The organism is Actinomadura fibrosa (assembly GCF_900659615.1).
In the GTDB taxonomy this organism is placed as follows: domain Bacteria; phylum Actinomycetota; class Actinomycetes; order Streptosporangiales; family Streptosporangiaceae; genus Spirillospora; species Spirillospora fibrosa.
Genome location: NZ_CAACUY010000063.1, coordinates 1 through 42,805, shown reverse-complemented (window position 1 = coordinate 42,805; position 42,805 = coordinate 1). Strand labels below are relative to the sequence as shown.

Annotated in this window: 33 protein-coding genes; 10 read left to right on the top strand and 23 right to left on the bottom strand. The window is 71.9% G+C overall.

Translation table 11 applies throughout. The annotated features are described in order from the left end of the window. Both E1300_RS22060 and E1300_RS22055 read left to right on the top strand, forming a co-directional pair. On the top strand, positions 1–4,792 hold a 4,792-nt coding region (locus E1300_RS22060; RefSeq protein ID WP_131758931.1), incomplete at its 5' end, for an SDR family NAD(P)-dependent oxidoreductase. Positions 4,793–4,850: 58 nt separating this feature from the next. Further along, positions 4,851–5,873, top strand: a complete 1,023-nt coding sequence (locus E1300_RS22055) for an LLM class flavin-dependent oxidoreductase (protein WP_131758930.1) — start codon at positions 4,851–4,853, stop codon at positions 5,871–5,873. Positions 5,874–5,923: 50 nt separating this feature from the next. On the opposite strand, the gene E1300_RS22050 is transcribed toward E1300_RS22055, so the two are convergent. From E1300_RS22050 to E1300_RS22040, 3 genes are read right to left on the bottom strand one after another with little or no spacing between them, the layout of a single operon-like run. Then, positions 5,924–6,460 (bottom strand): hypothetical protein, encoded by a 537-nt coding sequence (locus E1300_RS22050; protein ID WP_165502929.1) that lies wholly within the window; start codon positions 6,458–6,460, stop codon positions 5,924–5,926. Further along, a complete protein-coding gene (locus tag E1300_RS53480; RefSeq protein WP_278045374.1) occupies positions 6,457–6,591 on the bottom strand; it encodes a hypothetical protein in 135 nt (44 codons plus the stop codon). Before E1300_RS53480 ends, E1300_RS22050 begins: the two co-directional genes overlap by 4 nt. Positions 6,592–6,606: 15 nt before the next feature. Beyond that, positions 6,607–8,202 (bottom strand): MFS transporter, encoded by a 1,596-nt coding sequence (locus tag E1300_RS22040; protein ID WP_242619314.1) that lies wholly within the window; start codon positions 8,200–8,202, stop codon positions 6,607–6,609. Between the two features lie 180 nt (positions 8,203–8,382). Here E1300_RS22040 and E1300_RS22035 point away from each other — a divergent pair, with 180 nt between their 5' ends. The 4 genes from E1300_RS22035 (at position 8,383) to E1300_RS22020 (ending at position 11,745) form a co-directional block, all read left to right on the top strand. Beyond that, the gene (locus tag E1300_RS22035) at positions 8,383–8,982 is read left to right on the top strand and encodes a toxin-antitoxin system HicB family antitoxin (protein ID WP_131758927.1); all 600 of its coding nucleotides are present in this window, start codon (positions 8,383–8,385) and stop codon (positions 8,980–8,982) included. Between the two features lie 116 nt (positions 8,983–9,098). Next, positions 9,099–9,944, top strand: a complete 846-nt coding sequence (locus E1300_RS22030; RefSeq protein WP_131758926.1) for a DUF4097 family beta strand repeat-containing protein — start codon at positions 9,099–9,101, stop codon at positions 9,942–9,944. Between the two features lie 26 nt (positions 9,945–9,970). Further along, positions 9,971–10,945 carry an ATP-binding cassette domain-containing protein gene (locus E1300_RS22025; protein ID WP_131758925.1) on the top strand — a complete coding sequence of 325 codons (975 nt, stop codon included), beginning with the start codon at positions 9,971–9,973 and terminating at the stop codon, positions 10,943–10,945. After that, positions 10,942–11,745, top strand: coding sequence for an ABC transporter permease (locus E1300_RS22020; protein ID WP_131758924.1), 804 nt, complete (start codon positions 10,942–10,944; stop codon positions 11,743–11,745). Before E1300_RS22025 ends, E1300_RS22020 begins: the two co-directional genes overlap by 4 nt. A gap of 19 nt (positions 11,746–11,764) precedes the next feature. Here E1300_RS22020 and E1300_RS22015 read toward each other — a convergent pair whose 3' ends face one another. The 8 genes from E1300_RS22015 to E1300_RS21975 form a co-directional block, all read right to left on the bottom strand. Then, positions 11,765–13,411: an FAD-dependent oxidoreductase gene (locus E1300_RS22015; protein WP_131758923.1), complete on the bottom strand. Its 1,647-nt coding sequence runs from the start codon at positions 13,409–13,411 to the stop codon at positions 11,765–11,767. A 17-nt stretch (positions 13,412–13,428) separates the two neighbouring features. Further along, complete coding sequence (locus E1300_RS22010) at positions 13,429–14,331, bottom strand: AurF N-oxygenase family protein (protein ID WP_131758922.1); 903 nt, start codon at positions 14,329–14,331, stop codon at positions 13,429–13,431. Positions 14,332–14,417: 86 nt separating this feature from the next. Then, on the bottom strand, positions 14,418–14,915 hold the full coding sequence (locus tag E1300_RS22005) for a GNAT family N-acetyltransferase (protein WP_131758921.1): 498 nt from the start codon (positions 14,913–14,915) through the stop codon (positions 14,418–14,420). Positions 14,916–14,977: 62 nt separating this feature from the next. After that, entirely contained in the window at positions 14,978–16,873 is a 1,896-nt protein-coding gene (locus E1300_RS53720) for an ATP-binding cassette domain-containing protein (RefSeq protein WP_306440667.1), read from the bottom strand. Next, positions 16,870–17,814: a Nif11-like leader peptide family natural product precursor gene (locus E1300_RS21990; protein WP_131758920.1), complete on the bottom strand. Its 945-nt coding sequence runs from the start codon at positions 17,812–17,814 to the stop codon at positions 16,870–16,872. The genes E1300_RS53720 and E1300_RS21990 overlap by 4 nt, the downstream gene beginning before the upstream one ends. Before the next feature lie 3 nt (positions 17,815–17,817). Next, the gene (locus E1300_RS21985) at positions 17,818–21,033 is read right to left on the bottom strand and encodes a type 2 lanthipeptide synthetase LanM family protein (protein ID WP_131758919.1); all 3,216 of its coding nucleotides are present in this window, start codon (positions 21,031–21,033) and stop codon (positions 17,818–17,820) included. Positions 21,034–21,140: 107 nt separating this feature from the next. After that, positions 21,141–21,383 (bottom strand): cinnamycin family lantibiotic, encoded by a 243-nt coding sequence (locus E1300_RS21980; protein ID WP_131758918.1) that lies wholly within the window; start codon positions 21,381–21,383, stop codon positions 21,141–21,143. 22 nt (positions 21,384–21,405) lie between these two features. Next, positions 21,406–21,777, bottom strand: coding sequence for a DurN family substrate-assisted peptide maturase (locus E1300_RS21975; protein WP_131758917.1), 372 nt, complete (start codon positions 21,775–21,777; stop codon positions 21,406–21,408). Positions 21,778–22,416: 639 nt separating this feature from the next. Here E1300_RS21975 and E1300_RS21970 point away from each other — a divergent pair. Together E1300_RS21970 and E1300_RS21965 are read left to right on the top strand one after the other, a co-directional pair. Then, complete coding sequence (locus E1300_RS21970; RefSeq protein WP_131758916.1) at positions 22,417–23,658, top strand: oxygenase MpaB family protein; 1,242 nt, start codon at positions 22,417–22,419, stop codon at positions 23,656–23,658. A gap of 631 nt (positions 23,659–24,289) precedes the next feature. Continuing rightward, positions 24,290–26,236 (top strand): tetratricopeptide repeat protein, encoded by a 1,947-nt coding sequence (locus E1300_RS21965; protein ID WP_165502928.1) that lies wholly within the window; start codon positions 24,290–24,292, stop codon positions 26,234–26,236. 662 nt (positions 26,237–26,898) lie between these two features. On the opposite strand, the gene E1300_RS21960 is transcribed toward E1300_RS21965, so the two are convergent. Continuing rightward, positions 26,899–28,152, bottom strand: coding sequence for a hypothetical protein (locus tag E1300_RS21960; protein WP_131758914.1), 1,254 nt, complete (start codon positions 28,150–28,152; stop codon positions 26,899–26,901). Between the two features lie 659 nt (positions 28,153–28,811). On the opposite strand from E1300_RS21960, the gene E1300_RS21955 reads away from it, so the two are divergent. Together E1300_RS21955 and E1300_RS21950 are read left to right on the top strand one after the other, a co-directional pair. Further along, complete coding sequence (locus E1300_RS21955) at positions 28,812–32,009, top strand: AfsR/SARP family transcriptional regulator (RefSeq protein WP_131758913.1); 3,198 nt, start codon at positions 28,812–28,814, stop codon at positions 32,007–32,009. Positions 32,010–32,160: 151 nt separating this feature from the next. Then, positions 32,161–32,445 (top strand): hypothetical protein, encoded by a 285-nt coding sequence (locus tag E1300_RS21950; RefSeq protein ID WP_131758912.1) that lies wholly within the window; start codon positions 32,161–32,163, stop codon positions 32,443–32,445. A 165-nt stretch (positions 32,446–32,610) separates the two neighbouring features. On the opposite strand, the gene E1300_RS21945 is transcribed toward E1300_RS21950, so the two are convergent. The 11 genes from E1300_RS21945 to E1300_RS21900 form a co-directional block, all read right to left on the bottom strand. Beyond that, positions 32,611–33,594 carry a sulfotransferase family protein gene (locus tag E1300_RS21945; protein ID WP_131758911.1) on the bottom strand — a complete coding sequence of 328 codons (984 nt, stop codon included), beginning with the start codon at positions 33,592–33,594 and terminating at the stop codon, positions 32,611–32,613. A 71-nt stretch (positions 33,595–33,665) separates the two neighbouring features. After that, the gene (locus E1300_RS21940; RefSeq protein WP_131758910.1) at positions 33,666–34,388 is read right to left on the bottom strand and encodes a YwaF family protein; all 723 of its coding nucleotides are present in this window, start codon (positions 34,386–34,388) and stop codon (positions 33,666–33,668) included. 26 nt (positions 34,389–34,414) lie between these two features. Beyond that, positions 34,415–35,668, bottom strand: a complete 1,254-nt coding sequence (locus E1300_RS21935; RefSeq protein WP_207399889.1) for a 2,5-dihydroxypyridine 5,6-dioxygenase NicX family protein — start codon at positions 35,666–35,668, stop codon at positions 34,415–34,417. Positions 35,669–35,761: 93 nt separating this feature from the next. Next, positions 35,762–36,310: a YciI family protein gene (locus E1300_RS21930; protein WP_131758909.1), complete on the bottom strand. Its 549-nt coding sequence runs from the start codon at positions 36,308–36,310 to the stop codon at positions 35,762–35,764. Between the two features lie 85 nt (positions 36,311–36,395). Further along, a complete protein-coding gene (locus E1300_RS21925; protein WP_131758908.1) occupies positions 36,396–37,115 on the bottom strand; it encodes an EthD domain-containing protein in 720 nt (239 codons plus the stop codon). A gap of 7 nt (positions 37,116–37,122) precedes the next feature. Then, entirely contained in the window at positions 37,123–37,431 is a 309-nt protein-coding gene (locus tag E1300_RS21920; RefSeq protein WP_131758907.1) for a muconolactone Delta-isomerase, read from the bottom strand. 40 nt (positions 37,432–37,471) lie between these two features. Then, positions 37,472–38,566, bottom strand: a complete 1,095-nt coding sequence (locus E1300_RS21915; protein ID WP_207399888.1) for an ankyrin repeat domain-containing protein — start codon at positions 38,564–38,566, stop codon at positions 37,472–37,474. Next, a complete protein-coding gene (locus E1300_RS51655; protein WP_207399887.1) occupies positions 38,563–39,075 on the bottom strand; it encodes a nuclear transport factor 2 family protein in 513 nt (170 codons plus the stop codon). Before E1300_RS51655 ends, E1300_RS21915 begins: the two co-directional genes overlap by 4 nt. Further along, positions 39,072–39,548 carry a VOC family protein gene (locus E1300_RS21910; RefSeq protein ID WP_131758906.1) on the bottom strand — a complete coding sequence of 159 codons (477 nt, stop codon included), beginning with the start codon at positions 39,546–39,548 and terminating at the stop codon, positions 39,072–39,074. The genes E1300_RS51655 and E1300_RS21910 overlap by 4 nt, the downstream gene beginning before the upstream one ends. A gap of 59 nt (positions 39,549–39,607) precedes the next feature. Next, the gene (locus E1300_RS21905; protein WP_207399886.1) at positions 39,608–42,106 is read right to left on the bottom strand and encodes an alpha-amylase family glycosyl hydrolase; all 2,499 of its coding nucleotides are present in this window, start codon (positions 42,104–42,106) and stop codon (positions 39,608–39,610) included. After that, on the bottom strand, positions 42,103–42,805 hold a 703-nt coding region (locus E1300_RS21900; protein ID WP_242619313.1), incomplete at its 5' end, for a thiamine pyrophosphate-dependent enzyme. The genes E1300_RS21900 and E1300_RS21905, both read right to left, overlap by 4 nt.

Sequence of the window (42,805 nt, the reverse complement as noted above, 5' to 3'; positions counted from 1 at the left end):
GGCCCGGCCGGATCCGGGCGACGTCGCGCACACGCTCGCCCTGCACCGCAGCCACCTGGCGCGCCGCGCCTGCGTCCTCGCCGCCGGCGGCGCGGACCTGCTGGACGGCCTGCGCGCGCTGGCCGGCGGGGCCGGGGCGGACGACGACCGGGTGGTCGGCGGGCTGCCGGAGCTGTCGGGCATGCCGGTGTGGGTGTTCTCCGGCCACGGGTCGCAGTGGGCGGGGATGGCGCGCCCGCTGCTCGACCGGGATCCGGCCTTCACCGGCGCCGTCGACCGGCTGGAGCCGATCGTGGCGGACGAGGCCGGGTTCTCGCTGCGGGCCATGCTGGCCTCGGGCGAGTGCGGCGAGCGCATGGACGTGGTGCAGCCGCTGGTGTTCGCGGTGCAGACCGGCCTGGCCGCGATGTGGCGGGGGTGGGGGGTGCGGCCCGCCGCCGTGGTCGGCCACTCGATGGGCGAGGCCGCCGCCGCGGTGGCGGCGGGGATCCTGTCGCCCGAGGACGGCATGCGCATCACTGTGGCCCGGTCGGCGATGCTGCAGCGGGTGGCCGGCGGCCGGATGGTCAGCGTCGCGCTGCCCGCCGACGAGGTCGCGGCCGAGATCGAACGCGTGCCGGGGGTGTCGGTGGCGGTGGTGACGTCGCCGTCGGCGACGGTCGTCGCCGGGCACGGCGAGGCCGTGGCCGCGGTGATGCTCGGCTGGCAGGAGCGCGGCGTGTTCTGCCGGCGGATCTCGGTGACGGTCGCGGCGCACTCGCCGCAGGTCGACCCGATCCTGGACGATCTGACCCGCGAGGTGGCGTGGCTCACCGGGGCGCCGCCGGAGGTGCCGATGTACTCGACCAGCCAGGACCCGCGCCGTCCGGTCGAGTTCGACGCCGCCTACTGGGCGCGCAACCTGCGCGAGCCCGTCCGCTTCGACCGGGCGTGCCGCGCGCTGCTGGAGGACGGGCACCGGCTGTTCGCCGAGCTGTCGCCGCATCCGCTGCTGCTCCAGGCCGTGGAGGAGAGCGCCGCGGCGCTGGGCGCCCCCGTCGTCACCGCGGCGAGCCTGCTGCGCGACCAGGACGCCCGCGAGACGATGTGCCGGGCGGCCGCGCGGCTGCACGTCGCCGGCACGCCGGTCGACCTGCGGGCCGTCAACGGCGACGGCGCGCGCGTCGCCCTGCCGCCCACCGCGTTCGACCGGTCGCGGTTCTGGGACGAGGCGGACGGCGCCCGGCGCGGCGGCTCCGGCCACATGTGGCTGGGCGAGCGCCTCGCCCTGCACGACCGGGACGCCGAGGACCGCACCCGGCACGTGTGGAGCGCCGACCTCGGCACCGGCCGGGTCGCCTGGCTGGCGCAGCACACGCTGCGCGGCGACGCCGTGGTCCCCGGCGCCGCGTACGTCGAGCTGATGCTGGCCGCCGCGGGCGAGCTGCTGGAGGCCCCGACCGGCCGGCTGCGCATGGACGGCGTCCGCTTCGAGCGGCTGCTGCCGCTGGCGGACTCGCTGCCGGTGCACGTCACCGCGACCGTCAGCGGGCAGCGGGTCCAGGTGGACGTCTCGTACCAGGCGGGAGGGGCGTGGGAGCGCGTCGCCGCCGCGGCGGTGACCGCGTGCGAGGCCTCGCCGGGCGCGCGGCCGCCGCTCGTCCTGCCGCCCTCCGGCGGGGAGGCCCCCGACAAGGTGTACGAGGCGTTCGCCCGGATCGGGCTGGACACCGGCCCGGCGTTCCACTCGATCACCGCCGTCGCTCCCGGCGGGATCCGGCGCGTGCGGGTCCCGCGGGACGCCGTCGTCCGGGCGGGCGCGCCGCGCGTGCACCCGGTCCTGCTCGACGGATGCGTCCTCTCGGTGGCGATGGAGCTGGCGACCGGCGATGACGACCCGTCGGGGGAAGGCCGCCCCTGGCTGCCGACCGGCGCCGAGTCCATCGTCCTGCCCGACGACCCCGGCGTGATCGGGTGGACGCGGTGCGAGCTGCACCGGCACGGGGACGAGGCCGCGTCCGGCCGCGCCGACCTGTACGCCGACGACGGCCGGTGGGTGGGGGCGCTGGAGGGGCTGCGCTTCGTCAGGGTGCCGGCGCCCTCGGCCGCCCAGGTGCTCAACGGCCGGCTCTTCGAGATCGTGTGGCGTCCGGCTCCGGACGCCCCGGAGCGGGCGCCGGAACCGGCTGCGGACACCGCGGGCTGGGTCGTGATCGGCGAGCCCGGGGACGGCGAGCCGACCGCCGAGCGGCTGGTCCGGGTCCTGGCCGACCGCGGTCACCGGGCCGTCCTCCATGATCTCGATCAGGCCGGTCCCTACGCCGGTGCGGAGGAGGACGCGCCGAGCGTGGTGTGGTGCGCCACCGGCGCGCTGGACGGCCTGGACCGGGTCAACCACGTCCTGGCGCTGCTGGGCGCGGGGCGGAAGGCGACGGCGCCGCGGCTGTGGCTGGCGAGCGTCCGGGCCCGGCCCGTCCTGGACGGTGATCCGGTCGACCCCGACGTGTGCGCGCTGCGCGGGCTGCTGCGCGCGGCCGCCTTCGAGAACCTCGGCACCGCCGTCGGCTGGGTGGACGCCGACACCGTCGCCGACATGGCCACCGAGGTGCTCGCGGGAGACGACGAGACGGAGGTCGCCTGGCGGGAGGGGCGGCGGCACGTCGCCCGGGTCGCGCGGGCTCCGCTGGCTCCGCGGCCTCCCCGCGACGACCGGACGGTCCGGATCACCGCCGGGGAGGAGGCGTACGCGCTCGATCCCAGCCCCGACGGCGGCCTGGACGGGCTCGGCCTCACTGCCACCGGCCAGGAACCGCCCGCTCCGGGACCGGGCGAGGTCCTGGTGCGCGCGGAGGCGTGCACGGTCCACTTCCGCGACGTCATGGTCGCCCTGAACATCTACCCGGCCGAGGAGGGCGATCGGCCTCGGCTCGGCTCCGACGTCACCGGGGTGGTGGCCGCCGTCGGCGACGGCGTCGAGCACGTGCGGTGCGGCGACCGCGTCACCGCGATCGTCCCGGAGGGCGGGACGATGGTGTCGCACTGCCTGGTCCGGGCCGCGCTGACGATCCCGCTGCCGTCCGGCACCGATCCCGCCGTCTTCGCGCCGGTCGCCCTCACCTACGCCAACGCCTGGCACTTCCTCCACGACGTCGGGCGGCTGGGCCGCGGCGAGACGGTGCTGGTGCACTCGGCGGCCGGGGGGACGGGGCTCGCCGCGGTCGCCGTCGCGCGGCTGCTGGGCGCCACCGTCCTCGCCACGGCGGGGACCGAGGCCAAGCGGCGGCACCTGCGCGAGCTGGGCGTGGAGCACGTCTTCGACTCCCGGACCCTCGACTTCGCCGAGGAGGTCCGCCGGGCCACCGGCGGGCGCGGCGTCGACGTCGTGCTCAACTCCCTGAGCGGCCCGGCGATGCGCGCGTCCCTGGCGCTGCTGGCGCCGCGCGGGCGCTTCCTGGAGATCGGCAAGCGCGACCTGTACGACGGCACGCGCGTCGACCTGAGCGACCTGCGCCGGGGCAACACCTACGCGGCCCTGGACATGACGCTCACCTTCGACCGGCATCCGGAGATCTTCCGCGATGCCGCCGAGAGGGTCTTCGCCGAGGTCGCCGCCGGCCGGCTGCCGCTGCCGCCCTGCGAGTCCCGTCCGCTGGCGGACGCCCCGGCCGCCTTCAAGCGGCTGGCCTCCGGCGACCACATCGGGCGGATCGTGCTGACCTTCCCCGGACCGGGCCGCCGTCTGGAGGTGCGCGCGGCGCCCCGGCAGGTGGTCCGCCCCGGCGGCGCGTACATCGTCACGGGCGGCACCAGGGGGGTGGGCCTGGAGGCCGCGCGCTGGCTGGCGGAAGCCGGTGCCGCCCGGATCGTCCTCGGCGGACGCGGCCGGCCCGGCCCCGAGGAGAGCCGCACCCTGGACGCCGTGCGCGCCACCGGCTGCTCGGTCGACCTGGTCCGCGGCGACATCGCCGACCCCGCGACCGCGTCCCGGCTGGTCGCCGCCGCCGGCCCGGAGCTGCGCGGCGTCCTGCACACCGCCGTGGTCCTCGACGACGCGCCCCTGACCGAGCTCACCCCCGACCGGGTCGCGCCGGTCTGGCACCCCAAGGTCACCGGCGCCAGGAACCTGCACGAGGCGACGGCCGGCACCGATCTGGACTGGTTCGTCATCTTCTCGTCCCTCACCGCCATGATCGGCAACCTGGGGCAGGCCAACTACGCCGCGGCCGGGACGTGGGTGGACGCCTTCGCCGAGTGGCGGCACCGGCAGGGCCTGCGCACCCTGTCGGTGGACTGGGGCGCCTGGGGGGAGACCGGCCGCGCCACCGACTTCGCCTCGCGCGGATTCGACACCATCTCGAACGCCGAGGGGTTCGCCGCGTTGGAGGAGCTCATCCGCCACGGCCGGGTGAACACCGGGATGTTCCCCTACCAGCCGGACGTGATGGCCTTGTACCACCCGCACGGCGTCAAGGCCCCGCTCCTGGCCGAGCTGCACACGACCGCGGACGAGCCGAAGCAGGAGTTCGACGCCGCCGCCGTCCACGCGCATCCGCCGGGCCCGGCGCGCACCGAGCTGATCCAGGAGATCGTCCTGCGCGGTCTCGCGGCGCTGCTGGGCGCCGATCACGCCTCCATCCCCGCACACGCCAAGTTCACCGAGATCGGACTGGACTCCCTCATGGCCGTCGCGCTGACCCACCGCCTCAACACCGCCCTGAACACCTCGCTCACCTCGGCCTCCGCGTGGGCGCACGCCACGGCCGCCCGCCTGGCGGCCCACATCGACCGGACGCTCGCACCCCGGGAGGCGTGAGCGCCGCGGGGCGGCTGGGCTGCGGAATTGTGCCGGGGACGGCATGGTTGGACCGGGCATGAAGACGATCGGCTTTCTCTCGTTCGGCCACTGGAGCACCGGCGCCGGCTCGCGGACCCGGTCGGCCGCGGACGCGCTGTCGCAGTCGATCGACCTCGCCGTCGCGGCGGAGGACCTCGGCGCCGACGGCGCCTACTTCCGGGTGCACCACTTCGCCCGGCAGCTCGCCTCGCCGTTCCCGCTGCTCGCCGCGATCGGCGCGCGGACCTCGCGCATCGAGATCGGCACCGCCGTGATCGACATGCGCTACGAGAACCCGATGTACTTCGCCGAGGACGCCGGGGCGGCCGACCTGATCTCCGGCGGGCGGCTCCAGCTCGGGATCAGCCGCGGCTCGCCCGAGCAGGTGATCGACGGCTGGCGGTACTTCGGCTACGAGCCGTCCGAGGGCGACACCGACGCCGACATGGCCCGCAAGCACACCGAGGTGCTGCTGACGGTCCTGCGGGGCCAGGGCTTCGCCGAGCCGAACCCGCGGCCGATGTTCCCCAACCCGCCCGGCCTGCTGCGCGTCGAACCGCACTCGGAGGGGTTGCTGGAGCGCATCTGGTGGGGGTCGAGCTCCAACGCGACCGCCGAGTGGGCCGCGCGGCTGGGCATGAACCTCCAGAGCTCCACCCTCAAGGACGACGAGACCGGGGAGCCGCTGCACGTCCAGCAGCGCAAGCAGATCGAGGCGTACCGGCGGGCGTGGAAGGACGCGGGGCACGAGCGCGAGCCGCGCGTGTCGGTCAGCCGCAGCATCTTCGCCCTGACCGACGACCGGGACCGCGCCTACTTCGGCCGCGGCACCGACTCCGGCGACCAGATCGGGATGATCGACGACAAGACCAGGGCGATCTTCGGACGGTCCTACGCCGCCGAGCCGGACGTGCTGGTCAAGCAGCTCGCCGAGGACGAGGCCGTCCAGGCCGCGGACACGCTGCTGCTCACGGTCCCCAACCAGCTCGGCGTGGACTACAACGTGCACGTCCTGGACAACATCCTCACCCACGTGGCGCCGGAGCTCGGCTGGCGCTGAGCCGGGCGGGGCGTGGGCGGCCGCGTGCCGGGGGGTGCGCGGCCGTCCGGTCAGCCGTAGCGTCGGCGGCGGACGGCGTAGGCCACCGTGACCGCGGCGAGCAGCGGCCCCCACGCCACCAGCGGCAGGTAGCACACGTAGAGCAGGACGGCCTTGGCCCCGTGGGGCATCTCGGGATCCGGATCGGCCTGGAACGCGGCGAAGACGAAGGACGTCCACAGCAGGATCAGGGCCACCGAGCCCAGCGCGGCCGGGATGATCGCCGCGAGGGGGTGGACCGTCCGCCCGCGCAGGAACGGCACCCACTGCGGCCACACCTCGCCCCACGGCCGGACGAGCCCCATGCCCAGGAACGCCACCGCCTCGGAGAAGGCGGTCAGCGCGATGACGTAGGGCAGCACGAACCACGGGCCGTTCTCCGGGTCCTGGGACCCGGTGAAGCCCATGGGCAGGCCGAGCCCGAAGAGGATCCGCCAGATGCCGGACGGGACGACGCACCACATCGTGGCCTGCGCCGTCCAGTCGGCCCATCGCGGCACCGGTCCCCTGGTCGCCCGGGCGGCGGGCGGTGCCTGCACGGCGGTCATCGCGCGGTCCCGGCGGCCGGAGCGCCGGTGGACGCGGGCTCGTCCGTGCCCGTGGCCAGCGACGCTCCGGCGATGAGGGCCGCGAGCGCGGCGACGACCGCCATCTTGATCTTCAGTTTCCGGCTGACCATCTGGTCTCCTGGGAGTCAGGGCACGACGACACGTCCACGATCTCCGTCGGCGGGCTCCGGCCGCCTCCCCCGCGCGGGCGGCTTCCCTCCCCCGCTGGTAGGGGTGGCGGGGGCGGGGCGCATCGCCATGACGAGGACCGCGAGGCCGCCGAAGAGCGCGGCGGCGATCGCGCCGGTGACGTTCAGGCCGCTGGTGAAGGCGTCGTTGGCGGTGCGGATCAGCTCGGCGGCCTGGGCGTGCGGCAGGTCCCGGGCGGCGGCGCCGGCACCGGCGAGCGTCTGGCGTGCCGCGGCGGGCGCGTCGACGTGGGCCATCCGGTCGCGGTACAGGGCGGCGCCGACCACCCCGAGCAGCGCCAGGCCGAGCGAGCCGCCGAAGTAGTTGCCGGTCTCCGACATCGACGCCGCCGCCCCGGCGCGCCCCGGCGGGACCGAGCCGACGACCAGGCCGGTGCCGAGCGCGAACAGCGGGCCGGTGCCCAGCGCCAGGACGGTGATGCCCGCCAGGACGAGCGGGAGGCCGCCGGTGCCGTCCACCTGGGTCAGTAGGACCGACCCGGCCGCGGACAGGGCCAGCCCGGCGGCGATCGCGGCGGCCGGACGCATGCGCTTGGCCAGCGCGGGCGCGGTCATCGTGCCGACCGCGACGCCGAGGCCCATCGGCGCGAACCACAGGGCCGACTCCAGCGGCGAGTAGCCGAGCACGCTCTGGAGGTACTGGGTGACCATCAGGCCCGTCCCGGCCATGGCGACGCCGGCGAACACCAGCGCGACCAGGACGGCGGAGACGGGACGGTCGCGCAGCAGCCGCAGGTCCAGCAGCGGGGTGTCGAGGGCGAGCTGCCGCCGGACGAACACGGCGCCGGCAGCCGCGCCGACGGCGATCGCCGCGAGGGGGACGGCCGGGCCGTGCGCGCCGCCGGCGGCCAGCTGCTTGAGGCCGTACACCACCGGCAGCACCGCGGCCAGCGACAGCCCGACGCTGAGCGGGTCGAGGCGGCCGGGCGCGGCGGTGCGGAACTCGGGCAGCAGGATCCGCCCGGCGAGCAGCAGGACGGCCATGGCCGGGACGGCGACCAGGAACACCGAGCCCCACCAGAAGCGCTGGAGCAGCACGCCGGCGAGGACCGGCCCGAGGGCGCCGCCGGCGAACTGGCAGGTCGCCCAGATCGCGATCGCCCGGCCGCGCTGCGCGTCGTCGCGGAACATGTTGGTGATCAGGGCCAGCGTCGAGGGCATCAGGGTCGCACCCGCGATGCCGAGGAGCGCCCTGACCGCGATCAGCATCTCCGGGCTCGTCGAGTACGCGGCGACCGCGGACAGCACCGCGAACGCCGCGGCGCCGGCCAGCAGCAGCCGGCGGCGGCCGATCCGGTCGCCGAGCGTGCCCATGGTGACCACGAAGCCGGCCACGAGGAAGCCGTAGCCGTCGCTGATCCAGAGCTGCTCGGTGCCGGTCGCGCCCAGGTCGGCGCTGAGCCGCGGCAGCGCGAGCAGCAGCGCCGTCAGGTCCATCGCGACCAGCAGCGTCGGCAGGACGAGCACCGCCAGACCCAGCCACTCGCGCGGTCCGGCGAGGGCGCCGGGGGCGCCCTGGTCTTCGTGTCTCACGTCGGTCCTTCTTTCGTCTGGAGCCTGCTTCCGTGTCCTGGTCGGAGCGGGCGGGCGGTTCTTGACGTCTCCGGCCGCGGATATGAGGACGATGCGAGTGATGTCGCCGTGACGTCGTAGTGCTGTCATGTGACGTCACTTTGGCTTGACTTGACGTCATATTGGCGTCATAGTCGGGGCATGGACCTGATGCCGTACGTCGAGAAGCTCCGCCGCGAACTCGCGGTCGCCGCCGAGGCCGGCGGCCCGGACGTCCGCGCGCTGGCCGAGCGCCTCACCGGCGTCCTGGACTCGGCCGCCAGGCTCACCCTGCTGGAGGCGCTGTCGGCCGCGGCGGACGAGATCACCAGCGAGCTGGCGCCGGGCTCGGTCGAGGTGCGGCTGCGCGGCGGCGATCCGGCGTTCGTGGTGACGCCGCCGCCGTCGGACCCGTCCGGCGGCAAGGCCGGCGAGGGGGCGGCGCGGGAGGCCGTCGCGCCGCCCGCCGACGCGTCCTCCGCCGGCGCGGAGGCCATCGCTTCGGCCGCGCACGCCGTCGCGTCGGCCGCGCACGCCGCACCGCCGTCCGCGGACGAGGGCGGCACGGCGCGGATGACGCTGCGGCTGCCCGAGCACCTCAAGACGCGGGTGGAGGAGGCGGCGGGACGGCAGGGGGTCTCGGTCAACGCCTGGCTGGTCCGCGCGATCTCCGCGGCGTTCGAGCCCGGCGCCGCTCCCCGTCCCGCCGCCCCGCCGCAGCAGGCGCGGAGCGGCCGCGGCTACACCGGCTGGGTGCGCTGAGGCAGCCCGCCGTCCCCCACGCGGCACCTGCCGCGCCCCACGCGGCGCCCGCCGCCCACCATTCGTCGCCCGGTCCGAGGCCGGGCGTTCCACCGGACCCACGAGGAGGGTTCCGCATGCCCGCTTTCGACACGCCCGGACCGATCACCGCCGACATCGACATCTATGTCGGCCGGGTCCGGATCAACGCCACCGACCGCGCCGACACCGTGGTGGAGGTGCGCCCGAGCGACCCGTCCAGCGAGGCGAGCGTGCAGGCCGCCGAGCGGACCGCCGTGGAGTTCTCCGGCGGACGCCTGCTGGTCAAGGGCCCCAAGCCCAAGGCGCTGGGGCACCTGCTCCCCTGGCGCGGCTCCATCGACGTGAGCGTGGACCTGCCCGCCGGGTCCGCCCTGGAGGCCGACGTCGTCGCGGACGTCTTCGCCACCGGCCCGCTCGGCCGGACGGTCCTGCGCAGCGCCCTCGGCGAGGTGCGCCTGGAGGAGACCGGTCCGCTGGAGGTCAAGGCGTCCACCGGCGACGTCTCGGTCGAACGGGTGACCGGGGCCGTCGAGGTGACCGTCTCCACCGGGGCGGCGCGGATCGGGTCCGTCGAAGGCCCCGGCACGCTGAAGGTCTCCACCGGCTCCGTCGTCCTCGGCGACGTGACCGGCGACCTCCAGGTGAAGACCGGCACGGGTGACATCACCGTCGCCCGAGTCATGGGCAGGCTCACCGCCCGGACCGCCTACAGCCGGATGCGGATCGGCTCGGCGGTGAGCGGCAGCCTCCACCTGGAGGGCGGCCACGGCAAGGTCGACGTCGGCATCGCCGAGGGCACCGCCGCCTGGCTCGACCTGCACTCCAAGAACGGCGTCGTCCGCAACGCGCTGGACGCCGCCGAAGGCCCCGAGGCCACCGACTCGGTCGTCGAGGTGCACGCCCGCACCAACTACGGCGACATCGACGTCCACCGGTCCTGACCCGAGAGCACCAGCGAGGAGCCCCCATGAGCGACGCGATCACAGCCGAGGGACTGGTCAAGAGATACGGCGAGGTGACGGCCCTGGACGGGCTCGGCTTCTCCGTCCCGCAAGGGTCGGTGCTCGCCCTGCTCGGCCCGAACGGCGCGGGCAAGACGACGGCCGTGCGCGTGCTGACCACGCTGGTGGCGCCCGACGCGGGCCGCGCGACCGTCGCCGGGTGCGACATCGTCCGGGACGCCCGGCGGCTGCGGGAGCGCATCGGGCTGTCCGGCCAGTACGCCGCCGTCGACGAGCACCTCACCGGCGCCGAGAACCTGGAGATGGTCGGCCGCCTGTACCACCTGGGCGCCAGGCGCAGCCGGGCCCGCGCCCGCGAGCTGCTGGAGCGCTTCGACCTCGCCGGCGCCGCGGACCGTCCAGTGAAGGGCTACTCCGGCGGCATGCGCCGCCGCATCGACCTCGCCGGCGCGCTGGTCGCCGACCCGCCGGTCCTGTTCCTGGACGAGCCCACCACCGGCCTCGACCCCCGCGCCCGCGCCGCGCTGTGGGACACCATCTCCGAACTCGTCGCCGGTGGCAGCACGCTGCTGCTGACCACCCAGTACATGGACGAGGCCGACCACCTCGCCGACCGCATCCTGGTCGTCGACCACGGCCGCGCCATCGCCCACGGCACCCCCGACGAGCTCAAGGACCAGGTCGGCGGCAACCGCGTCGCGGTGACCGTGAGCGACGCCGCGGAGATGGAGACCGCCCGGCAGGCCCTCGCCTGGGTCGCCGTCGGCGCCATGCAGACCGCCCCGGAGTCGCTGCGGATCACGGTGCCCGTCACGGACGGTCCCGGGGCGCTCCGCGAGGCCCTCGGCCGGCTCGCCGACGAGGGCATCCGGGTCCGGGACGCCGGGCTGCGGCGGCCCACGCTCGACGACGTCTACCTCACCCTGACCGGGCACCGGGCGCCCGGCACCGACGAGCAGGCCAGGGAGGCCGTCCGATGAACGCGTTCACCACGACCGTCGCGGACGGCTGGACCATCGCCAGGCGCGACGCCCTGAAGATCAGGCGGTCGCCCGACCTGCTCGGCTCCGCGGTCATGTTCCCGATCGTGTTCGTGCTGATGTTCGCCTACGTCTTCGGCAGCGTGATCGAGGTGCCGGGGATGTCGTACCGGGAGTTCCTCATCCCGGGCATCTTCGTCCAAGCCGTGATCATCGGCGCGCAGACCACCGGCTACACGCTGACCCTCGACCTGGGGAAGGGCATCTTCGACCGGTTCCGCTCGCTGCCGATGGCCCCCTCCGCGGTGCTGGTCGGCCAGACCGTCAGCGACCTGCTGATGAACATCGCGAGCCTGGTCGTCATGGCGGCGATGGGGCTGGTCGTCGGCTGGCGGGTGCACTCCTCGCCCGGCGAGGCCGTCCTCGGGTTCGGTCTGCTGCTGCTGTTCGCCTACGCGTTCTCCTGGTTCACCGCGACGGTCGCGCTGGCCCTGCGCACGCCGGAGAGCTTCAACAACATCGCGACGATGGTCTCGTTCCCGCTGATGTTCATCTCCAACGCCTACCTCGACGCGTCCAGGCTGCCCGCGCCGCTGCGCGTCGCCGCCGAGTGGAACCCCGTCTCGACGTTCACGCAGGCGGCACGGGAGCTCTTCGGCAACACGAGCAGCGCGATGGCGGTCCCGGACGCGTGGCCCCTCCGGCACGCCGTCCCGGTGTCGCTGCTCTGGATCGCCGTGCTCCTCACCGTGTTCGTCCCGCTGGCGACGCGCCTCTACAAGAGGGCCGTCAGTGCCTGACCGCGGAGCGCGCGGTGGATCAGACGGGGCGGCGCAGGCGGCGTTTCGACGCCGCGACCATCTCGGGCACCGAGACGAGCTTGCTGCGCGGCCTGCCGATCCGGCCGCCGCGCGCCACCTCGGCGCGGTCGATCGCTGCGAGGCCGCGCGCGTCGACGATGTCGCGGTTGCGGCGGCGCGCCAGCCGGTGGAACGCCTTCGCCGGGAGCTCGGGCGCGGGCAGGCGGCCGTGGACGGCGTCGTCCAGCAGCGCACCGACGGTCTCGGCGGCGCAGGCGCGGTTGGCGCCGATGCCGCCGGTGGGGCCGCGCTTGATCCAGCCGACGACGTACGTCCCCGGCAGGCCGGCGACCCGGCCGTCCGTGTTCGGGATCGTGCCCGTGGCCTCGTCGAAGGGCAGCCCGGGTATCGCGGCGCCCCGGTACCCGATCGCCCGCAGCAGCAGCCCGGCGCGGATCTCCGTCTCACCGGACGGTCCCGTGACGCGCACGCCCTGGACGGCGCCGGTGCCGGTGATCTCGACGGGCGCGGAGTGGAAGCGGAAGACGATGCGGCGCCCGGCAGGGGGCGGGTGCGCCCAGTCCACGCTGACGCGCGGCACGTCCCGGAGCAGGGCGGCCTTGTCCCGGGGGCCCGCCGCCTCGATCGCCGCGGCGGTCCGCGGGTCGTGGTCGTCGACGGCCAGGCCGACGCCGCGCAGGTGGGTGAGGGCGAGCAGTTCGGACCGGGTGTAGGCGGCGTCCTCGGGTCCGCGGCGCCCGAGCAGCAAGAGTTCGCGGACGTTGCTGCCCCGCAGCGCCTGGAGCGCGTGGTCGGCGATGTCGGTGCCGGCCAGGTCGTCGGGATCGGCGACGAGGATCCTGGCGACGTCGATGGCGACGTTGCCGTTGCCGACCACCACAACCCGCTCGGTGGACAGGTCCACGGCGTCCGGCGCGACGTCGGGATGGCCGTTGTACCAGGCGACGAACGACGTGGCCGCGACGGCGCCGGGGAGATCCTCGCCCGGGACGCCGAGGCGGCGGTCACCGGACGCGCCGACCGCGTAGATCACCGCGTCGTGGTGCGCGGCGAGCTCCGCCGCGGTGACGTCCTCGCCGACCTTCAGCCCCAGCACCATCCGCACCCGGGGATGGGTGTGGAACCGCGCGAAGGCCTCGCCGACCCTCTTGGTCGCCGGATGGTCGGGCGCCACGCCGTAGCGCACCAGCCCCCCGGCCACCGGCAGCCGGTCGATCAGCGTGACCTCGGCGCCCGTGTGCAGCAGCAGGTCCTCCACCGCGTACATGCCGGCCGGCCCCGTGCCGACGACCGCGACGCGGATCGGGGCGAAGTCGGCCGGCAGGACGCGGTCGAACTCCGGGTCCTGCCACCGGTGGAAGTTCGGGCCGTCCTCGGCGACCGGCGGCTCCGCGCCGGCGAAGTAGTCCGCGTTGATCTCCGCGTACTCGCGCTGCCCGGCGGGCAGGTCCTCGACCGGGAAGATCGCGTCCACCGGGCAGGCGTCGACGCAGGCGCCGCAGTCGATGCACGTCGCCGGGTCGATGTAGAGCATCTCGGTGCCGCCGAACGCCGGCTCGCCCGGCGCCGGGTGGATGCAGTTCACGGGGCAGACGGCGACGCAGGTGGCGTCGCTGCAACAGGTCTGGGTGATGGCGTGGGCCATGGTTCGCGCGCCCGGTCTCAGATCAGGTTCGCGCGCTTGTAGAACACGAGGGCCGGCTTCGTGAGCAGGCGGGCCGAGGCCAGGAACTCCATGAGCCCGGCGCAGCTGGAGCGCAGCATCGCCTTGTGGTGCTCGTTCGCCTTCGCCTCCCGGACGGCCCGGTCCCGGTCGAGCCCGGCGTTGGCGTACACCTTCGTGTTCACCATGCTGCTGACGATGATGTAGGACGACACCGCGACCACGAGCGCCTGCACCTGGCGCCGCAGCCAGCCCGCCTTCGCGAGCCGCTTGCGGGTCTCGTCGCGGGCGAACTTCATGTGCCGCGACTCCTCCACGACATGGATGTTGTTGATCGTCCGGACGAACGGCACGACCCGCTCGTCCCGCATCCAGTCGCGCTGCATGACGTCGAGGACCTCCTCGGCGACCAGGATCGCGGCGTAGGCGGCCTCGCCGAAGGCGAGCGTCTTGAAGGCCCGGCCCATCTCGACCACGAGGCGGCGGGGCCGGTAGGCGGGGGCGCGGAGCTTCTTGGCGCCCCGCGCGAACATGATCGAGTGCCGGCACTCGTCCGCGATCTCGGTGAGGGCCCACTGGACGGTCTCGCTGGTCGGGTCCTTGGCGTACACGTCCCGCAGGATCATCTGCTGGAGGATCATCTCGAACCAGATCCCGGTGCTGGCGACCGACGCGGCCTCCTGGCGCGTCAGCTCCTTGCGCTGCGCGTCGGTCAGCTCGTCCCAGTACGCCGTGCCGTACAGGGTGCTCCACTCCGGGCTCGCGCCGTGGAAGTCCGTGTCGAGGGGCGTCTCCCAGTCGACCTCGACCATCGGGTCGTAGGAGAGCTTCGCGGACGAGTCCAGCAACCGTCCGGCGACACCGCCGTCCCGGACCTCACGCCGAGCAATGTCGTGTGCCATGGTGCGCTCCCTTCCCGGTATAGGGACGACCATAACCGGCAACCTACTGGTAAGTAAGTACTGTGTGGCAAGCCTCACCTCGCCTTTTACTCGTCGTCCACCCGCGCCAGGAGCTCGCGGACCCACGGCCTGAAGCCGACGCGCTCGTACAGCCGGACCGCGTCCTCGTTGGCCTCCACGACGCCGATCGACCAGTACGCGACGCCGCGGCGGCGCAGCTCCTCCTTGCACTCCCGCAGCAGCGCCGAGCCGAGACCGCTCCCGCGGGCCTGCTCGGAGACCACCAGGGAGTCGACCTCCCCGCGCCGCTCACCGAGATCGAACGTCGGCCCCGACGGCTGGAGCCGGCACAGGACGTAGCCGAGCGGCCCGCCCGTGTCGGGGTCGCGTGCGATGAGCAGGAACGCGCCGTCCTCGCCGAGCCAGGACTGATAGTCCTTGCGGCACAGCTCCCAGGAGGGTTCGGGGCCGCGCACCGGCCACTCCGCGCCGGTCACGTCGCGGTGGTGTTCGAGCATCGCCAGCCACAGCGGCTCCAGCGCATCGACATCATCGGCCGTTCCGGCCACGATCTCCGCATTCATGATCACAACGTACGTCCTCGGACACGGTCCTCCGGACGGCGATGGCGCAGGTCACACCGCGATCAGGTGAGGCGAGAGAAGCGGCGGGCGGCCCAGGCCAGGCCGGCGACGGTCAGCACCGCCAGCAGGCCGCACTCGGCCGGCACCGGCGGCTGCCACGAGCCCAGGCTCAGCGGCCGGAACAGCGGGGGCGGGGCGCCCGGCAGGAACGCCGCGATGGTGCGGCGCATCACGTCCACTGCGTAGGTGAGCGGGTTGGCCAGCGCCAGCCCCGCCATCCACGGCGGCATCGCGCCGAGCGGGAAGAACGAGCCGGACAGGAACACCAGCGGCGCCATGATCACCGACAGCACCGTGCCGAAGGTCTGAGGGCGGGTCAGGAGCGTCGCCAGCAGCACGCTGAGGACGGTCATGGCCAGCGACACAAGCACCAGCTCGCCCAGCAGCAGCGCGATCAGCGTCCCGTCGAGGGGCATCCCGACCAGGCCGGCGGTGGTGAGCAGGATCGCGGCCTGGCAGGCGGCCACGGTCGTCCCGCCGAGGCACTTGCCGACCAGCAGCGACCCGCGGGCGGCGGGGCCCGCGAGCATCTCGCGCAGGAAGCCGCCCTGCCGGTCCCACATGATCGAGGTCCCGGTGGCGAGCGCGGGACCCTGCGCGGCCGTCACCAGCGCGCCCGAGAAGAGAAAGAGCTGGTAGGCGCCGCCGTTCGCGCCGGGCATCAGGCGCGCCAGGCCGACGCCGAGGACGAACAGGAACACCAGCGGCTGGACCAGGGACAGCGCCGCTCCGACGCGGTCCCGCCTGAAGTGCAGCATCTCGCGCCGCCACACCATCCCCAGCGCGCGCAGCTCCGCCCGCGGCCCTCCCCTGAGAGGCTCGGGCAGCACGGGCTCGCGCACCGCACGGGACGCGGCGTCCAGCGGGACCGGCCTCTCGGACGGCGCCTCGTCGCGGATCCGGTGCCCGGTGTGATGCAGGAAGACGTCGTCCAGACTGGGTGAGGTGACCCGCGCCTCGTACACGGGGACGTCCAGCTCGGCGAGCAGCCGCGGCAGCACGCGCGCCCCGTCCGGCACCTGGAGGCTCAGCCCGTCGCGGCCCCGCGCCGTCTCCAGGCCGAGGCGCTCGCCGATCAGCGCCGCCGCCGCGTCGTCGTCGCCGGTGCGCAGGTCGACGCGGTCGGCGCCGAGCACCGACTTCAGCTCGGCGGGACTGCCCTGCGCGACGATCCGGCCCGCGTCCACGATCGCGATGCGGTCGCACTGCTCGGCCTCTTCGAGGTGGTGCGTGGTCAGGAAGAGCGTGACCGCCTCGTTCTCGCAGACGTGCCGCAGGTACCGCCAGACCTGGGCGCGCGCGTTCGGGTCGAGGCCGATCGTCGGCTCGTCCAGGAACAGGATCTGCGGGCGGTGCAGCAGCGCGCGGGCGATCTCCAGGCGCCGGCGCATGCCGCCGGAGAAGGTGCGGACCACCGCGTCGCGGACGCCGGTCAGCCCGACCAGCGCGAGCGTCTCCGCGACGCGCGCCGGGACCCGCGCCGCGGGCACGTTGTACAGGTCGGCGTGGAACCGGAGGTTCTCGGCGGCGGTCAGCCGGTCGTCCAGGGTGCTCTCCTGGAAGATCAGCCCGATCCGGCGGCGGGCCGCGGCGGCGTCCGTGCGCGCGTCGTGGCCGGCGATCTCGATCCGGCCGGCGGTGGGCACCGCCAGCGTGCACAGCATCGCGATCGTGGTGGTCTTGCCCGCCCCGTTCGGCCCGAGGAACCCGAAGCTCTCGCCAGGGGCGATCGTCAGGTCGATCCCGGCCACGGCGTCGACGCCGGGGTAGCGCTTGCGCAGGCCGACCGCCCTGATCGCGGGCGTCACCCGGTCGGAGCCGCCGCCGGACGCGGCGGGCTCGGCGGACGCGGCGGGCTCGGCGGGGTTCGTGGTGGCGCGCGGGGGGCGGAGGTTCACGACCGGCCCGCGATGTCGTCGAGCCAGGTGTCGGGGACGGTGCAGCCGAAGCTCCACCGGTGCCGCCGCGTCGGGTTGACGATGCAGTGCCAGAACAGCCGCTCCGGATCCTGCTCGATCTTGAAGAACCGCACCAGCCGCGGGCGCTCCGGCAGGGTGACCAGCTCCCGCGTCTCGGGATGCTGGTACCGGAAGAAGGAGGTGTGCTCGGGGTCGGCGAACTCCCCGTCGAAGTCGATCAGGTACATCCGCCAGCCCGGCTGGTCCTCGTTGGTGTGCCACAGCCGGTAGGCCGACGGCGGGTACCACATGCCGCCGGACAGCCGGACGTCGCCGCCGAACACCTTCTCCAGGGCGTCGACCAGCCGGACCTTGGCGGCGAAGTAGGCGGCGTAGCCCTCGTGCTCGACGTGCTCGTCCAGGTTCACGAGGTGGAAGTCGCGCCTGCTCCCCGGGGCGGGCGGCGGGTCCGGCGGCTCGGCGCGCCACCGCTCGTACTCGGCGCTGCCGGGGGCCAGCGAGGTGGAGCGCAGGTCGTCCGCCCGGAAGCCCTCGTCGAACCGGGCGAGGTCGACCGTGGACGGCTTGATCTTCAACGCCGGCAGCTCGTCGATGACGGCGGCGAAACCGGGGATCTGGTCCATGTCGTACTCGTGGTGGTAGAACGCGGTCGGCTCGGTCGCGGACGGCTCGGTCGCGGACGGCGCCGGTCGCGGTGCGGGCACCTTCGCCGCGGACGGTCCCGGCGCGGACGGTTTCGTGTACGTGGCGAATTCGGATGCGGAGGAGGCCACCGCCACGTCCCGGCCGTCGAACAGGTAGCCGTGCTCCCGGCCGAGGCGGACCAGCTCCCCGACCGCGGTCATGGCCTTCATCTGCTGCCTGACCTGGGCGTCTTGAAGGGCGGCGCGCAGGAACGCCGCGCAGGACTCGACGGACATGGTTCAGTTCACCCTTCGGATCGGCGCGGGCGGCGGAGCGTCCAGGAGCAGGGCCGAGGGGACCCGCTCCGGATCGGCCAGCCGCAGGAAGTGCATCCCGAAACCGGACAGGCCGAGCATCAGCCCGGGGAAGAAGCCGCTGGTGGACATCGGCGGGGCGTCCTCCAGGTTGCGCCACTGCGCCTGCACCTGGACGTTCGCCTCCAGCCGGAACGCCGGCTCGTCGGCGAGCAGCGCGAACCGCAGGAACAGCTCGGCGTTGCCCGACCGGCCGTGGCACAGCGAGTCGTTCATCAGCCGCGGGTAGTTGCGCATGGTCGCGGTCAGCGCCTGCCTCGCCTCGGTCAGCAGCGCGTCGTCGTCCCGGCCGAGCAGGGCCCAGCTCGCGATGCGGCTCAGCCCGATGCCGGACGCGCCGTTGCACCAGGCGTTGGCGTAGTGGCGCCCCTGCCACAGCGTCCCGCCCGGGAACTCGCGCAGGTCGTACCAGTCCTGCGCGCTCTGGTCGAAGTGGCGGGCCTCGTAGGCGAAGGCGCGCCGCCCGGCCGAGACGTACTCGGGCCGGTCGGTGAGCCGGCCCAGCGCGATCAGGGCCCATCCGACACCGCCCGCGCCGTGGGACAGCCCGGTCAGGTTGGCGCCCGCCGCGCCCATGTCGGACCCGGGCCAGGAGAGCGTGTCGCCGTCGGCCTCCGCCCGGCGCAGCAGGTGCTCGGCGCACCGGTGCGCCTGCTCCAGGCCCTGCCCGTCCGCCGCGCCGGCCAGCCCGATCAGCACGGGGATGAGCCCGGCCGCGCCGTGGAAGACGTCGAGCTGCGCGTCCCGCTCGATGCGCCCGGACAGCTCGTCGCTCAGTTCGAGGGCGTGGTCGAGCAGAGCGGGCTCCTCCCACAGCCGGTACAGGTGCGTCAGGAGGTAGATCATGCCGCCGAGCCCGGTGAACGCGCCGATGCGCCGCCGGTCGACCGTGACCACGGCGTGGGCGAGCGCCCGCCGCGCCGCCGCGCGGAACTCCGGCCGCGGGTCCAGGGCGTCGAGGTAGGCCAGGAACAGCGCGATGCCGCCCGAGCCGTTGTAGAGGTCGCCCTCGATGTCGACCTCGTCCCGCCCCTCGCCGGTGATGAGGAAGGACGTCCACGGGGCGGGCGCGTCCGGCTCCCGGAGCATCGCGCAGAGCAGCTCCCCGAGCCCGGCCGCCCGCTCGACGCACGTGGCGGCGAAGTCGGCGCTCGTCACGTCCGCGCCGGCCAGCCCGGCGGCGATGTACTGGCGCTGCTGCGCGCGGTTCCGCTCGGACAGCCCCCTGATCCGGGACGCGGCGTACTCCAGCGGGCTCGTCTCCAGCTCCGCCTGGACGGCGGACGCGTGGTCGTGGACGAGCGCCGTGCCGCCCGCCTCGACGGTGAACAGCGGGACGTCCTGGCGCCACATCGACACCAGCTCCCACTCGGGGAGGGCGGCGTCCTGGTCCCATTTGCGGGGGAAGGTGCGCACCGTGTTGATCAGCAGGTCGGCCTCCAGCGGCTCCAGCAGGCACCGGGGATGCCGGGCCGCCGCCAGCAGCTGCGCGTAGACCTGCGTGCTCCAGTTGATGAAGCGGACGCTGGAGCCGGCGAACGCCTGCGACACGCACTCGACCGCCTCGTCGGGCCGCCGCCGGAACCACTCGTAGACCCGGTCGAAGCCGGAGCCGATGGCGGCGGCGAAGTCCTCCGCGTGCGTCAGCTCGTCGCCGACGAACACCCGGTTGGCGGCGCCCGGCTCGACGCGCACCCCCTCGCGGTAGGTGACCGACGACGCGAACGACTGCGCCCGGTCGATCGCGGGCACCGGCATCGGGATCTCGTAACCGCCGCCGCCGGTGTAGCCGCTGAGCCGCATCCCGCCCTCGGGCGCCGCCCCGCCGCGCGGCCACTCGATCAGCCCGGTCTTGAACACCGAGTCCATCAGCGTGCCCGACGGGCGCGGGTGCCCCTTCGGCAGCGCCCCGAGCACCGTCTCGCAGTCGCAGATGAAGGCGTGGCCGTCCGCGACGAGGACGTTCTCGAAGTGCAGGTCGCCGCCTCCCAGCACGTAGAAGATCGCCAGGTAGCCGCCGAGTTCGGCGTAGACGTGCTCGGCCTCCTCCCGCGTCGCGACCCGGTTGCGTCCCGGCGGGATCAGCGCCTCGAAGCCGTAGCCGTCCCGCGGGAGCACGGCCCGCTCGGCGTAGCCGAGGACGCCGTCGTCGCGCAGCCGCGCCAGCAGGCGCTGCAACCCGGCCTCGCCGCCGAGCCCGCGGGGCTTGTAGACCACGGACTCCCGCGCGCCGTCCGCGAGCCCGACCTCGACGATCGCGACGCTGCGGCCCCCGGCGTGGTGGTCGGACCGGCCGAGCCGCGCGGTGCGCACCTCCGCGACGGGCCGTCCGAAGAACCGCTCGGACAGCGCGGCGGCGTCGTCGCGGATCCGCTCGACCATCTGGGCGCCGTGCGCGGCGAGCTGCCCGGTGGCCTGGGCCAGCCAGCGGCCCAGCAGCGGGAACTCCAGGTGGAAGCGGTGGTGGGCGGCGGCGTCCGCGAACGTCTTGTCGAGGTAGGCGCGGTAGTCGTCGCGGGTCGCGCTCGCCGGATCGATGCCGTGCGACCGGCAGTGCACCTTCGCGTCGGTCTCCACGGCCCACGCCAGCGCCAGCTCGAACTGGTCGAGCAGGTACACCTGGAAGTCGCGCACCAGCCGGGGGGCGACCCGGACACCGGACGCGGCGCCGCCGTCGATCGCCTGGGCGAGCCGGCGTCCGAGGAGGAGCAGGAACGGCTCGCAGGCGATCGCGAACCGGCCGTAGTAGACGTCGTCCTCGCGCCAGTCCGCCGTCACCGACGCGACGCCCGACGCGTCGTAGCCGTCCAGCGCCTCCCGGTACACGGGCAGCCATTCGGCGTGGAGCCCGGCCAGCATGCGGCCCAGCGGACCGTCCGGATCGGTGAGGCCGAGCTCGTGCCGGCGGTAGGCCCGCAGGACCTCGCCCAGCGACTGCTCGGTGTGCCGCGTCCGCCCCGGCCGCGGGCTGGTCTCGGCGTCGAACTTGGCGGCCAGCTTCGCGGCCAGCCGCTCGATCCGCCAGCCGTCGAAGGCCGCCAGGGGCTCGGCGGCGGGCGGCCCGAGGCCGGACACGACCTGGATCCGCTCGGACAGGTTGGACGCCCGGGCCGCGAGGTCCACGGGGTAGGTCGGTTTCACGCGGGCGGACTCCTCGGCTGCGTCGGGAGGGGCGGGTGATGGGCCGATGGCCTCGGCCCATCCGTGCTTCCGCTCGCCCCGGCGCTACGGGGCGCTTCGGCGGAGCCCTACTGCTTGGTGCTTCCGTCGCACGCGAAGGTGAACGGGCCCGAACTGCACGTCGTCGCGCAGGCGTAGGCGTCGATGGCGGCGATGCCCTCGGTCCAGTAGCCCAGGGACGCGGCGTCCTGCTGGGCGACCGCGGCCGGGACGGCGGCGGCCGCCACGCCGAAGCGGTCCGCGCCCTTGAGGAGCTCGGCGCGGATGTCCGCGTCGGCGGCGGCGTGGCGGAGAATGGTGGTCGGTGACATTGTTCCTCCTGATGTGAAGCGGTCAGTCAACGGTCTGGGGGGCCAGCCGTATACCGAGCTTCCGCTCGGCCTCTCGCAGCTCTTCCACGGCGATGTCCATCTTCTGTTTGTTGTTCTGCCAGTCGATCAACTCCCGTTCCTCGGCGGATATCCCGGCCCGGGTCCAGAAGAACTCAAGCCAGGTCTTGGTGGCCTGCGGGTGGAGGTCGCGGATCGGCGCGATATCGGCCGGGAACCCCTCGTTGCGCACGTCGAGCGTGAGCCTGAGCATCTCGCGCATCTTCCCGTCCGGCGGCAGCACCGTGAACAGCACCAGCAGGCTCTGGATCTGGCGGACGGTCTCGATGCCCTCGTGCTTGGTCAGGTCGCTGGGCGGCTTGGGGCCGGTTCTCATGGCTCACCCTCCTTGTTCGTCCACGCGCACCGGGCCCTCTTCTGCCGGAGGCCCGAGGGCCGGCTCCGCACGAGCCGGCGGAATGGTCACCACAAAGGACGCATGTGACCACTCCTTTACGAAGAGTGACCATAACAAGACGGTTCTCGGACGGTCAATGCCCCGCCGACAAAGCGACCCGATCCGTCACTACTCGCAAATAGGGCATATCAATGACAGAGAAGCCGCATCTGAACCGTTTTGCGAGTCCCATCCATGGACGGGAACGCTGTGTTTCCGTGCCACTCCGGGCACCATTTCCCCGACCCTCCGGCGAGCGCGCCACTCGTCCGGACCGACCACCGCCGCCCCCGGACGGACGATCGTCGGGCGGCGACGGATCCCCCGTCGAGCACGTCGGCCCGGCGCGACCGCACGTCCCGCAGAGCCGGAGCCAACTGGTCCGCGGACGCTATTGGCAGATCGCCAATAAAGGTTTAGGGTCCGGGTTGACCCACAGGAGACCGGGGCGCGCCCCCCACCGGGACGCGTCCGCACGCCGTCGCCAGAGGCGGGGACTCCTGCGGGCCGACGGCTGGCCGCACTGAGGCGCCACCCGCTCACCAGCCAGGTGCTCTCGGCCCCGAGGAGGAGCAAGGCATGGAGAAACCCAGCAGACGCAACGTGCTGATGGCGGGAGGGACGCTGGGCGCGCTCGGTGCGCTGAGCGTCGCGACCCCCGCCAACGCGTCCGCACTGTGGACGTGGTCGCCGAAGGGCTCGGTCGCGGGCGCAGGCGAGGGCGCCGACCCGCGGTGGGTCTGGGACGAGGAGGCCGACCGGCTCGTCGCCTCCATCATCGACCGGGGCGACGTCGCCAAGGTCAACACACTGCTGAAGCAGTGGACCAAGAACGGCCAGCCGCTGCCGGCCGGCCTCCCCGCCGACCTGCGCGACTTCATGGAGCGCGCCAAGCAGCTGCCGTCCTGGGCCGACCAGGGCAAGCTCGCCACCGCGGTGAACTTCAACGAGAAGCGCGGGCTCTACCTCGGCGTCACCTACGGCTTCGCCAGCGGGATGATGAGCACCGCGATCCCCAAGGAGGCGCGCGCGGTCTACTACTCCAAGGGCGGCGCGGACATGAAGGACCGCATCACCAAGACCGCCAAGCTGGGGTACGACATCGGCACCTCCAACGCCTACAAGGCCGACGGTGAGATGATCGTGACCTGCGTCAAGACCCGGCTCGCGCACGCGGGCGTCCGGCACCTGCTGCCCAAGTCGCCCTACTGGACGAAGGTCGCCGACGAGAAGATCCCGATCAGCCAGGCCGACATGATGGTGACCTGGCACAGCCTGCCCACGACCGTCATGCAGAACCTGGTCAAGTGGAAGGTTCCGATCCCGGACGACGAGTCCGTGGCGTTCCTGCACTCGTGGCAGGTGGCCGCGCACATGCTCGGTATCAAGGACGAGTACATCCCGAACTCCTGGAGCGAGGCCAACTCCCAGGCCGCCCAGGTCCTCACCCCGATCCTGGCTCCCACCCCCGAGGGCATCAAGCTCGCCGACATCCTGCTCAACCTCGGCTCCTTCCTCGACGGCGGCCTCCTCACCAAGCCGATCCTCGGCTCGCTCACCCGGTACGTCCTCGGCGACGAGATCGCGACCTGGCTGAAGATCCCCAAGGACCCGCTGTGGGACCCGCTCTTCGAGACGGCCTGGGAGCCGTTCATCGCCGTCCGCGAGGGCCTGCTCTCGCTGGAGAAGGCACCGGGAGCGCTCCAGAAGGCCTACTGGGCCTTCGACGAGATCCTCCGGCTCGGCGCCCTGCTCGTCCTCTCCGAGGGCGACCTGCCGATCAGCATCCAGATCCCCGACACGAACAACCCGCACTACTGACCCGGACGGTCTGAGCACGCCCACCGCCCACCCCACCCGGCACGCGCCCTGGTGGGGTGGGCGTCAGCTATGTCCCGGAAGACCTCCATGCGGGAAGCTGAGCGGTCATCTCAGCCGCCGCCTCCTCAGCGCCTGCGCGTCGCCCACCGATCACTCCGCGAACGCCGCGACTGCGCCGATGGTCTCCGATCGCCTGACCAGCGACGGGAAGCACATCCTCGTTGACGTCGCCACCTTCACCCCGAGGACGGCACCCGGACACGAGGCCCGAGGAGTGGCCGGCTACACCACACATCAATGAGACAGTGGTTGTGTATACATAACTTCGCTCGAAATGGAACCCCACTGTCAAGCCTGGGTAAAGTGGAGCCGACCGAAGCCGCGATTCGTGGAGCGTGAGACCGTGAGAGAGCGCGGTGGGCGACGCGGGAGTGAGCACGTGAGCCCGGATACGCGAAATGAAATGCCCGGCAGTGTTGTCGGCTCTATCGTTCAGGCAGGTACGGTGCAAGGGGATGTTCATCTGCACCAAACGACCTCGGAGAATCGATCGGTTCCCATCCCCGCACAACTTCTGCCGCCCCGCCCGCATTTCTCCGGGCGTACAGCTGAGATTGAGCAACTCACCCGAATGAGCGACGCGGTGACCGAGCGCGGCGAGCCCGCCACGGTGGTGATCAGCGGCGTCGGTGGGGTGGGGAAGACCTCACTCGCGCTAACTTGGTTGAGTCGAGCAAAAGAGCAGTTTCCTGACGGTCAACTCTTTGCGAATATGCGTGGTTTCTCTGGCACCGCTCCAGCGGAACCCGACGAGCTACTCGGACACTTCTTGCGAGCCCTTGGCGTACGCCCTGAAGCGGTTCCGGGTGATCTCGGCGAGCGAACAGCGCTGTTTCGCTCACTCACTGCGGGTCGTCGCCTCATCATCATGCTGGACGATGCCGTGTCCGCAGCACAGGTGCGCCCATTGTTCCCGGGCCACGGTCCGACTCTGGTAGTGGTCACGTCACGGCTGCGGCTACCAGGTCTGGCACTCGACGGTGCATCGTTCCTATCGGTGGGCCCTTTGAACGAAGCTGACGCCGTCGAGTTGCTCAACCGGATGCTGGGTGACGTCCGCACCGGCGCTGACCCCACCGCCACCCGCTCGCTCGTGGCGCTGTGCGGGAGACTGCCGCTGGCGCTGTGCACGACCGCGGCGCGACTGGCCGTCCGGGTGAACTGGCCGATCTCACGTGTCGTTGCGGAACTGGCCGACGAGCATGGACGGCTTGCTTCGCTCGGCCGCGGCGGCGAGGGGGAGCTCTCCGTGCGCTTGATCTTCGACGTCACCTACCGTGACCTGCCAGCACGTGCCGCGGGCCTGTACCGGCTGCTCAGCGTCCATCCCGGTGCACACTTCATCCTGACCGACGCCGCAGCCGTCGCGGCAACGTCCACGGCAGACGTGGTCGAGCCGCTGGAGACGCTGGTAGATACCAATCTGGTGGAGGAGGAGCCCGACGGCTGTTACCGCTTTCACGACCTGACCCGGTTGCACGCCCGCGCCACGGCGAGCGAGGAGGAGACGGAGGAGAGCCGTACCCAGGCATTCGAGCGATTGCTGGAAAGCCGGCTCAGCATCGCCGTAGCCGCCGATCGCATGGTCATCCCCGGCCGCTGGCACCTCGGGCGCCATTACGAGACCGCTCCCGCCGCCTCATTCGCCGACACCGCCGACGCTCTTGGCTGGCTGGAGAGGGAGTTGCCCACCCTCACCGACCTGGTCACGACCGCGCACGGTCTCGGCCTACACCGCGGGACGTGGGAGCTATGCGAGGCGCTGTGGGGCGTGTGCACCTTTCGGAAGCCATACGCGTCCTGGATCCGCACCCATGAGGCGGGTGCCGCCTCGGCGGCCGCGCTCGGCGATCCGCGGGCCGAGGCACGCATGCTCGAGGCCCTAGCCTCCGCCCATCTCAACCTGCGTGACTTCCGTGCCGCCACCGATCTCGCCGGGCGTGCGCTCGAGCTCGAACGCGGGGTCGGTCATGCACGCGGTGAAGCGGCCGCCCTGGAATGTCTCGGTGTCGCTCGGATCGGTCTGGATGACATCACCGGTGCCATCTACGCGTTCGAGCGGGCCCGGCAGATCCAGCAAGAGATCGGGATCGAGCGCGGTGTCGCGATGATGACGCGGCGCCTGGGTGAGGCAATGGCACAGGACGGCCGTACGTCAGAGGCGATTGACCACTTCTCTGTCGCACTCGACTACTTCGATCAACAGGACGACGACTACAACCGTGCACGGATTCTCAGAGGAATCGGTGACGCCTTGGCTGCGGAGGGCCGCTCGAACGATGCCGAGAGCAAGCTGCTTGCCGCGCTCGACGCTGCCACACGCGCAGGCGCCCGACACGAGCAGGGCACCGCACACCTGGCGCTGGCCCGGTTGGCGCGCCGCGGCGGAGACGCCGAGGCGGAACAGGCGCATCTCGAACAGGCGCTCGCCGTCTTCGAGAGTCTGGGTGCTCCGCAGGCTGCGGAGGCAAGAGATCGTCTGAGGACGATCAGAGCTCGCGAGACTGCTGCGGAGTGACCATGCTCATCTTTGGTCGGTGCACCGTGCATACGGGATGAGCGCGCTGCTCCCGCCTCCGCGATCCAGGCTCCGGATCAACAGCCGGGCCGCCTGCAACTCGGCTGGACTGTGCCCGCTCACCAGCAGGCAATGGAGGAGCGACGCGGTCCAAGCGAAGACGGCGGCCGTATCGAAGGTCGCCTGGGCGACGGAAGTGTCGCAAGCGGTGAAACACGCGCTTACCGCATCACGCAAGACGATGGTGCACGTGCACGCCTCTAGATCTGTGAAGCACGTGACCAGCGCGGCCGTCTGGGGAAGCGCGGGAGTTCCAGTGCACACAGCGCGGTCTCGGACTATGACGTCTGCGAGCGAGGTCCAGCGCCCTGTGCTGCGGTTCTGATGCGCGACCTCATGTACTGCCACGTGCTCGTCCACCACCTGATCTGGTGACCAGATCCGTTCCTGAGTCCCGGACAGGACGCATGAGATCGGGAGCGCGCCCAGGATCACGTTGATCAATCCGTGACCGGTCCAGGCAGTGGCGTGGACGAAGCTCCCTCGCCGAGGCCGCCCCAGGTCGACCGGGCCCGCAAGGGCGGTAGCCAGTGGCGAACCGCCGGATCTGGACACCTCGGTCCTAGGGGCAGGTACGAGGCGGGCCTGCACCAAGACGGCACTCAAAGAACTGGCTCCAAGTCGGACGAGCCCGAGAGAAGTCGGGGCGCGGGCACCGGATCCGGGGTCGGATCGTCAAGTGGCTCGTCCAGGCGCAGCAGACGGTAGATCTCCCGGCGCAGCAGAGCGGCGGCACGCCCGGGTTCGGAGGTGAGCCGGTCACGAAGTGCCCTGCTCACGGACGACTCGCTGTCGACTCCGTATTCGGCCCGTGCCTCGATCTGGTGGAGCAACGGCCGTTCGGGGCTCCACCGTGGGACCAGACTCCCGAACAGTTCCGCCTGTGATCCTGGCACCGCGTCACCGTCGGGGAAGGCGGCCAGCAACACCGGAGCGCCGATCGCCGCTCCGTAGTAGCTTGCCGTTCCGAAATCACCCAGTATCACGTCAGCGGCGAGCAGTGCGGCACGCCAGCCTTCGTGCGGTGGCAGCAGACCGGCGCCGGCTCGCAGCCCGCCGGCGCTCCAGGCGATCGTCTGTTTCCGGCCGTGCCAGGACCAGGTGGCGGGATGAAGCGCCACGACAACGGCGTACCGTTCCGAGGGCAGCTCCGTGGCGAGCCGCCGGATCAGATCATGATGCGCGCCGAAGAGGCCGCGAGGCCCCCAAGTGGACGAGATGAGCAGCAGGCGCCGGTCGTCGGTGACCCCCAGCGCCTCTCGGTAGTACGGCCGCAACGGCCGACTTTCCACTATCCGATCCCAAGCGAGGTCGCCCACCAGCCGGACGGCGGAGCGAGCTTCGGGACAGATCTCGAGCAGGAGCTTCTTGTGATCTTCATGAGCGAGCCCGATCACGGAGGGGATGACCCGACCGCCGGCCACGAACGCCTCGCGCCGCAGTCCCGCGACAGGACGTGGCGCTGCGGTGCCGGCGCCGGCCCAGCGCTGGCCCAGCATGCTCGGACCCATGCCGTGCTGCAGGTGGAGGATCGGAGCGTGCAACCGCTCCAGCGCACCGTCCCCTGCGGCCAGGACCAGGTCCCAGAACATCTGCGTCGCGTGGTCGAAGGAGATCAAGCACACTCCCATCGCCCGTAGGTGGTCGGCGGCTCCCCTGGAGAACACCGATGAGGGCGCCACCGTGTAGACCGTCTGGACACGCGGGTCGGGCTCCACGAGCGCGAGCACGTCGTTCAGCCGGGTGACCGCGGTGAGGTGATGCGCGACCGCGAGTACAGTGCGCTGCGTTCGGACAGTCGCCCCCATAGCGATGTCCAGCCCGTACGGGCCGGGGAACCAACCTTCGGATGACATCACGCCTCCCGTTTCGGGACGGTGCGGCCCCAACGGACCGCCGGCGACCTCACGATGGGTCAGACGTATGGACGGGATGCCTGCAATGGACTGGACGAAGATGTTGCAGATCGCGGTCCACCTGCCCTTGCACAGCAGAGGGCGGGACCGAGCCGGTCCCGCCCTCTGACTGCGACGCGGCGTCAGACCATAAAGATCAGCCAGCCGAAGGCGGCCACGGCGATGCTTGCGATCTTGTTCAGGGAATCGTACATAGCCTGCCGATTCGTATCGTGCACTCGCACGTGCGACGTGCACGTGCGTTTGCGTGTGCGGATGTTCAGGACCTACGAACGCCCCTACGCCGGACCGACTCACTCCCGGAGAGGCGCATGTGCGACTCTAGGGCAGCATCCGCCGCGTTCGCGGGCGTTTTGGATCAAGTCTCCGCAAGTTCGGCGAATCAGATCTTGTGGTCACCGGGTCCCGGCACTATCTGGTATAAGGCCGAGCCTTTTCGTGACACACCCAAACAGCTCCTCGAATATTCGTTCGCATTGGCGCTGCACGGTAAGGTCACTCTTACTTCTGACGCATTGTCCGGCGACTAGTAAACCGACAAATCGCATGAGACACTCACAAAGCGACCATGATCGGGGGGATGTGCACGGGGAGCGGAGATGGAGGAGATCAGGCTTCTGGGCGCCGTTGAGTTGACGGCAGACGGGGTTACTCGGAAGTTCGGTTCGCCGAAGGAACGCTGCCTGCTGGCGATTCTGGCGATAGAATGCGACAGCGTTGTCTCAGCAGAGACCTTGGCCAGACGCCTCTGGGGCGAACATCGGCCATCGCACGCGCGCGCCACTCTCACGAGCTATGTCACCCGGCTGCGACGAAGCTTCCGCGGGCGAACCAGCAGGAAGCCAGCCATACCGTGTCCGATCGAGTCCGGTCATGGCGGATACCGCCTCGCACTGCCCCCGGAGTCGGTTGACCTGCACTGTTTCCGAAGACTGCGACGCCAGGCACGCTCCATCTCCGAGAGCGGTGACGACGAGCATGCCTTGGCGCTCTTGCTCGAGGCCGAGGGACTGTGGCGCGGCGAACCGCTGGCCGGCCTGCCCGGAGGCTGGATCCAGGGGCTCCGCACGAGCCTCGAAGAGGAACGGCACGGTGCGCAGTTGGAGCGCATCGACCTGCAACTTCGGCTGGGCAGGCACGAAGAGGTCATTGCGGAGCTTCAGCGCATGGCGACTGCGCACCCCATGGACGAACGGGTCACCGCGCAGCTGATGACCGCTCTCTACCGGCACGATCGGGCGGCGGATGCGCTGGAGGTCTACCGGCACGCTGTCCGGACACTGGCCTCGGAACAGGGCTCGGACCCGGGACCACGGTTGAGTGACCTGCACGAACGGATGCTGCGGCGTGATCCGGACCTCGGTGTGACACCACGTCACCTGCGATGCACCGGGATGTCGCAGCCACGCTCGCTGCCCGAGGAGACCGATGGGTTCACCGGCCGCGTGCGCGAGTTGGAGTTCCTCACCACTCCAGCTGGGGCGGATGTACCGCAGTCCGCCGTCGACGTCGTTACCGGCATGGGCGGGATCGGGAAGAGCGCCCTCGTCCTCCGCGCCGCACATATGCTGGCCGACAGATTCCCTGATGCCGCGCTGCACGTCCGGCTATGCGGACATGACGAGGTCAGACCGCCGCTCTCGGCCGGTGCCGTACTGAGCGAGTTGCTACGCACACTCAGCGTCTCGCCGGATCGCGTTCCCGTGCCGCTCGCCGAGCGTACCGAGCTGTGGCGGCGCGAGATGGCCGGACGGCGCGCCATCGTGATCTTGGACGATGCCATCGGTCTGGACCAGGTGCGGCCGGTCATCGCCGGCATCCCGACCTGCCGCGTCCTGGTCACCAGCCGGCGCCAGTTGGCCGGACTGTCCGGTGCACGGTACCTGCGGCTGGAGGTCCTGCCGCCGGAGCAGGCACGCCAGTTGGTCGTCCGGGTCGCGGGCGAGGACCTCGGAGCGGACGTGGTCGACGACGTCGTACACCGGTGCGGAGGCCTTCCACTCGCCCTGCGTCTCGCTGCCGCGCGGGCGACCAGGGCGACCCGGACCGGCCTCAGCGACCAACGAGGTGAGCTTCCCCGGACGCGCCTGAGCTCCCAGGCCGGGCCGGAGGACGATGGCGACTTGGACGACTCGGTGGCGAGAGCCGCTTTCGATCGTTCTTACCGCGACCTCACCGAGGCGCAACGATGCCTCTTCCGGCGCCTCGGTTGGAGTCCCTGCCCGGACATAACGGCGGAGGTCGCGGCAGCCCTGGTCGCCCGTCCCGCGGACGAGGTGCTGGCGGAGTTCGACGTCCTCGTCGATCACCATCTCCTCTATGAGCAGGCAGCCGGACATGTACGCATGCATGACATCGTGCGAGGGTTCGCTCGGGCGCGAGCGCTGGACGAGGACTCCCGTGCTGAGCGTAGGCGAAGCCTCTCCCGGCTGGTGCACCACTATCTGCGGTGTGCCGACCGCGCCGACCACATGCTGTATCCGTATCGACGCAGGCGAGTCCTCTCCGAGGGGCGAGTGACCACGCCGGCTGCCCTCGCCGACGATCGAGTGCGCCGGAGCGTGCGCCTTCGGGCACGTCCCACCGACGCCGTGGCGTGGCTGGAGCGGGAATGGCGCAACTGCCTGGCGGTGGCCGAACATGCCATCGAGCACGAGAAGAAGGAGAGCGGCGGCCTGTTGATCCACATACTCGCTCAGTTCCTGGAGACCCAAGGCCATCGCGAGGATGCAGGCCGCGCTCAGGAGGCAGCCGTACGGGCGGCGCGGGAGACGCGCAACCCGGAAGCACTGGCTCAGGCGCTATTCGAACTGAGTTTCACGCGTTTCCGGACTGGCGACCATGTCATGGCACTGAACCATGCCACTGAGGCTCTGCCCATTTTCCGCTCCTTAGGTGATATGCGGGCCGAAGCCGAGACGCTGGACCGCATCGGCATCATCCTGTGGACCACCGCCTGCTACCGTGAAGCCCTGGCACATCATCAGGAGGCGCAGGACCTCTACCGGAAGGCCGACGACCTGCACGGCGAGGCGAACTCGCTCGGATATGCGGCTATCGCACTGTGGCATCTCGGGCGCTATGGGGATGCCCTGCAGCATCTACTCTTCTCCCTCGACATGTGCCACAGACTGGGAGACCGGCGCCGGGAGGCCATGGTCCTCAACAACATCGGCGACGTCCAGCGGCAACGCGGCTTCCACCGTGACGCCATCCACTACTACGAGCTGTCAAGCGCCATCTTCAAAGAGATCGGCGGTGTACAGCACGAGGCGATCCTCAACAACAACATCGGCGGTGTCTGCCAGTATAAGGGCGACTATCCGCGGGCGTTGAGATTCTTTCGAGAGGCGATCACGGTGTTCCGTGAGATCGGCGACCGGCGGAACATCGCCGACACTCTCAACAGCATCGGCGCCACCTACCTGCTGATGGGTCATTCTGTTGAAGCTCTCGTCCACCACGAGCAGGCAGAGGAGGCGGCCCGGAACGTCGGTGACCCCTACCAGCTCGCGCAGGCTCTGCGGGGAATGGCGGACGCTCACCAGGCCTGCTGCCGGTACTCAGTCGCCCTGGACTACTACCGCAAGGCCCTCGCCATCTCCCTCGACATCAGCGTGCCGTACCAGCAGGCCAAGGCGTACGAGGGCATCGCCGCCGCGATCTACCACCTTGAGGGGGAACAGGCCGCGCGCATCCACTTGCGCCAAGCGCTGGAGATCTTCGAGGAACTCGGTGTGCCGGAGGCGGAGTCCATCGCGATAAGACTGCACACGCTCAGCGAAGTCGCCTCCTGAAGAGCTCCGTTCCCTCGATCAGGCTCGTGTGCAAGTACGTGCCACCCGGAAGGAGCTACCGTACTGCCCGTCCGATCGAACGCTTCCACTCTTCTCCGTTTCGGCTCATGATGGCGATATGTCAAGGAGAGTACTGAGCTGGTGCGGACTGGTGATCGGGGTAGTCGCCATTATCGCGCTCACCGCCCTCTTCGTGACCGTGGGCTTGGACGCTGCCGACAAGTTGGCCAGCGCGCTGGGGGCGCTCATCGGGCTCGCCGGGCTCGTACTCGCCGTGATCGGCCTGATCTCGTCCAGACGAGACAGCGGTGAGGGCGCAGACCGCACTGCCCCCGCCAGCGTCCAGAACACGATAAGCGGGTCGGTCCACGGTACGGCGATCCAGGGCGGCACCGTGAACCTGGCATCACGTTCGGCTGAGGAAGACGAGCCCTGAGCCGGCCAGTGTCGCCATGCTCGACCGGGCGGACGAGTTGTGGGCCGTGTGGGACGGGGAGCCCGCGCGCGGTCCCGGGGGGACCGCCGACGTCGTCGCCCATGCCCGTGGGCGCGGCGTTCCCGTGCGGGTGGTCTGGCCGCCCGGCGCGCGCCGGGACGCGGGTTAGCTCGGCCGGACGGCCGCGTGGACCACCTCGGCGACGTTGTAGCCGAGGAGGCTCGCCATGTCGGCCAGCCCGGGGGTGTTCAGGACGGCGTTGACCTCGCCGGCGTCGAGGCTGCCGCGCCAGCGGGTGTCCTCCCTCGGCTTCTCGTCGTTCCAGTACTCCCGCGCGTGCCGCACGAAGATCTCCGCCTCCGCGCGCTTGGCGTCGTCCAGCCGCTCGATGTGCTTGTTGAGGTCGTCGATGCCCACGTAGGGGACGAAGGAGCTCCAGTTCCCGCCGGTGTCGTGGACCGTGCCGTTGTCCGGCTCGGCCTCCAGCGGCAGGTTCAGGAAGGCGCTCAGCCGCAGGAGCGAGAGCTCCGGGTCGGCCATGTGATCCTCGTAGCGGACGACCACGTGCGGCAGCCCGTAGCCGTTGATGGTGCGGAGCGCGTCGACGTAGGTGTCGCGCCAGATGCCGGCCGCCAGCCAGAGCGCCTCGCCCGTCCGGTTCCGGTGGCTGAGCGCGAACGCGATCGGGTTCCGCACCGTGACGATGACCTTCACCCGCGCCCGCCAGGCCGCGTCGGCGCTGCGCTGTTCGAGCGCGTTGCGGAGCCACACGACGTACTTGCTGCCGTCGATGACGACCGAGGCGCCGAGCGACCGCGCGAGCTCCTCGTGAATGCCGGCGACGTCCTCGTGCGTCACCCGTCCGGCGAGCTCCTTCGTGAAGTGCGGGCACCGCCGGCCGAGCAGGGCACAGGGGCCGCACTGCCGTCCGGACGTCGTGTGGCTGAACCCGGGCAGCTGCGTGTAGTTGTTGAGTTCGCCCACGTAGTGGGCCCGCTTGATGCGCGTGGTCATGTCGCGCCCGATCAGGGTCGAGCCCGAGAACAGGGTGCCGACCACGAAGACCGACGCCGGGGAGCGGTCCCCCCTGGAGAACCTGCTCCGGAGGTCCGTGAGCCTGCCGGGGGCCTCCTGCTTCTCAACGCTCATGCGCACGCCCGTGGGACGAGATGACCATGCGAGACATTCTGCCCCCAACCATCGTGCGCTTCGGCCGCATGTCAGCGCTCGCGCCGGGCGGCTTCGCGGCGCGTCCAGGGGTAGGTGATCAGGGCCCAGCCGAGCAGGATGATCACGACTTCGGCGAGGACGTACCAGGGCCAGGGGCCGAGGAGGTCCAGGACCGAACCGGTGCCGGGCTTCTCGTTGAGGTAGCCGTAGTTGGTCCCGGCGATCAGGTTGAAGACGAACGTGGCGACGGCCCACGCCAGGGTGACGGCGACCGCGAAACGGTAGTCGCGCCAGTCGGGGCGCATGCCGAGCCCCCAGGTGAGGTACACCGCGGCCCACACGGTCAGGAGGTGCGTCCCGAAGAAGCCCAGGTAGTCGATGTGGGGGTAGTCGCCGCCGTTCAGCGCGGGGGTGAGCAGGCCCTGCACCGACAGGGTCAGGCCCCAGTAGTACGACAGCGCGAACCCGCGGCGGCCGAGCGTCCACAGCGCGCCGATCGCGGCCACCCACGCGAGGTCGCACAGTTGCAGCGGCAGCGACCCGCCGATCTTCCACTGGGCGGGCAGCACCGTGTAGGCCTGGGTGCCGACGGCCACGTACACGATCGCCAGCGCGTAGGCCCTCCCGAAGCCCCGCGCCTGGTCTCCGGGGCCGTCCGGTGTCCGCTGCGAGCGGCCGAGCAGCACCAGCCCGGCGCAGCCGACCGCGAAGAGTCCGAGCGCGGCGAGGTGGGACGGCCCGTAGGCGTCGAAGTCACCGGCGGTCGGCAGCATCCCGTGATGCTAGCCGCGGGAGCGCCTCAGTGGACGGGCCCGCCGCTGTAGCGCCGCGGGAGGACGATCAGCGGGTCGTCGTCGAGGATCAGCTCGGGAGGGCCGTAGCGGGCGGCGACCCGGCGGACGGCCGGGGCGCCGAGGAGGAGCAGGCGGCCGTTCGCCACGAAGGGCGTGCCGTCCAGCTCGATGGTGGGACGGTCGATCTGGCAGTCGCAGTGGGCGAAGCCGGGCCTGGAGCGGTCGGGCCTCCCGTCGGTGAGGGCGTCGATGCCGCAGTAGAACGCGCCGGCGTGCTTCTCGCGCTCGAACTGGGTGCCGCCCGCCACGCGGACCTTGGGGTTGAGGCCGATCAGGGCATGCCGCAGGTAGTAGCCGCCGGGGGCGCGGCGGCGGATCCGCTCGGCGGCGATGCCGCCCTCGATCGCGCGGACGAGGCCGCCGGCGAAGGTGACGCGGACGGGCGTCTCGGGCGTCCCGGTGTAGGTGGAGTCCTCAATGATCAGAACGCCGTCGGTGCCGGCCGGGCTGAAGTTGACGCCGCCGTAGGGGAAGGGCTCCCACCGTCCCGGCGTCATCGGGCCCGTGTCGGGGGTGAACGCGGGACGGGAGAAGGTGAGGTCGGTCCCGGACGCGCTGGTCACGCGGATCCTCCGGGCCTCGGTGAGCCGGGCCAGCGCCCGGTCCTTGATCTCGTAGTAGACCTCGTTCGGGAAGCGCGCGCCGGTGAGCAGGGCGCCCGCGGTGGCGGCCATGTGCAGCGAGGCGAAGCGCACGTCGAGGTGCCTGATCTGGTCGAAGAACAGCGGCGCGGTGTGCACCTCGCCCCACCACGTCGCGCTGATGACCACGTCGGACTGCGCGACGGCGGCCTTCTCGACGTCCAGGGACGCGCCCCGGTCCCAGCCGCCCGCGCTGAACGACGGCACCGACAGGACGCGCACGTCGGTGTCGCGGCACGCCGCCGCGGCCGCGATGGCCTGGAGGACGACGGGGTCGGCGGTGTGCTCGGCGAGCAGCAGCACCCGCTCGCCGCGGGACAGCCGGACGTGGTCGAGGAGGTTCTGAACGCCGGGCATCAGCTCGGTGATCGAGCCGGGGGACGCCGTCGGCTCGGAGACGTAGCTGAACGGGGCGGACGCGTAGGGGTTGGCGTAGGAGCCGGTGAAGGGGCCCGGCGGTGTCTCCGCCGCGGCCGCCTCCTGGCCGGCCAGGCCGGGGAGCAGCCCGGCGGCCGACGCCTGCGCCCCCATCCGCAGCACATCGCGCCGGTCGCGCACGGGCCTCTCCTCACATCAGCGGTTCTGCTGACTTATGGCCCAGGCGCCCGCGAAGGGAATCGCCCCGTCAGGTAAAGCTCGTCCCGGCCGTGCTCACCGCCGTCCGCCGAACTCCCAGGCGTGCACCTCGATGCCGGCGTACCGGTCCGGGGACAGGACCGCGCGTGCCGTGTCCGGATCCGGTGCCCGGACGAGCGCGGCCGTCCCGAGCCACGCGCCGCCGTCGTCGGACAGCAGCGGCCCGTACGCGATCAGCTCGTCCGTGCCGGGCGGGACGTCGGAGTCGGCGGACCGCCCCGCGCCGAAGCCGAGCACCAGGTACCGGTCACTGCCGGTGGGGCCGCCGGGGAAGTCCCACATCGTGCGTCCCAGGCCGTTGCGCCACCGGCGCAGCAGGACGTCCCGGTAGACGCCGGCCTGGTAGTTCGGCTCGTCGAAGGCGAACGCCCGGGCGGCGGCGGGGTCCGGCAGGTCCACGATGTGGAGGCTGCCGGTGGGTGTCTCGCCGTCGGCGGCGTAGGTCGGCCCGCGCGCGATCATCTCCGCCGCGTACCGGTCCATGTAGGACCAGTGCCGCTCCAGCAGTTCGTTGCGAAGCGCGAGCGAGTCGGGCCGGTCGCGGTGGTAGACGAGGAATTCCATCCCCGCATCCTCCACCACCGCGGCCCCCGGAGCCGCCGGGGCCGGAGGTGTTCCGGCCCCGGCGGTCGCGGCCGGGGGCGGGCCATCAGGTGGCCGCGCGGTCGGCGGCGGTCTCCTCGCGCGGTCGCGGGCCGATGATCCAGTGTTCCTCGCAGGTCATCGAGTACACGTACCGCGAGTCGACGAGGCGGTTCCGTTCCAGCCGGATGCGGTCGGCGTAGGCCAGGGACGCCTGGGCCCGCCGGAGCGCGTCCAGGTCGGTGAACCACATCTGCTCCACGCTGTCGAACGGCGGTTCGCCGAAGACGTAGGCGTTGTCCCGCGCGAAGAGGTGCCGGTGGCCGAGCAGGCCGGGCAGGTCCCCGGACGCCGGACCGGACACCGCCGTGGCCTGCCGGTACCGGTCCAGCGGCAGGCCGGGCTTGCGCTTGAGCAGGGTGGTGAGCTTGACCGGGTCCGAGTCGAAGTCCGGTGCCGGGGCCGCCTCGTCCGTGTCGATGACGATCGTCTGCCAGAACGCCGCCCACGTGGGTTCGTCCCGCCGCGCCCCGTCCAGGAACTCGGTGCTCTGGAGCGACGCGAGCTGCTGCTCGTCGTTCTCCAGCCAGATCTCGCCGATGCCCTGGTGCGGCAGCGGCGGGTCGCCGAGGTCCCCGTCGAACGGGATGCGGACGTCGACCAGGTACTTCCTGATGTGCGGGATCGCGGAGGCGTAGCGGACCGCGTGGACCTCCAGCCAGTACCGCTGGAACTCGGCGACCGACATGCCCGGTTTGGGCGCGGCGAAGATGAACTGGTGGATCATCCGGGGCTCACACCCGGTACCGCTTGGCGACGTCCGCGGCGAAGCCCTGGTAGTCGCGCAGCGGCCAGACGGCCTCGAACTCCAGGTACTCGCGCATCGGCAGCCGGCCGAGCGCGGTCCGGTCGAGCTCCTCGGGAGACTCGACGTCCAGGACGGCGATGACGCGCTTCTGGGCGGCGACCTTCCAGATGCCGACCACCATGCCCGAGTCGATCGTCTCCTGCGCGTGCTCGGTCTCGCGCGCCTCGACCTTCCACAGGTCGTCCAGGCTGATCCGGCCCTCGTGGTTCCAGCGCATCTGAATGTAGACCAACATGTTCGTTCCCCCTGTTGTGAAATGGTGGTGCCCGCCCGTCTCAGCCGTTCCGCGGCGTGAGCAGGGCGAGGATCTCGTGGTCGGCGCCGAAGGTGTCGGCGGCGACGTCGGCCGGTGTCTTGCCGTCGTGCCCGCGCAGGTCGAGGCGGGCCCCGGCGCCGGCCAGCACCCGGGCGCAGTCGGTGTGGCCGTGCCACAGCGCGTCGTGCAGCGCGGTGTAGCCGTTGGTCGCGCCCTGGTAGTCCAGGTCGGCGCCCTGGACGGCGACCAGCAGCTCGGTGATGTCAACGTGGCCGTTGTAGACCGCCTTGTGCAGCGGCACGGCCCCGAACGTCGGCTCGACGGCGTTGACGTCGGCGCCGGCGTCCAGCAGATCCCGGACGATCTCGGTGTGCCCGTCCCGGCAGGCGACGAGGAGCGGCGTGTGGCCGTCGTTGAAGCCGCCGAGCATCGGCGCGCGGGCGTCCACGTCGGCGCCCGTTTCGAGCACCCTGCGGACGCCGGACGGGTCCGCGGCGACCACCGCGGCCATGAGCCGCTGCTGGCGCACGTGCTCGGCGTCGTGCCGGCGGCGCTTCTCCAGCCACTTCTCCGCCTCCCGGAGCCGCTCGCCGCCGAGCCGGTTGACGCTGACCTCGTAGTCGAAGTGCTGCTGGAGGCTGAACCCGTAGTGCGTGTACGTCCTGACGTTCGCGCCCCGCTGGAGCAGGTACCGGACGATGGCGGGGACCTTGAACCACAGCGCGTCCATCAGCGGGGTGTGGCCCGTCGTCGGGGCGACCGCGTCGATGAACGCGCCGGCCTCGACCAGCATGCGGACGACGTCCAGGCTGCCGCCCTGGACCGCCTTGTGCAGGGCGGTGGCGCCCGCGCGCGCGTCGCCGGTGTGGACGTCGGCGCCCGCCGCGAGCAGCGCCCCGGTGAGCCCCGAGTTGCCCTGCCCCGCCGCGATCATCAGGACGGTCAGCCCGCTGCCGGCGTCCCGGGCGGACGGGTCCGCGCCGATGTTGACGAGCTTCACGGCCTCGCGGGCGTCGCCGCGCCAGGCGGCGGCGACGAGGCGCTCGTCCAGCACGGCGATGTCGACGTCGTCCGGCGGCGCCTCCCCGTGGTGCCGGGCCGGACCGGCGTTCACGACTCCGTCCCGTCCCCGCGGGCGCGGCCGCGGAGCGCGCGGATGATCGGCGACGGGTCGGTGTAGGACTTCCAGCGGACGATCTGCCCGTCGGTCACCGTCAGCCACTGGACGAACTCGATCGTGAACGGCCGCCTGGTCCCCTTGACCACCGACTCCTCGTAGATGACGCCGGCGGCCTGGTCGCCCTGGACGGCGAGCCGGACGAGCTCCTCCCGCAGCGGCTCGACCCGCGAGGTGAAGATGCGGAAGCTCCGCAGGACCTCGTCGCGGCCGCGGTAGGTGCCGATCCAGTCCATGTCGGTGTTGAAGCCCGGGACGGGCGTGTAGTTGATCCATTCGATGTCGGGTGCGAGGCAGTCCAGGGCCGCCTCGATGTTCCCCGAGGTCAGCGCGTCGAACCAGCGGCGCGCCACCGCCTCGGTGGCCGCGGTGCCGTCGGTGGCCCCCGTGCCGTTGGCGGCTGCCGTGCCGTCGGACGGCCCGTCGCCGTCGTTGCCGATGGTCATGTCGTTCCTCCGGTGCTCATGGTGGATCGGCGTTCCTGCGGGGGCTTCGTCAGCTCGATGAACTCGATGAGGTTGCCCTCCGGGTCACGCACGAAGAACGCGGTGACGCCGAGTTCGGGCAGGGCGGCCTTCTCCATCGCCACCGTGAGCCCCGCACGGCGCGCGTAGTCCTGGACGGTGTCCAGGTCGGCCACGTAGAAGGTGATCTGGGAGATGCCGTGGACGATGGCGTGCTCGGGCGGGTCCGGCCGCTCCGGCGCGCGGCGCGCGCCGTACTGCTCGGCCAGCTCCAGCCGTAGCCCGTGTCCCTCCAGGTAGGCGACGCGCGCCCCGATCTCGGGCAGCGCGTGGGACTGCGCCACCTCGAAGCCCAGGTGCTCCGCGTACCAGCCCGCGCAGGCGTCCAGGTCGTCGACCGAGATGCAGGCCGACAGCGCCCGGATGTTGAGCAGGGCAGCGGTGTCTGTGGTCATGGTGTTCCCCCCGGTGGGCCGGGCCGCGCTGGGGGCGCGGCCCGGCCGGTCCGTGTCGGCTATCGGTCGCAGCCGGCCATGGCGGGCTGCCGTTCTCCGTCCGCTCCGTCCCCTTCGCCTCCGGGGACGTCGCGCCGCAGGACGACGAAGCCCGCCCGCGGCAGGCGCGCGGTCAGCTCCCCGTTCTCCGCGCGGATCTCACCGCTCCCGTTGACCTCGTCCCAGCCGTCGTAGGCCGCGGAGTCGCTGTTCAGGACCTCGTGCCAGCTCCCGTCGGGCACGCCCTGGATCCGGTAGCCGTCGGCGTACGGCTCGTCCTTCAGGCTCGCCATGACGAGGAGGTCGCCGTCCTCGTGCGGGCGCAGGAACGCCAGCACGCGGTTCTGGTTGTGGACGTGGACGACGTCGAGCCGGTGCGTGCGCGCCGCGGGCTGCGCGAGTCGCAGGTCGATGAGGTCGCGGTAGAACGCGCACAGGTACCGGCCCTCGCCCTGCGCCTCGCCGAGGATGCTCTCCCGGTGCTCGATGAAGTCGTCGTAGCGGTAGTCCTCGTGGGCGCCGCTCTCCTCCCCCATGAAGAACATCGGCGTCCCGGCCGACAGGATCGACATCCCCGCCGCGAAGCGGGCGCGGGCCTCGGCGTAGCGCCGGGTCTCACCGACGAGCGGCGCGTCCCCGACCGCGATGGCGATCGTCCGGCCCGAGTCCCCGCCCTGGTAGCGGGAGTTGCCGGCCTCGTCGTGGGACTCGTGGTACACGACCTTGTGGTCGCCGCTGGCCCCCAGCGCTGCCGCGAACGCGTCCATCGCGAGCGGGCGCCCGTCGGCGATCGCCGCCTGGGTCAGCAGGTTCGCGGCGCCGGCGTGCCCGGTGTCCCCGCACAGGTGGTGGTAGAAGTCGGCGTACCACACCGCGTCGAAGCCCAGCCCGCCCTGGTCCGGGTCGCGCGGGACGGCGTCCCAGCCCGAGTGGTCCTCGGCGAGCAGGTAGATCTCCGGCTTGGTCAGCCGGAGCGAGCGGGTGAGCTCGCGCAGGAACTTGGCGCCGAACGCGTTGGCGGCGCCGACCTGGCGGCCGTCGGCGTGCAGCACCGCGTAGGCGTGGATGGACGTGGTCTGGTCCATCCGGAACCCGTCGATGTGGAACTGCGCCATGTACGCGACGGCGCTGGAGATCAGGTACTTGCGGACCTGCTCCTCCCAGAACCGCGGCGCCCACGCGGTCGACATGTTGTCGATGTAGCCCCCGGTGGGGTCGGCGTAGTCGCTCTCCCTCCCCTCGTACCAGTAGTAGATGTTGCGCTCGTGGCTGTCGGAGTCGTACGCCCACTGCGCCCGCTCCGCGCGGTGGTGGTAGTGGTTGTAGACCATGTCGAGGATCACGGCGATGCCGCGCTGGTGGCAGGCCCGGACGAAGTGCTTGAGCTGCTCGCGCCCGCCCTCGCTGCACTCGATGGCGTAGTAGTGCGAGGTGCCGTAGCCCCAGGACGCCGTCCCCTCGAACTCGGACAGGGGCAGCAGCTCGACCGCGTTGACGCCGATGTCGACGAGGTGGTCGAGCAGCGCCAGCGCGTCGGCGATGTCGCCCGGGATCGGCCGCCCGGCGTCGTCCACGTCGCCCGCCCCGAGGCCGGCGAGGTGCATCTCATAGATGACGAGGTCCTCGACGCGGGTGGGCAGCGGACGCTCCGGGTCGAACTCGTCCCGCCAGAAGTCGTCCGCGGGGATCCACTCGCGGGGCGGCCAGTCGGGCTCGTCGAAGTTGCGGGTGCAGAGGTCCGGGTCGACGACCACGGAGCAGCTCACCGTGCCGTCGAGGTCCCGGAAGCTCCCCGTGAACGACTCGCCCTCCTTGAGCGCGGCCGGGTCGGTGGAGCCGCGGCCGATCTGGAGCCGCGAGTAGACGTCGGTGCGGTAGACGACCCGCCCGTTGTCCTTGACGACCTCGAACATGTAGGGGCGGTTGCGCAGCCCCTCGTAGTCGGCGAGGCGCTCCTCGGCCGGGTCGGTGGTCCAGACGCCCTCCCCGTCCCGGCTCATCGGGATCTTGCCGATCTCCTCGTCGATCCCCGTTCCGTCGTCGGCGATATAGCCGCTTTCGAGGTGGCCGAAGACCACCGAGACGTCCTGCGCGTTGGGCGCCCACACCCCGAACTCCAGGCGCGGGCGCCCGCCGTTGTCGTACCGCTTGTTGGCGCCGAGGCGCCGGGCCGTGTTGAGCCAGTACCGCTGCGGCGGGGTGTCGTCCGCCAGGACGAAGTCCCGGTGCCGCGCGGTCGACACGAGGTCCTGCACCTCGGTCGGGATCGCCCAGACGTCGTCGCCGGAGCGCCCGGCGACGCTCACGCCCCACGAGTAGCCCTGGCCGGCCTGGTCGTCCGGGAACTCCACGGTGGCGCGGAACGCCGGGCATCCGGTCTCGTCGGTGAACTCCTCCATCGGCGTGACCGTCCACTCCCGGCTCGGACGCCCCTCGGCGTCCCAGCTCCCCGACAGGCGCGCGTCGCGGAACCCCGGACGCGGCACACCGGTGTGGTAGACGAACTGCACGGATTTCATGACTGCTTGACCTCCAAGGGGCATCGGCCGCCCTCGGCGGCGGCCCCGGTGACGGCCCGTTCGAGCCACACCTCGACCAGGAACGGTCCGTCCTGGCCGAGCATGGTCCGCAGCACGGGCTCGATCTCGGCGGGCTCGGTGATCCGCGCGGCGGGCACGCCGAGGCTCTCCGCCAGCGCGGCGAAGTCGATCCGCGGCTCCCCGACGTCGAAGAACCAGGGGAACTCCCCGGCCGGCTCCGGGTCGCCCAGCGCCTCCCGGTACTCGACGAGGTTCTCCTTCAGCAGCCGGTAGCCCGCGTTGTGGCAGACGATGAGCTTCACACCGATCCCGTGGTGCGCCGCCGTCCACAGCGCCTGGAAGGTGAACATGGCGCCGCCGTCGCCGGTGCACCCGACCACCGTCCGGTCCGGATGGGCGAGCTTGGCGCCCACCGCGCCCGGGATCCCGACGCCGAGCGTGCCGCCCGGCGTCTGGAAGAACGCCCCCGGCCGCTCCGGCGGCAGCCAGCGGGTCAGGTCGGGCGAGTTGGTGAGCGCCTCGTCGAACAGGATCGCGTCGTCCGGCAGCAGCCCGGCGAGCCGCTCGGCGACGGCCGCCATGCGCAGCGGCATCTGGTCGCGGTCCGCGCGGTCGGCCTCCAGCGCCGCCTCCCGTTTGCGGTGCGCCTCGGCGCCGATCCGCTCGGCGCGGCGCGCG

Coding starts and splice junctions, on each gene's coding strand:
- E1300_RS22055 (WP_131758930.1), top strand. CDS start 4,851: ATGAAGACGATCGGCTTTCTCTCGTTCGGCCACTGGAGCACCGGCGCC.
- E1300_RS22050 (WP_165502929.1), bottom strand. CDS start 6,460: ATGACCGCCGTGCAGGCACCGCCCGCCGCCCGGGCGACCAGGGGACCG.
- E1300_RS53480 (WP_278045374.1), bottom strand. CDS start 6,591: ATGGTCAGCCGGAAACTGAAGATCAAGATGGCGGTCGTCGCCGCGCTC.
- E1300_RS22035 (WP_131758927.1), top strand. CDS start 8,383: ATGGACCTGATGCCGTACGTCGAGAAGCTCCGCCGCGAACTCGCGGTC.
- E1300_RS22030 (WP_131758926.1), top strand. CDS start 9,099: ATGCCCGCTTTCGACACGCCCGGACCGATCACCGCCGACATCGACATC.
- E1300_RS22025 (WP_131758925.1), top strand. CDS start 9,971: ATGAGCGACGCGATCACAGCCGAGGGACTGGTCAAGAGATACGGCGAG.
- E1300_RS22020 (WP_131758924.1), top strand. CDS start 10,942: ATGAACGCGTTCACCACGACCGTCGCGGACGGCTGGACCATCGCCAGG.
- E1300_RS22015 (WP_131758923.1), bottom strand. CDS start 13,411: ATGGCCCACGCCATCACCCAGACCTGTTGCAGCGACGCCACCTGCGTC.
- E1300_RS22010 (WP_131758922.1), bottom strand. CDS start 14,331: ATGGCACACGACATTGCTCGGCGTGAGGTCCGGGACGGCGGTGTCGCC.
- E1300_RS22005 (WP_131758921.1), bottom strand. CDS start 14,915: ATGAATGCGGAGATCGTGGCCGGAACGGCCGATGATGTCGATGCGCTG.
- E1300_RS21990 (WP_131758920.1), bottom strand. CDS start 17,814: ATGTCCGTCGAGTCCTGCGCGGCGTTCCTGCGCGCCGCCCTTCAAGAC.
- E1300_RS21980 (WP_131758918.1), bottom strand. CDS start 21,383: ATGTCACCGACCACCATTCTCCGCCACGCCGCCGCCGACGCGGACATC.
- E1300_RS21975 (WP_131758917.1), bottom strand. CDS start 21,777: ATGAGAACCGGCCCCAAGCCGCCCAGCGACCTGACCAAGCACGAGGGC.
- E1300_RS21970 (WP_131758916.1), top strand. CDS start 22,417: ATGGAGAAACCCAGCAGACGCAACGTGCTGATGGCGGGAGGGACGCTG.
- E1300_RS21965 (WP_165502928.1), top strand. CDS start 24,290: ATGAGCGACGCGGTGACCGAGCGCGGCGAGCCCGCCACGGTGGTGATC.
- E1300_RS21960 (WP_131758914.1), bottom strand. CDS start 28,152: ATGTCATCCGAAGGTTGGTTCCCCGGCCCGTACGGGCTGGACATCGCT.
- E1300_RS21955 (WP_131758913.1), top strand. CDS start 28,812: ATGGAGGAGATCAGGCTTCTGGGCGCCGTTGAGTTGACGGCAGACGGG.
- E1300_RS21945 (WP_131758911.1), bottom strand. CDS start 33,594: ATGAGCGTTGAGAAGCAGGAGGCCCCCGGCAGGCTCACGGACCTCCGG.
- E1300_RS21940 (WP_131758910.1), bottom strand. CDS start 34,388: ATGCTGCCGACCGCCGGTGACTTCGACGCCTACGGGCCGTCCCACCTC.
- E1300_RS21930 (WP_131758909.1), bottom strand. CDS start 36,310: ATGGAATTCCTCGTCTACCACCGCGACCGGCCCGACTCGCTCGCGCTT.
- E1300_RS21925 (WP_131758908.1), bottom strand. CDS start 37,115: ATGATCCACCAGTTCATCTTCGCCGCGCCCAAACCGGGCATGTCGGTC.
- E1300_RS21920 (WP_131758907.1), bottom strand. CDS start 37,431: ATGTTGGTCTACATTCAGATGCGCTGGAACCACGAGGGCCGGATCAGC.
- E1300_RS51655 (WP_207399887.1), bottom strand. CDS start 39,075: ATGACCATCGGCAACGACGGCGACGGGCCGTCCGACGGCACGGCAGCC.
- E1300_RS21910 (WP_131758906.1), bottom strand. CDS start 39,548: ATGACCACAGACACCGCTGCCCTGCTCAACATCCGGGCGCTGTCGGCC.
- E1300_RS21905 (WP_207399886.1), bottom strand. CDS start 42,106: ATGAAATCCGTGCAGTTCGTCTACCACACCGGTGTGCCGCGTCCGGGG.